Source organism: Chloroflexota bacterium, from assembly GCA_026706485.1.
Classification (GTDB): Bacteria; Chloroflexota; UBA11872; order UBA11872; family UBA11872; genus JAJECS01.
Window position 1 is genome coordinate 288,357 of the sequence record JAPOYR010000010.1, and the last position, 57,671, is coordinate 346,027.

The 57,671-nt window shown below is 66.5% G+C and carries 52 protein-coding genes and 1 pseudogene (2 of these 53 cut by a window edge); 36 read left to right on the forward strand and 17 right to left on the reverse strand.

Translation table 11 applies throughout. The features are described 5' to 3' along the window. From OXG79_08920 to OXG79_08940, 5 genes are all read left to right on the forward strand, one after another. Window positions 1-404, forward strand: the final stretch of a protein-coding gene (locus tag OXG79_08920) for an aldo/keto reductase (GenBank protein ID MCY3783892.1). 604 nt of this gene lie to the left of the window's left edge; 404 of the gene's 1,008 nt are visible here — the last part of the coding sequence; its start codon lies off the left edge, out of view; it ends in the stop codon at window positions 402-404. 19 nt (window positions 405-423) lie between these two features. Continuing rightward, complete coding sequence (locus tag OXG79_08925) at window positions 424-1,629, forward strand: Xaa-Pro peptidase family protein (protein ID MCY3783893.1); 1,206 nt, start codon at window positions 424-426, stop codon at window positions 1,627-1,629. A gap of 44 nt (window positions 1,630-1,673) precedes the next feature. Then, entirely contained in the window at window positions 1,674-2,342 is a 669-nt protein-coding gene (locus OXG79_08930) for a hypothetical protein (protein ID MCY3783894.1), read from the forward strand. Window positions 2,343-2,346: 4 nt separating this feature from the next. Then, the gene (locus OXG79_08935) at window positions 2,347-3,084 is read left to right on the forward strand and encodes an aspartate/glutamate racemase family protein (GenBank protein MCY3783895.1); all 738 of its coding nucleotides are present in this window, start codon (window positions 2,347-2,349) and stop codon (window positions 3,082-3,084) included. Window positions 3,085-3,224: 140 nt separating this feature from the next. After that, window positions 3,225-4,034, forward strand: a complete 810-nt coding sequence (locus OXG79_08940; protein ID MCY3783896.1) for a class I SAM-dependent methyltransferase — start codon at window positions 3,225-3,227, stop codon at window positions 4,032-4,034. 157 nt (window positions 4,035-4,191) lie between these two features. Here the strand turns inward: OXG79_08940 and OXG79_08945 are convergent, their stop codons facing one another. The 4 genes from OXG79_08945 to OXG79_08960 all read right to left on the reverse strand — a co-directional run bounded on the left by OXG79_08945 (window position 4,192) and on the right by OXG79_08960 (window position 8,645). Beyond that, window positions 4,192-5,304 carry a Gfo/Idh/MocA family oxidoreductase gene (locus OXG79_08945; GenBank protein MCY3783897.1) on the reverse strand — a complete coding sequence of 371 codons (1,113 nt, stop codon included), beginning with the start codon at window positions 5,302-5,304 and terminating at the stop codon, window positions 4,192-4,194. Window positions 5,305-5,677: 373 nt separating this feature from the next. Then, the gene (locus OXG79_08950) at window positions 5,678-6,469 is read right to left on the reverse strand and encodes a sugar phosphate isomerase/epimerase (GenBank protein ID MCY3783898.1); all 792 of its coding nucleotides are present in this window, start codon (window positions 6,467-6,469) and stop codon (window positions 5,678-5,680) included. A 2-nt stretch (window positions 6,470-6,471) separates the two neighbouring features. After that, window positions 6,472-7,443 carry a sugar phosphate isomerase/epimerase gene (locus OXG79_08955; protein MCY3783899.1) on the reverse strand — a complete coding sequence of 324 codons (972 nt, stop codon included), beginning with the start codon at window positions 7,441-7,443 and terminating at the stop codon, window positions 6,472-6,474. Beyond that, on the reverse strand, window positions 7,440-8,645 hold the full coding sequence (locus tag OXG79_08960; GenBank protein ID MCY3783900.1) for a Gfo/Idh/MocA family oxidoreductase: 1,206 nt from the start codon (window positions 8,643-8,645) through the stop codon (window positions 7,440-7,442). The genes OXG79_08955 and OXG79_08960 overlap by 4 nt, the downstream gene beginning before the upstream one ends. Window positions 8,646-8,934: 289 nt before the next feature. Here OXG79_08960 and OXG79_08965 point away from each other — a divergent pair, with 289 nt between their 5' ends. After that, the gene (locus tag OXG79_08965; protein MCY3783901.1) at window positions 8,935-10,647 is read left to right on the forward strand and encodes an ABC transporter substrate-binding protein; all 1,713 of its coding nucleotides are present in this window, start codon (window positions 8,935-8,937) and stop codon (window positions 10,645-10,647) included. Between the two features lie 142 nt (window positions 10,648-10,789). Here OXG79_08965 and OXG79_08970 read toward each other — a convergent pair whose 3' ends face one another. Beyond that, window positions 10,790-11,323 (reverse strand): cytochrome c, encoded by a 534-nt coding sequence (locus tag OXG79_08970; GenBank protein MCY3783902.1) that lies wholly within the window; start codon window positions 11,321-11,323, stop codon window positions 10,790-10,792. A 71-nt stretch (window positions 11,324-11,394) separates the two neighbouring features. Continuing rightward, on the reverse strand, window positions 11,395-11,856 hold the full coding sequence (locus tag OXG79_08975) for a cytochrome c (protein ID MCY3783903.1): 462 nt from the start codon (window positions 11,854-11,856) through the stop codon (window positions 11,395-11,397). A 339-nt stretch (window positions 11,857-12,195) separates the two neighbouring features. On the opposite strand from OXG79_08975, the gene OXG79_08980 reads away from it, so the two are divergent. Next, window positions 12,196-12,936 (forward strand): hypothetical protein, encoded by a 741-nt coding sequence (locus OXG79_08980; GenBank protein MCY3783904.1) that lies wholly within the window; start codon window positions 12,196-12,198, stop codon window positions 12,934-12,936. Window positions 12,937-13,019: 83 nt separating this feature from the next. Continuing rightward, window positions 13,020-13,718, forward strand: a complete 699-nt coding sequence (locus tag OXG79_08985; protein ID MCY3783905.1) for a peptidylprolyl isomerase — start codon at window positions 13,020-13,022, stop codon at window positions 13,716-13,718. Window positions 13,719-13,923: 205 nt separating this feature from the next. Here OXG79_08985 and OXG79_08990 read toward each other — a convergent pair whose 3' ends face one another. The 4 genes from OXG79_08990 to OXG79_09005 all read right to left on the reverse strand — a co-directional run bounded on the left by OXG79_08990 (window position 13,924) and on the right by OXG79_09005 (window position 19,233). Continuing rightward, entirely contained in the window at window positions 13,924-15,165 is a 1,242-nt protein-coding gene (locus tag OXG79_08990; protein ID MCY3783906.1) for an aminomethyl transferase family protein, read from the reverse strand. Between the two features lie 73 nt (window positions 15,166-15,238). Beyond that, on the reverse strand, window positions 15,239-17,707 hold the full coding sequence (locus OXG79_08995) for an FAD-dependent oxidoreductase (GenBank protein MCY3783907.1): 2,469 nt from the start codon (window positions 17,705-17,707) through the stop codon (window positions 15,239-15,241). Window positions 17,708-17,747: 40 nt separating this feature from the next. Further along, window positions 17,748-18,611, reverse strand: coding sequence for a phytanoyl-CoA dioxygenase family protein (locus tag OXG79_09000; GenBank protein ID MCY3783908.1), 864 nt, complete (start codon window positions 18,609-18,611; stop codon window positions 17,748-17,750). A gap of 58 nt (window positions 18,612-18,669) precedes the next feature. Further along, window positions 18,670-19,233 (reverse strand): GNAT family N-acetyltransferase, encoded by a 564-nt coding sequence (locus OXG79_09005; GenBank protein MCY3783909.1) that lies wholly within the window; start codon window positions 19,231-19,233, stop codon window positions 18,670-18,672. On the opposite strand from OXG79_09005, the gene OXG79_09010 reads away from it, so the two are divergent. Further along, on the forward strand, window positions 19,233-21,062 hold the full coding sequence (locus tag OXG79_09010; GenBank protein MCY3783910.1) for a hypothetical protein: 1,830 nt from the start codon (window positions 19,233-19,235) through the stop codon (window positions 21,060-21,062). The genes OXG79_09005 and OXG79_09010 overlap by 1 nt on opposite strands. A 59-nt stretch (window positions 21,063-21,121) precedes the next feature. Then, the gene (locus OXG79_09015) at window positions 21,122-21,409 is read left to right on the forward strand and encodes a DUF1330 domain-containing protein (GenBank protein ID MCY3783911.1); all 288 of its coding nucleotides are present in this window, start codon (window positions 21,122-21,124) and stop codon (window positions 21,407-21,409) included. Between the two features lie 163 nt (window positions 21,410-21,572). Here OXG79_09015 and OXG79_09020 read toward each other — a convergent pair whose 3' ends face one another. Beyond that, window positions 21,573-22,550 (reverse strand): amidohydrolase family protein, encoded by a 978-nt coding sequence (locus tag OXG79_09020; GenBank protein MCY3783912.1) that lies wholly within the window; start codon window positions 22,548-22,550, stop codon window positions 21,573-21,575. 695 nt (window positions 22,551-23,245) lie between these two features. Here OXG79_09020 and OXG79_09025 point away from each other — a divergent pair. Both OXG79_09025 and OXG79_09030 read left to right on the forward strand, forming a co-directional pair. Beyond that, complete coding sequence (locus OXG79_09025; protein MCY3783913.1) at window positions 23,246-24,241, forward strand: restriction endonuclease; 996 nt, start codon at window positions 23,246-23,248, stop codon at window positions 24,239-24,241. 163 nt (window positions 24,242-24,404) lie between these two features. Beyond that, window positions 24,405-25,439, forward strand: a complete 1,035-nt coding sequence (locus OXG79_09030; GenBank protein MCY3783914.1) for a D-2-hydroxyacid dehydrogenase — start codon at window positions 24,405-24,407, stop codon at window positions 25,437-25,439. Here OXG79_09030 and OXG79_09035 read toward each other — a convergent pair whose 3' ends face one another. From OXG79_09035 to OXG79_09045, 3 genes are read right to left on the reverse strand one after another with little or no spacing between them, the layout of a single operon-like run. Continuing rightward, on the reverse strand, window positions 25,440-25,862 hold the full coding sequence (locus OXG79_09035) for a hypothetical protein (protein ID MCY3783915.1): 423 nt from the start codon (window positions 25,860-25,862) through the stop codon (window positions 25,440-25,442). It lies immediately after the preceding gene. Beyond that, window positions 25,859-26,830, reverse strand: a complete 972-nt coding sequence (locus OXG79_09040) for an ADP-ribosylglycohydrolase family protein (GenBank protein MCY3783916.1) — start codon at window positions 26,828-26,830, stop codon at window positions 25,859-25,861. Before OXG79_09040 ends, OXG79_09035 begins: the two co-directional genes overlap by 4 nt. Window positions 26,831-26,841: 11 nt before the next feature. Further along, entirely contained in the window at window positions 26,842-30,387 is a 3,546-nt protein-coding gene (locus OXG79_09045; GenBank protein ID MCY3783917.1) for a TM0106 family RecB-like putative nuclease, read from the reverse strand. A 252-nt stretch (window positions 30,388-30,639) separates the two neighbouring features. On the opposite strand from OXG79_09045, the gene OXG79_09050 reads away from it, so the two are divergent. From OXG79_09050 to OXG79_09060, 3 genes are read left to right on the forward strand one after another with little or no spacing between them, the layout of a single operon-like run. After that, the gene (locus OXG79_09050) at window positions 30,640-31,860 is read left to right on the forward strand and encodes a DUF6361 family protein (protein MCY3783918.1); all 1,221 of its coding nucleotides are present in this window, start codon (window positions 30,640-30,642) and stop codon (window positions 31,858-31,860) included. After that, window positions 31,847-33,649 carry a phospholipase D family protein gene (locus OXG79_09055; protein ID MCY3783919.1) on the forward strand — a complete coding sequence of 601 codons (1,803 nt, stop codon included), beginning with the start codon at window positions 31,847-31,849 and terminating at the stop codon, window positions 33,647-33,649. Before OXG79_09050 ends, OXG79_09055 begins: the two co-directional genes overlap by 14 nt. Further along, window positions 33,646-36,837 carry a helicase-related protein gene (locus OXG79_09060; GenBank protein MCY3783920.1) on the forward strand — a complete coding sequence of 1,064 codons (3,192 nt, stop codon included), beginning with the start codon at window positions 33,646-33,648 and terminating at the stop codon, window positions 36,835-36,837. Before OXG79_09055 ends, OXG79_09060 begins: the two co-directional genes overlap by 4 nt. 125 nt (window positions 36,838-36,962) lie before the next feature. On the opposite strand, the gene OXG79_09065 is transcribed toward OXG79_09060, so the two are convergent. Further along, entirely contained in the window at window positions 36,963-37,778 is an 816-nt protein-coding gene (locus OXG79_09065) for a hypothetical protein (GenBank protein MCY3783921.1), read from the reverse strand. Window positions 37,779-38,006: 228 nt separating this feature from the next. Further along, window positions 38,007-40,010 carry a serine protease gene (locus OXG79_09070; protein MCY3783922.1) on the reverse strand — a complete coding sequence of 668 codons (2,004 nt, stop codon included), beginning with the start codon at window positions 40,008-40,010 and terminating at the stop codon, window positions 38,007-38,009. Between the two features lie 1,306 nt (window positions 40,011-41,316). Here OXG79_09070 and OXG79_09075 point away from each other — a divergent pair. From OXG79_09075 to OXG79_09165, 19 genes are all read left to right on the forward strand, one after another. Continuing rightward, on the forward strand, window positions 41,317-41,658 hold the full coding sequence (locus OXG79_09075; protein ID MCY3783923.1) for an AsnC family protein: 342 nt from the start codon (window positions 41,317-41,319) through the stop codon (window positions 41,656-41,658). Between the two features lie 53 nt (window positions 41,659-41,711). Beyond that, window positions 41,712-42,062, forward strand: coding sequence for a hypothetical protein (locus tag OXG79_09080; protein MCY3783924.1), 351 nt, complete (start codon window positions 41,712-41,714; stop codon window positions 42,060-42,062). Between the two features lie 79 nt (window positions 42,063-42,141). After that, window positions 42,142-42,327, forward strand: a complete 186-nt coding sequence (locus OXG79_09085; GenBank protein ID MCY3783925.1) for a hypothetical protein — start codon at window positions 42,142-42,144, stop codon at window positions 42,325-42,327. After that, a complete protein-coding gene (locus OXG79_09090) occupies window positions 42,327-42,779 on the forward strand; it encodes a hypothetical protein (GenBank protein ID MCY3783926.1) in 453 nt (150 codons plus the stop codon). Before OXG79_09085 ends, OXG79_09090 begins: the two co-directional genes overlap by 1 nt. A 213-nt stretch (window positions 42,780-42,992) precedes the next feature. Continuing rightward, on the forward strand, window positions 42,993-44,039 hold the full coding sequence (locus OXG79_09095; GenBank protein MCY3783927.1) for a hypothetical protein: 1,047 nt from the start codon (window positions 42,993-42,995) through the stop codon (window positions 44,037-44,039). A gap of 150 nt (window positions 44,040-44,189) precedes the next feature. Then, the gene (locus tag OXG79_09100) at window positions 44,190-44,696 is read left to right on the forward strand and encodes a hypothetical protein (protein MCY3783928.1); all 507 of its coding nucleotides are present in this window, start codon (window positions 44,190-44,192) and stop codon (window positions 44,694-44,696) included. After that, entirely contained in the window at window positions 44,693-44,827 is a 135-nt protein-coding gene (locus OXG79_09105) for a hypothetical protein (protein MCY3783929.1), read from the forward strand. Before OXG79_09100 ends, OXG79_09105 begins: the two co-directional genes overlap by 4 nt. Window positions 44,828-44,931: 104 nt before the next feature. After that, window positions 44,932-45,837, forward strand: coding sequence for a hypothetical protein (locus OXG79_09110; GenBank protein MCY3783930.1), 906 nt, complete (start codon window positions 44,932-44,934; stop codon window positions 45,835-45,837). A 385-nt stretch (window positions 45,838-46,222) separates the two neighbouring features. After that, window positions 46,223-46,648, forward strand: coding sequence for a hypothetical protein (locus OXG79_09115; GenBank protein ID MCY3783931.1), 426 nt, complete (start codon window positions 46,223-46,225; stop codon window positions 46,646-46,648). A 2,142-nt stretch (window positions 46,649-48,790) separates the two neighbouring features. Then, entirely contained in the window at window positions 48,791-50,278 is a 1,488-nt protein-coding gene (locus OXG79_09120; GenBank protein ID MCY3783932.1) for a hypothetical protein, read from the forward strand. 2 nt (window positions 50,279-50,280) lie between these two features. Next, a complete protein-coding gene (locus tag OXG79_09125) occupies window positions 50,281-51,465 on the forward strand; it encodes a hypothetical protein (protein ID MCY3783933.1) in 1,185 nt (394 codons plus the stop codon). 11 nt (window positions 51,466-51,476) lie between these two features. Beyond that, a complete protein-coding gene (locus OXG79_09130) occupies window positions 51,477-51,998 on the forward strand; it encodes a hypothetical protein (protein MCY3783934.1) in 522 nt (173 codons plus the stop codon). Continuing rightward, a complete protein-coding gene (locus tag OXG79_09135) occupies window positions 51,985-52,470 on the forward strand; it encodes a hypothetical protein (GenBank protein ID MCY3783935.1) in 486 nt (161 codons plus the stop codon). The genes OXG79_09130 and OXG79_09135 overlap by 14 nt, the downstream gene beginning before the upstream one ends. Beyond that, window positions 52,470-52,820 carry a hypothetical protein gene (locus tag OXG79_09140; protein MCY3783936.1) on the forward strand — a complete coding sequence of 117 codons (351 nt, stop codon included), beginning with the start codon at window positions 52,470-52,472 and terminating at the stop codon, window positions 52,818-52,820. Before OXG79_09135 ends, OXG79_09140 begins: the two co-directional genes overlap by 1 nt. 41 nt (window positions 52,821-52,861) lie before the next feature. Beyond that, entirely contained in the window at window positions 52,862-53,128 is a 267-nt protein-coding gene (locus tag OXG79_09145; GenBank protein MCY3783937.1) for a hypothetical protein, read from the forward strand. Between the two features lie 45 nt (window positions 53,129-53,173). Next, window positions 53,174-53,965 (forward strand): hypothetical protein, encoded by a 792-nt coding sequence (locus tag OXG79_09150; protein MCY3783938.1) that lies wholly within the window; start codon window positions 53,174-53,176, stop codon window positions 53,963-53,965. Between the two features lie 162 nt (window positions 53,966-54,127). After that, window positions 54,128-54,376 carry a hypothetical protein gene (locus OXG79_09155; GenBank protein MCY3783939.1) on the forward strand — a complete coding sequence of 83 codons (249 nt, stop codon included), beginning with the start codon at window positions 54,128-54,130 and terminating at the stop codon, window positions 54,374-54,376. Beyond that, window positions 54,373-56,352, forward strand: a complete 1,980-nt coding sequence (locus OXG79_09160; GenBank protein MCY3783940.1) for a transglycosylase SLT domain-containing protein — start codon at window positions 54,373-54,375, stop codon at window positions 56,350-56,352. Before OXG79_09155 ends, OXG79_09160 begins: the two co-directional genes overlap by 4 nt. Before the next feature lie 27 nt (window positions 56,353-56,379). Next, the gene (locus tag OXG79_09165) at window positions 56,380-56,640 is read left to right on the forward strand and encodes a hypothetical protein (GenBank protein MCY3783941.1); all 261 of its coding nucleotides are present in this window, start codon (window positions 56,380-56,382) and stop codon (window positions 56,638-56,640) included. Between the two features lie 132 nt (window positions 56,641-56,772). Here OXG79_09165 and OXG79_09170 read toward each other — a convergent pair. Next, window positions 56,773-56,916: pseudogene (locus tag OXG79_09170) on the reverse strand (IS5/IS1182 family transposase). A gap of 191 nt (window positions 56,917-57,107) precedes the next feature. Between OXG79_09170 and OXG79_09175 the strand changes: the two are divergent. Next, a complete protein-coding gene (locus tag OXG79_09175; protein MCY3783942.1) occupies window positions 57,108-57,398 on the forward strand; it encodes a helix-turn-helix domain-containing protein in 291 nt (96 codons plus the stop codon). After that, a protein-coding gene (locus tag OXG79_09180) for a VOC family protein (GenBank protein ID MCY3783943.1) crosses the window boundary here: on the forward strand, window positions 57,395-57,671 show its 5' portion. It continues 119 nt past the right edge of the window; only the first 277 of its 396 coding nucleotides appear in the window; its start codon is at window positions 57,395-57,397; its stop codon lies off the right edge, out of view. Before OXG79_09175 ends, OXG79_09180 begins: the two co-directional genes overlap by 4 nt.

Sequence of the window (57,671 nt, forward strand, 5' to 3'; positions counted from 1 at the left end):
GGATCATCCCCTGGGCGCCGCTGGCGGGCGGATTCCTGACCGGCCGGTACGCCCGCGGCGCGACGCCGCCGTCGGGATCGCGCTACGAGCGCAGCGTCGAAACGCAGCGCCAGCGCGGTCTCTTCACCGACGCGGCGTTTGCCGTGGTCGATGAGCTGACGGCCATCGCCAACGACAAGGGCTGCACGCCGGGCCAACTGGCGCTGGCCTGGAACATGCGGCAGCCGGGCATCACCAGCCCCATCGTGGGCCCGCGCACGCCGGAGCAGTGGGCGGAGAACCTGGGAGCGATCAAGGTGACGGTGACCGACGCCGACCGCGAGCGGTTGGACGCGGTTGCCCCGCCCGGTCGGGCGATTGCCACGTATTACAACGCCCCGTGGGGTCCGCACGAGTACCGCTGATGTGGGCGGACTTGTAGCCGTGCGTTTGCATCCCAGTCTCGACGGCGGGGCGTTCCCGGCCGGCGACTTGGAGGATTTCAGCAAGGAGCTGGCATTTGCCGTGGATGAGTACGGCGCCCGGCTCGCGCGAGCCCGCGCCGCCATGGACGCCGCCGGACTGGACGCCCTGCTGGTGATGAATCCGGCCAACGTCTTCTATCTGTCGGGCTTCCAGACGTTCGCCGTTGACGGCGCCGCTTGCCTGGCCGTGCCGCGACACGGCGAGCCGTCAATCGCGATGGATCCGCCGGAGTTCGGGAGCGCCTGGATCAGCGCATGGATCAGGGACCTGCGCGGGTATCCACCGGGGAGCGACCGCCCGGCATACGCCGCGTCGATGCTGGCCGAGCACGGACTGGATCGCGGCCGCATCGGCGCCGACGACGCCACCTGGGGCCAGACGCCGGCCTTTCGGGCCGGGCTGGTGCAATCCCTGCCCGAGGCCGAGTTCCTGAGCGCCGGCGAGCTGTTCATCGAGCTCAGGCGCTTGAAGTCGCCGGCCGAGATCGAGCACATCCGCTGGGCGGCGCTCGCCACGCGGGCCGCCACCGAGGCTGCCGTGGAGACCGCGGCTGCCGGCGTGACTGACGGCGAGATCGCCGGCGCGGCCTATGCCGCCATGACGCACGCGGGCGGCGAGTATCCCTGCCTGTCGCCGATCGTCACCAGCGGGCGCCGCTCGGGCATCCTGCACTCCACCCACAAGCGCCGCACCATCGAGCACGGCGACACCGTTTTGCTCGAGATCGGCGCCTGCCATCAGCGCTACACGGCGCCGCAGATGCGCACGCTGACGATCGGCCCGCCCGCCGACGACGTCCGCCGCGCGGCGGACGCCTGCGTCGCCGCGCTCAATGCCGTGCTGGACGCGCTGCGACCCGGCGCGGTGGCCCGCGACGTGGCCGAAATCGGCTGGCGCGCGCTCGCCGCCGCCGGCGACGACCTGGTCTTCCACGGCAACTTCGGCTATGGCATCGGCGCGGGATTTCCGCCCAACTGGGCCGACGCGACCGGATTCATCCAGCGCGACCAGTCCACCGTGCTCGAACCCGGCATGGTCTTCCACCACCCCATCGCCGTGCGGCGGCTCGGACAGTTCGGCGTGGCCTTCAGCGAGACCAGCGTGATTACCAAGGAGGGTTGCGAGGTGCTAACTCACGGTGAGCGCGTGCTCATCGAGCGCTGAGTCATCGGTTTACATGCACATGTGCCGCCGATAAGGGACACCACGTGACTCATTGCGAGCGTGTGATCGCCGCGCTTGAATACGGTGGTCCTTGCTGCGACGCCTGCTTGGGCGACCGCACTGGTATTCGCCCTCATCAAGCAGTGAATGGCGCCGCGAATCGGCTCAAGAAGGAAGGGCGTGTTGATCGAATCGAGCGCGCCTGCCCGTCGTGCAAGAAGTGGAAGCGAGTCAATTCGCTGGTTAGCAGGCCTAGCGACCCACGGCCAGAGGCTCAAGAGCGAACGGCGCAGTCTGCGAAAGATGGCACCGCTGAACCGGACAAGCCGTGGCATTGGGAGGGCAATGTACAGGCCCGGATCGTCAGCCATTTGGTTGAGTGCGGGCATGCCGTACGTGCAGTGGCGGACACAGCTTCACGCACCGCAGGCAAGGACATCGAGACTAAGGCACCCGACGGAAAGACGCTGTGGGTTTCGGTGAAGGGCTTTCCGGAGCGTAACCCGCACGTCCAAGCTCGGCATTGGTTCTCGCATGCGATGTTCGACATGGTCTTGTACAGGCACGAAAACCGTGCGGCCGAACTTGCTATTGGACTTCCGTCAGGATTCGCGACCTACGAGAACCTCTCTAAGCGAATCGAATGGTTCAAGGCCGTCGTCCCCTTTCGCATCTTCTGGGTTCACCAGGACGGCCAAGTCGAGGTGGAGTAGTTCAATGGCCCACGACCGCGTTGGCATCGTCTGGCCCGAGGCCGTGCAGGCCGGGCATCTTGCGGAGCTGGAGCTATTCGTTCCTCCGGGCCTCGAGCTCGACATCGAGCCGGTGGACTCCACGCCGCCGCTGGGCGACGACGGCATCACGCTGGAGCACGTGGAAGGCATCGCCCGCGTCCCCGGCATCGGCCGCGCGGCGAAGCGCCTCGCCCAACGCGGGGCACAAGCCGTGGCCTACGGCTGCACCTCGGGCAGCTACGTGCTCGGGACCGAAGGCGACGCGGCGATCGCGGCGGGCATGCGCACCGCCTCTGGTGTGCCCTCCACCACCACCTCAACCGCTGCCGCCGCCGCGTTGCGCGAGCTTGGCGTGCAGCGCATCGCCGTGCTCTCGCCGCACGTCGATGCCCTCAACGAGCGGCTGCGCGCCTACCTGGAGGCCAGCGGCTTCGCCGTGGTCAATATGGTCGGCCTGAACCGGCGCGGCGACATCGAGGCCGTCGAACCCGACGAGACGCGCGATCTTGTCGCCGCGGGCGTCGACACGCCGGAAGCCGAGGCCGTCTTCATCAGCTGCACCGGCCTGCGCACCGCCGCCGTCATCGAAGACTTGGAAGCAGCGCTGAAAAAGCCTGTCGTCACCGCCAACCAGGCCACCCTGTGGCACGTGGCCGAACTCGCCGGCGCCCCGGCCGCCACGCTGGGACGAGGGCGCTTGTTCGCCGCTTTGGCCGGCTGACCGCGACGGTCCCGACCCTCGCGAGAACGGGAGCGCCGGTGTGTAATGCCAAGATGGACATCCAAGCGTCCACGGAGGCGGAACCGAAGGTGAACCAGGCGGGCTCGGGCCAAAGTCCAACACGATCCACCGATTCGGACATGCCGGCTGACCTCTACTCCGGCACCGCGGAGGCTTATGCGCGGTATCGGCCTGCCTATCCGGACGCGTTGCTCGATGATCTCCAGCAGCGCGCCGATATCGCGGGCAAGGGCCGCTTGCTGGATTTGGCGTGTGGACCGGGGCGGGTGGCGCTTCCGCTGGCGCGGCACTTCAGCGACGTCTGGGCCATCGACCAGGAACCGGAGATGATCGAGGTTGCGCGGGCGAGGGCCGAGCGGATGGGGCTTACGAGTATCCGGTGGATGGTCGGACGAGCGGAGGATATGGAGGCTGCGCCGGGCTCGTTGGCGCTGGTCACCGTCGGCGAGGCCTTTCACCGGCTGGATAGGCGGGCGGTCGCCAAGCGGGTCAGGGAGTGGCTTGCCCCCGGCTGCTGCCTGGCGACGCTGGGGTGCTTCAGCCTGATGGCAGGCCTGGAGCAGTGGCACGATGTCTTGCGAGCCGCCGTTCGGCCGTGGACAAATCGCCACGCCGCCGGTCAGCCCACGAGCCCGAACCCAGCGCCTCGACCGCGCGGTGCCGACCACGATCGGGACGTACTGACCGCGTCGGGGTTCGAGCATCTGGGCACGTTTGACTTTCCGCATCCCCATGTCTGGACGCTGGACGCGATCCTGGGGAATTTCCAGTCCACCGCACGGTTCTCGCGGCGCGTGTTGGTCGATGAGGCCGAGCGCTTCGACGCCGAGGTGCGGAGCGCGCTGCTGGCGTTCGACTCCAGCGGTCGCTACCCGGAGACGCTGCGGTTTGGCTACAGCCTGTTCAGGAGGCCTCGGAGTCGGACCTGATACGTCGTCAATTCGAGACTCGACGCGACGGACGATCTCAATTTCGAGTGCCGCGAGGTCTGGCCGAACTGGATTCCGGCTTCCGCCGGAATGACGGCAAGAAGCAGGCGGCCCTTTCTTGGAGAAGAGGGACCGGACCCAAACCTCGCAGCGGGGCCTAAAGATTTATGTCAATCTGCTGACCAGTCTCCGCCGAGCGGTAGAGCGCGTCGATGATGGTGCTGGTGATGAGGCCCTGGTCGCCGGTCACCAGCGGCTCGGTGCCCTCGATGATGGCGTTGACGAAGTTCTGCATCGACAGCGTGTGCGGCTTGGGCGGGTCGCGCTGCGGGTAGGACGGCATGGCGGAGTCGGAACTCGGGATCAAGTCCACCAGCATCTCGCCGGTGTCCTTGAAGACGCGCACCGGATGCGTGCCGGACGTGGCGTGCCGCGCTTCGGCGAAGCGCACCTCGCCGCCGCCCTTGTCCCCGGCCAGGGCAATGCCCATGTCCGTCTCCCCCACGTTCATCCCCCAGGCGCACTCGAGCGTCATGGCCGCGCCGTTGGCGAACTTGATCAGACCAACCGCGCTCTCATCCACGTCCGTTGCCGAACGGTCCCAATCCCCCATGGGGTTGAACAGGTCCTCCTGGGTGATGAGCTTGCGGAAGACCGACCCCGACGCCGACACCGCCGTGGGGAACCCCATGAGCCAGAGCCCGGTGTCGAGAATGTGAACCCCAATGTCCATCAGCGCGCCGCCGCCACTCTGCTCCTTGGTATGGAACGCCTGGCGGCCCGGGATGCCCCGTCGCCGCACGTAGCGGGCGCGGGCAAAGTAGATCTCGCCGAGCTCGCCGGCGTCGACGAACCGCTTCATGGTCTGCGCCTGCCGGATAAATCGCGTCTGAAAGTCCACCGCCAGGATGCGATTGGCCCGGTGCGAGGCCTCCACCATGGCGCGCGCGCTGGCCAGGTCTACCGCCATCGGCTTCTCGGTCATGACGTGGCGCCCGGACTCCAGCGCGGCAATGGCCACCGGCGCGTGGAAGTCTGAATGGGTGCAGACGCTGACGGCGTCGATTTCGTCAACGGCCAACAGTTTTTCGTAGCTGTCGAATATGTGCGGGATGTCGAACTGCGCCGCCAATTCCTCGGCCCGTTCGATCTCGATGTCGGCGATTGCCACGATGCGGCAGCGGTCCGGCATGCTCAGGTAGCCGGGAACGTGCGCGCCCCTGGCGACCCCTCCCGCGCCGACGATGCCGATGCCAATCTCACCCGTCATGCCGCGTGCTCCTCACCAAGTTCAGGCAGGCCCCAGTGTCATGGGTGCGGCGTGGGGCGGCAACATGGTTTCCCGCGCGGCACCGCTGAACGCCGAGTTCTCGCATGTTTCGCTTGGGTGGAAGGAAGCTGGCCGGGGTCGTCCCCTCACCCCGGCCCTCTCCCCGTGGGAGAGGGAGCCGGACTCGATTCCCGCCTGTGCGGAGACCTGCTTCGCGGGAATGACGGCGTAGTGGCGGCCGTGCGGAGTTGACTGGCGTTGTGCCGAAGCTCCGGCGCCTTAGATTCCTCGCTGCGCTCGGAATGACCGACGGCTGCACTGGGAATGACCATGGTGCGGGATTGGCTGCGGGCTTTGCTTCTTCCGAGGCTACCTAGGCAATGCGCGCTTGCAGGAATTTGTGGCTGGATCGCAGGCAGTCGAACGGGTCGCGCAGGCACTGGTCTTGCTCGACGATCCACGCCTCGGTCCCGGCGGCATGGCTGGCGGCCAGGATGCGTTCCCAGTCCAGGTTGCCCTCGCCCACCGGCGCGAAGAACGGGCGCGCGCCGGCCTCGTCGTCGCGAATCATCTCCAGATCCTTGCAATGCAGCAGCGGCACCCGTCCGGACAGTCGCTCGATCAGGCCCGCGGGATCCACGCCGGCGAACGCCGCCCAATAGACATCGATCTCGATGGCCAGGCTTGGTTCGTCGATCAGAAAGTCGAACATCGTCCGGCGGTCGGGGCCGAAGCGCAGGAACTCGTGCGCGTGATGGTGATAGCCCAGGCGCATGCCGTGTTCGCCGAGGATCTGCGTCACTAGCGCCGCCTCACCGGCGAACGCCGCGTAGCCGGCGGGCTCGAACCGGTCGAACTCATCGACGAAGGCGGGAATGCTGATGATGGAGCAGTCGAGCTCGCGCAGCCGATCGACCACCGCCGACGTGTCGTCGCGAATCTCGCGCCACCGCGCGTGGGCGCCGACGCAGGCCAGCCCGGCGTCGTCCAGCATTCGTTTCAGCTCGCGGGCCGAGATTGCGGGGTCTGGGCCTTCGATCAGCGGCACGCCCGCCGCCTCGACGCCGCCATAGCCGATATCGCGCAACCGTCCCAGACCGTCCGCGACCTCCGCCACCGAAGTCATCTGACTTCTGATCGTGTAGAGCGCTGCTGCGAGGATCATCGCTAGGCCCAGTACGCGTCGCTGGTGGGCTGCTCGATGATGATCTCGCGCAGGAAGCGGACCGCTTTCTCCAGACCCTCGCGCGGCGACATGAGCGCGTCCTCGTGCTCGATGCTCAGCGGGCCGTCGTAGTTCACCGTGCGCAGCGCGGTCACGATGTCGCGCCACACCTCCGCGCCGTGGCCGTAGCCGACGGTGCGGAAGATCCAAGCACGGTCCGCCGTGTCGGCCAGCGACTTGGTGTCGAGCACGCCGTGCTTTCGCGCGATGGTGGGTTCGATGCGGGTGTCCTTGGCGTGGAAGTGGTGCAGCGCGCCCGCGCGTCCGATATCCAGAATCGCCTCCGGCACGTCGATGCCCTGCCAGAACAGGTGGCTCGGGTCCAGGTTGGCGCCGATTTCCGGGCCGACTGCGTCGCGCAGGCGCAGAAGCGTCTCGGTGTTGAAGACCACGAATCCCGGGTGCATCTCCAGCGCGATCTTGTGGATGCCGTGGTCGCGGGCGAACGCCGCCGACTCCCGCCAGTAGGGAATCACCCTGGATTCCCACTGCCACTCCAGGATCGCCGGAAAGTCCGTCGGCCAGGCGTTGGTGACCCAGTTGGGGTATTTCGCGCCCTCGTGGTCGCCAGGACACCCCGAAAAACCGACCACCGTCTCGACGCCCAACTTCTCGGCCAGCCGAATGGCGTCGCGCTCCTCGGCGATATGCCGTTCGGCAATTTCCGCGTTGGGGTGGATGGGATTGCCGTGCATGGCCAGCGCGCTCAGATTGAGCCCGCGCGAGACGATGGCCTCCTGGAACTCCGCGCGCTTCTCGTCGTTGGCCAGCAACTCCTGCGCGTTGCAGTGCTCGTTGCCGGGGTAGGCCCCGCAGCCAATTTCCAGGTCCTGCACGCCGATCGAGGCCAGGTAGTCCAGGGCGTCCGGAAGCGGCAGGTCGCGCAGCAAAACCGTCACCACGCCGATTCTCATGGGGCGTACTCGATCTCGATGGGAACTCCGCCTTCCGCGGCGGACCTGGTGATGGCTTCCAGGATCACGTCACAGCGCCAGCCGTCCTCGAACGTCGCGCCATAGGGCGCCACGTCGGTGTCGTTGACGACGGCGTCGAGCAAGTGATGGATTTCATGCACGAAGGTGTGCTCCCAGCCGATGATATGGCCCACGGGCCACCACCACTCGATGAACGGGTCCTCGGGCTCGGTGATCAGCTCGCTGCGGAATCCCGGCTGGGGGTTCGACGGGTCGGGGCGTAGGTGCACCTCGAGCTCGTTGAGCCGTTCCAGGTTGAACCGGAGCGAGCCCTTCGAGCCGTTGATCTCGAACATGTTGGCGTTGCGGTGGCCGACGGCGAAGCGCGTGGCTTCGAGCGTCCCGATGGCGCCATTGTCGAACTCGACCAGCGCGACGAAGGCGTCGTCCACGTCTACCGGACCTTGCTCATCCGGGTTCTCGGGCAGCGGTCGCTGCGAGACGAACGTCTTGAGCCGCGCGTTCACCACCGTCGGCTCACCGACGAGGAACCGCGCGAGGTCCACGATGTGCGAGCCGAGGTCGCCCAGCACGCCGCTGCCGGAGAGCGCCTGCTGCAACCGCCACACCCGCGGAAACTCCGGGTCGGCCAGCCAGTCCTGGCAGTAGCGCGCGCGAAAGTGATAGATCTCGCCCAGCGCGCCCTGCTCCATCAGCATGCGCGCCTTGCGCACGGCGGGCACGAAGCGGTAGTTGAAGGCCACCATGTGCTTGCCGCCGGCGTTGCGGGCCGCGTCCAGCATCCGCCGCGACTCCGCCGCGTTGCGACCCATGGGCTTCTCGCACAGCACGTGCTTGCCGGCGTCCAGGGCGGCGATGCTCACCTCGGCGTGGATGTTGTTGGGTCCGCAGTTATCAATGAGGTCGACCGCGGGATCGGCCAGCATTTCACGCCAGTCGGCATGAGCCCGCTCGAAGCCGTAGCGACGCGCGGCCGCCTCGGCGCCCGCGACCGAACGCGAGGCGACGGCCCTTAACCTGGGCCGCGCCGGCGGCGGATAGGCCATGTACGGCAGCGTGCGAAAGGCATTCACATGCGCCTGGCACATGAAGCCGGTGCCGACGATGCCGACGCCGATTTCGGGGATACCGTCGCCCGCGTCGCGGCCGACCTCGGTCGCTACGCCCTCTTCGCCGCTCACGTATCGAAATCTCGCCCGCCCAACAGCCGCACTCTAGCGGAATGGCGGCGCGTTCGTGTGCGATGAGACCTCCGACGCGAGTAGCCAGCGTTCGCCTCCTGGCTACAACGTTGACGTGTCAATTGCCAGTGCCGCTCTGACTGGAGCAGTTGATACATCGTGATATAAACCCACGGCGCTTCGGCCCGGCTCTGCAGCCTGGGGTGGTCCCATGAGGTGCAAGTCCTTCAAAACCCTTGCCATGCTTGGCCTGGCGACTCTGATGTTGGCTGCGTGCGGGGAAGAGGCGTTGCCAACCTCAGACGCCGAGCCCGCCGCGACGGCTGCCGCGGCCGGCGACGCATCGGCGCAGTCGGACACCTCGCAGGAGCCCTTCGTGATTGGCGCGTTGGACTCGCTGACGGGCGTGGGGGAGTCCTACGGCATTCCCTTTTCCCGGTCCAAATTGATCGCTGTGGAGGAGATCAACGCCGCCGGCGGCATCAATGGGCGACCGCTCAAGCTCATCGTTGAGGACTCCAAGTGCACGTCCGCGGACGCCATCATCGCCTACCAGCGGCTGACCGACGTGGAAGGCGTCAAGATCATCCTGGGCGCCACGTGCAGCGGGGCCACGCTGGGGATCGCGCCCCTGGCGGAGCAGGAGGGCGTCGTCCTCTTTTCGGCGTCCTCCACCAGCCCCGACATCAGCGACGCCGGCGACTACATCTTCCGCACCGCCATCAACTCGCTGAAGGTCGGCGCCGACATCGGCAACACGCTGTGGGCCGACGGCGCGCGCACCATCGGCACGATCACCGAAGCCACCGACTATGCCGAAGGCGCGCGCCGCTCCGCGGTCACGCAATTCGAAAAGCTGGGCGGCGCGGTGGTCGCGGCGGAGAGCTACCCCACGGAGGCCACCGATTTCCGCACCCAGCTGACCAAGCTGCTGAACGCGAACCCCGACGCTGTCCTAGTCGCCGCGCAAGGCGAGGTCTCCGGCGGCACCATCATCAAGCAAGTCAGGGAGCTGGGCTACGAGGGCCCGATTTACTCCGAGGTGGTTCCCACCGGGTCCAACTCCCTCGACATCGCTGGCGAGGCGGCCACCGGGCTCAAGGCCGTGGTCCCCAACCCCGACCTGGAAACCGACATCGGCCGGGAGTTCCTGGCCAGCTTCAACGCCCGCTACGGCGTCGCCCCCTGGCCCTGGTTCCAGGGCTCGGCCTACGACGGCGTCTACATCGCCGCCGAGTGCCTGCGCCAGACGAATGACGACCAGGACGCCGCCGGCTTTCGGGACTGTCTCTACAGCCTGACCTGGAGCGGAGCCATCGGCGACGGCTACAGCTTCGACGCCAACGGCGACGTGGTCGGCGTGTCCCACGTCGTCATCGAGGTGCTGCCGGTAGCCGAGCGCACGGAGGAGAATCTGGGCTTTCGCGTGCTGGGGGCGCCCGCGACATCCAGCAGAAAGACCTACGACGCCTACCCGCCCATGAACCTACCCGAGGGTCAGATTTGGGTGACGATCGCCACCAGCCTGGGAGAGATGACCTTCGAACTCTTTCCCGACGAGGCGCCGCTGGCGGTCAACAATTTCCTCTTTCTGGCCAACGAGCGTTTTTTCGAAGGCCTGCCGTTCCACCGACTGCTCCCAGGTTTCATCGTGCAGGGCGGTGATCCCACCGGGACGGGCGTGGGCGGCCCAGGCTACAGCTTCGAGATCGAGCCGCCGCACCGGCCGTATATCCGCGGCGGGCTGGCGATGTCCAACAAGGGCACACCCGACACCAACGGATCGCAGTTCTTCATCGTTCTGGACGACCTCACCGCCCAGGGCCGGCTCGCGCCGGACTACACGCTCTTTGGTCAGCTCAAGCAAGATCACCAACCATCGCTCGACACGTTAGCGAAGATCGAGGCGGTGCCGGTGACCGACGCCGAGTTCGGCAACGAGACTTCACATCCGCAGCAACAAATCACGATCTTGCGGGTAGCGGTAGGCGGCGACGTCTAGTTCCGGTCAGTCCACCGTTCGGCGGACCTCGGACGGCGCCCGGCCATCGCGCTCGACCTCAAGGAACGCGCGAACAATCTTGACCGCATTGGCTGGCTACGGGCGTCGCGCACGAGTTTGGGCAGATCCTTCAGCATGCGAGCTATTCGCCGTTCGGCGGGAAGGGGTCTCGCTCGCTCAGCAACTCCTGTGACTCGCGTATGGAATAGTCCATCCGTACTTTGTTGCCCCAAAGGCTTTTGATAAAGGTCAGCACGGCGATGATTTCCTCGTGGCTGAGGCGGTCCTCAAATGCCGGCATGGCGCTCTTGAAGCCGGGGTCGCTGGGGCTCTCGAACTGGGCTCCGCCCTGGCTGACGACGCGATACAGCAGGCCGTCCGGGTGGTGCCAGGTATGACCGTCACCATTGAGCGGCGGCGCCGGCAGGGTGCCGTCGTCCTTGGCGATATGCCAGTTGGATTGGCCTTCACCTTCGGCCCCGTGACAGACGGCGCAGTTTGCCGCGAAGAGCTCTTGACCCGTTGGAGGCGCCGGCACCGTGACGACGGCGCTGGTTGAAGCTCCGCGATCGTCAGGCCCGCAGGCAGCGAGGAAGGCCGAGACGAGCGCGAATGCGGCAAGAACGCTCACGCGGAGCTTCAGCGGCACGACGACCGAGCGATTCCGGCGCGCCACCGGCATCCTTCGGGGCAATCCAGGTCGCTGCATCGAACGTCAAGACCCGAGATTCGGCCGCGTGCTCTGCCTCAGCACACGGTCTCGAAGGTGTCGCCGTCGAATATGCCGGCCTCACGCTGGAGTTCCCGGACATAGCAGATGATCTGCTCGACCTCGTCCGCTGTGACCGTCGCGACCGGAAGCATGTCGCCGAAGGTCCAGTGGTGTTGGCGGACTCCTTGAGCCACCGCGCGGCGGAAGCTGAAGTCCGAGTGATGGCCCGGATGGTAGATCCGGTCGATAAGCGTCGGGCCCTGCGTGGTGCCCGCGGCGCTTTGGCCGTGACAGAGGGCGCAATTCGCGTTGAACAGCATCTCGCCCGCGAGGGCTGTCTCGGACAAGGCGGGCTGCGCGGTCGCGGTGGCCACGACTTCGGCGGCTTTGGTGGTCGCGACCGGCGATGCTCCGGAAGCATTCGGCGGCTCTTCCGCGTCACCACACCCGCCGGCCACGATCAGCACCATTGCCGCGACGAGCACGAGGATCGTCATCCGGCTGCCAGGCGCTCTGATCGTCGCCACCGCAATGCTTCGCGTCGCGTGCGCGCCGACATTCGCGGCAGAGCGGCGATTCGGGAAGGAGGTATCTCTGGTCATGTGGGGTGAGTGCGAAGCAAAAACTCACATCTTTCTTGAGAATACCATCGCCTGTGAAGCCGCCACAATTGCAATTGAATAGCGCTTCTTGCATATTGGGCTCAATTGTAAACTTGTCTTTATATTGCTTCGTTTCACCGGATTGCGCGAATCGGAATTGACCTGTTAATATGCGCGCGTGCAACGCTGGAATTGTGCACACGGGAAAGGGCGAAGAGGACCGTGAATTCAAGCATGCTGATCGGAAGCAAAGGCGCGGGTCTCGCCCTGATGGCAGGCGTCATCCTCACAATCGTGGCGGGCTTGTTCTTTCCCGGGGGTCCGTTCGTCAGCCCGGTGGATCAAACGGACTTCGCCGCGGCGATCGTCCCCCTGGGTGAGCAAGCGGCCTTGGGGCACGTGATGACCATACTGTTGATCGTCGGCATGCTGTTCTACGCCTACGGCTTCACCGCGCTCTTCCGTCTCGGCAACGGTGAGCGGTCCTTGGCGAGCACGGCATTGCGACTTGGCGTCGTCACCAGTCTGTTCGGCTGGGGCGTGTTCGTTCTTGGCCTGGCCCAACGACACATGGTGATTTACCTGATGCAGCGCAGCATGGATTCGGCCGAGACCGCCGAAGCGCAAGCGCAGTTCGCGAAGTTCGCCTTGGACGTTCAGATCGACATTGCCGGATTGCTCATGGGCTTCTTGTGGCTCTATCCCGTCGCGTCGATCCTGACCGGGGTTGGGCTGGCCGGACGGTTCGGCGGCCTGAATGGCTTCAAGCTCGCGTCCTACGTTCTGGTAGTCATCGGAGCGTGCGCCATCATCAACTTCTTGATCGCGCTGCTCGCGCCCGGCCTTGACACCGTGACGCTGCTGCTGGTGAACAACATCTTCCAGATGATCGGCGCCCTTGCCCTGTTCGTCATCGGGCTGGGGCTGTATCAGGGTCGGCGCGAGCTGGTCCCCGCTGAGGAGTCTTCCGGCTAGGACCGGCCGGGGGGCCGCTTTCGGCCGGCGCGGCGCTCTGGGACAATGCCGCCGGCAACGGAAGTGCTGGGGGTTGGAACGTGATGTGGCGGGCAGTTTTGGTCGCGCTGGTGTTCGTGGGCCTGATGGTCTCCTGCGGCGAGGGGTCAACGGGATCGACCGGTTCAACCGGTTCGACCGGTTCGACTGAGTCGGCGGACGGTGGGCCCTACGACGCTTATCCAGCGATGGACAATATTCCCAAGGGCGAGCCTTGGGTGATCATTGCCACCAACCATGGGCGCATGAGCTTCGCGTTGTTCCACGAAGAGGCGCCGCTGGCCGTCAACAACTTCATCTTCCTCGCCAACGAGGGCTACTTCGACGGCGTGACCTTCCATCGCCTGATTCCGGGATTCATGGTGCAAGGTGGCGATCCCAGCGGCACTGGCACGGGCGGGCCGGGGTACAGCTTCGAGATTGAGTTGCCGCAGCGGCCCTACATCCGGGGCGGGCTGGCCATGGCCAACAAGGGCACGCCCGACTCCAACGGTTCCCAATTCTTCATCATCCTGGATGACCTCACGGCGCAAGACCGCCTGCCCCCGGACTTCACGCTCTTCGGCCAGCTCAAGGACGAACACAAGCCGTCGGTCGCTACCTTGGAGAAGATCGAGGCGGTGCCGGTTGCCGAGGGATCCGACGGTGAAGGGTCCGTACCGCAAGAGGAAATCAAGATCATTTCGGTGACCGTCGGGGCGAAGTTCGACGACGGCTGCTCGGCGACCTGGTCCGCCTGCTAGAACACAACGCTGGCGCCACCGGCCGCCTGGGGTGCGTCCGCCGTGGGCGCGCGCGGCTATAGCGCGGCGGTCGCCGGCTCGGGTGAGCGCCCAGCGGAAACGATGGTCGCGGCAGGCTTCTGGCGGACGCCGTTGGCGATGCGCCGGTGATGCGGTCTCGGCGCGACGTGCGATCGCCGCGCGATGATTCGTCCCCGGAGCCGCCTCAAAGCACCGTCTTGGGCCGCTCCTTAGTCGGGTCGACGAAGGGCACGCGCACGACTTCGGCGTCCACGAGACCATCCTGCGGGAGCTGCACCTTCACCCGGGCGCCACGCTTCCAGTGCGTGCGCGGCATGACTGCCAGGGCGATGTTGGACCCGACGTTCGGCGACCAGAAGGCGCTGGTGACGTAGCCTAGGTCGCGGCCGGAGTCGGCGTCCTTGACCAGGTAGAAGTCCTCGTTATACCAGGTGATCGGCTCGCCCCCGACCCTCAAACCCACCAGCCGCTGCTGCACGCCCTTCGCTTTGATCTTGGCCAGGGCGTCCTTGCCGATGAAGTCGGCCTTGTTCAGATCCACCTGCCAGCCGAGCCGCACCTCGTAGGGATTGTTTTCGATGTCCATGTCCTGGCCGTAGGACAGGATGCCGGCCTCCAGGCGCCGGATGTGGCTCGGGGCAATGACGCGCAGGTTGAACTCCGCGCCCTGCTCCAGGATGTACGGCCAGACGTCGTCGGCGTGGAGCATGGCGTCGTGCAGATAGATCTCGAAGCCGATCTCGGCGGAGAAGCCGGTGCGCGAAATCGTCACCGCATGGCCGTTCAGCGTTGCGTGCAGCAGGCCGTAATACGGAATGCTTCGCACCTGCGGGCCGAACATCTTCTCCAACAGCGGTGCCGACTTGGGCCCCTGGATTTGCACCGGCGCTACGTCGATCTCGTTGATTTCGACGTCATAACCGGCGTTGGTGTTGACGCCCTGCGCCCAGAGGAGCACGTCGGAATCGGAGATGCTGAACCAGAACTCGTCGTCGGCGACCCGCAGCAGCACCGGGTCGTTGATGAGGCCGCCGTGCTGGTTGCAGAGGATCACGTAGCGCGCCTGCATCGTGGGCAGCAGGGCGTGAACGTCGCGCGTGATCAGCAGGTTGACGAAGTCGGCGGCGTCCGGGCCCTTGACCTGGATCTGACGCTCGACGGCTACGTCCCACATGCTGACGTGCTGCGTAAGGTAGCGGTATTCCTCGAGCAGCCCGCCGTCCTCGGGTTTGATGTAGGCGCGCGGGTGGTACAGGTGGTTGTAGGTCGTGTAGGCCCAGCACCCGGCGGCCTTCGACAGGTGCCACCACGGGGACTTTCTGATCCGGGTCGAAATGAGCATGCGCGCGTCGCTGTTCCCGCTCTGCCGCAGGTTGATCGGCACCCGACGCGGCTTGAGTCCGTCGATCACCAGGGTTTGCGTCACTTGGGGACCTCCAGTTGCCATGGGCCAGGCGGCCGTTTCGGCGTGCCGCCGATCGGGACGGGACCGGGGCCGCTCACGACTTCATCCGCCTGCCGTCCGGATCGTAGAGCGGATCGTCCGCCACCGTCGCCGGCAGCCGCTCGCCAAAGTACAGGACATCCACCTTGGTTCCCGCCTCGGCATGCGCGATGGGGAGATAGCCGTACACGATGCCACGGCCGATGGAGTGGCCGAAGCCTGCGCTGGTCACGTAGCCAAGCACGCGATCGCCGTCCAGGATGGGCTCCTTGCCCATGACCACGCGGTCGGGGTCGTCGAGCGTCAGGCAGCACAGCCTTCGCGTCAGACCCTGCGCTCGACATTCGCTGAGCGCCTGCCTGCCGATGAAGTCGCCCTTACGCATTCGCACCGCGAACCCCAGGCCCGCCTCGTAGGGGTTGTACTCCGTATGGATGTCATTGCCCCACAGCCGATAGCCCTTCTCCAGCCGCAGCGAGTCGAACGCGCCGCCGCCCGCCGCAATCAGGCCCAGCGGCCGGCCCGCCTCCCAGAGCGCCTCCCACAGCGCGAGGCCCTGCCCGGTGGGCGCGTAGATTTCCCACCCAAGCTCACCCACGTATGAGATGCGCAGCGCCAGCGACGGAACCCCGCCCACGGTTATCGGCTTGGCGGTCATGTAGGGAAACCCGGCGTCGCTCACGTCGTCGTCGCAGACGCGCTGGAGCACGTCTCTGGCCCTCGGTCCCCACAGCCCGACGCAGCATCGCTCTGGCGAAATGTCGGCCGCGCGCACCGAGCCGTCCTCCGGCAGATGCGAGCGGATCCAGTCCAGGTCGTGCGGTCCAGTGGAACCGGAGGTGATCACCAGAAACCGCTCCGGGCCGAGCCGCGTGACCGTGAGATCGCACTTGATGCCGCCGCGTGGCGTGAGCATGGCCGTGTAGGTGATCGACCCGATGGGCTTGTTCATCTGGTTCGTCGCGAGGCGCTGCAACGCTGTGAGCGCGCCGGCGCCGGTCAACTCGAACTTTGCGAACGGGCTGAGGTCGAACAGGGCCGCTCGCTGACGGGTGGCCGCATGCTCGGCCGCCACCGCGGGCGACCACTCGCGCGCCTCCCAGCCGGTGCGCCATGCGCCGGCGACGTTTAGCGAGTCGAGCAGACCGCGGTTGGCGTCGTACCACTGCGGGCGTTCCCAACCGGCGCTCTCGAAGAACACGGCGTCCAGCTCCCGTTGCCGCGCAACGAAGGGCGTCAGGCGGATGTCGCGGGGACTGGCCAGCTGCTGGCGCGGGTGAATGATGTCGTAGACCTCGCGGTACTGCTGCGCGGCGCGCTCCCGCACGTAGGGACGACTCAGCGCGTGGGTGTGGAAGCGCCGGATGTCGCACTCCCGCAGGTCGACCGTTGGTTCGCCGTCGACGATCCACTCGGCCACGGCCTTGCCGACACCGCCCGCATGGGTAATCCAGACGGCCTGGGCCGACCAGAATCCGGGCAGTTGGGGCGATTCGCCGAGTACGGGAAAGCCGTCGGTGGTGAACGAGAACATGCCGTTGAGCGTTCGCGTCAAGCCCGCGCTCGTCAGGCTGGGAATCACCTCCCGCGCCGCGGCCATCCCGCGCTCGAAGTGCTCCGGCGCGAACGACCGCTCGGCCGGCGGGATGGGGCCGTGCCCGTGTTCGCGGATGTCCTCTGCGTCAACCAGGAGGGGTTCGTGGAGATAGGACCCGATGCCCAGGGCCTCACCCACCTGGCGGAAATACAGCGCTTTGTCCTGGTGGCGCACGATCGGCAGGGAGATCTCATCGGTGCTGCCGGCCAGGTCGGGGAGTGGCGTGCTGACGGCGTAAAGGTGCTGCATGGGCGAGAGCGGAATCGGCACGCCGGCCAGTCCACCGAGCCGCGGCGCCCAGATGCCGACGGCGGAGACCACCAGGTCCGTCTCGATGTCGCCGCGCGAGGTATGCACGCCGGCAATTCGGCCATTGGCGATCCGGAAGCCGGTCACCTTGACGTGGCCATGGAAGGACGCGCCGTGCCGCTCCGCCTCGCGCGCCATCGCCTCCGCTGGCCGTGTCGCCCGCGTCTGGATGTCCGACGGGACGAACATGGCGCCGAGGATGCGCTCGGAAAGCAGCGGGAAAAGACCTCGCGCCTCGGCGGGACTGAGCAGGTGGGCTTCCACGCCCCAGCTCAAGCCATATCCAACCTTGCGTTTCAGGTCGGCCAGCCGTTCAGGCGTCCACGCCACCTCCAGGCTGCCCACGGTCTTGGCACAGGGCACACCGTCGAGCTCCATCCGCGTCCACAGGTCCCGGGTGTGCCGCGCGAAGCTGGTCATGGTCTTGGAGGCGTTGATCTGGAACACGAGTCCCGGCGCGTGCGACGTGGATCCGCCGGTCTCGAAGAGCGGACCCTGGTCGACGACCACGATGTCCCGCCAGCCAAGCTGCGTCAGGTGATAGGCCACGCTGCACCCAGCGATACCGGCGCCAACGATTACGGCCCGGGCGTGTTGCGGCAGCGTGGGGTCAGGCATGTGGGTCTACCGAATCAAGCGCCGGTTGCGCAGACCCTCCCTAGTATTCATATCGCGCGGCTAGCTCCGGCTGATGTTCGGTGAGCCAGGCTCGGAGGGGAACGGTTTCGTCGGTAGTCTCCATGCGGCCGGCGGGCGTGCCGATTATGTCAAGAAGCTGCCGGCGGATCGGGTCCGCGATGCCTCGTGCTTCGTGCCCCGGCGGCAGCACGTTGTCCGTGTGCAACCAGCGGTAGGCATAGGCGAAGAACAGCACCTTGCGCGTGGTCTCCGAGTAGTTGGGACTGCCGCTGTGCCATACGCGGGCGTCGAAGATCAACGCGTCACCGGCGCGCAGGAGCACCGGCTCCGCCCCTGGAACGAGACCGCCGGCTCCCGGACTGACCTCGATGCTCCGTCGCCGGTGACTCCCCGGTACCACCCAGAAGTTGCCCATGTCCGGTTTGCTGACATCGGTGAGGAAGTAGCCGACTTTCAACGACAGCCGCGCCGGGATCTCGAGCTCGGGCATGTCGAGCGTGCGGCGGCCGTTGTCTTGGTGCCAGCCCCCGGGTCCTCGCGGCCCCTCGCGCGGCTCCGGCGGCGTGAGCATGAGGTGGGTGTTGAGCAGGAAGATGTTCCAGCCCAAGATTCCCCACACCTTGGGGAATGTCGTCGGGTGGTCAATGAGGTCCACGAATGCCGGATCGAGCCCAACCGCATTCAAGTGCTGCACCCGGTTGGTGACGCCGGCATAGGTCGCCGGGGCTACGAGCCGACCGTCACGGTGGAGACGGTCGACGATGTCGACGAGCTCGGCTGCGTGCTCGCGGCTCAGCGCGCCTTCGACGCGCAGATACCCGTCGCGCTCGAAGGCCTCGTGTTCTTCCGCAGTCAGCGCGTGCGCGAGGCAGTTGGCGTCCACTGTTTGGCCTCCAAAGCTCGGGCCGGTGACGCGAACCTAGCACGGGGAACGGACGCCTCTAGGCCGAGACACCGCGCGCCCGTTGCCACTCCTCGCGCAGGATGCCGTAGTAGGCAAAGTCCACATGTCCGTCCCGCGCCTTGTGGCGGCCCCGCAGCACGCCTTCGCGCGTCATGCCCAGCTTCTCCATGACGCGCCACGATTGCCGATTCGTCACATCCGTCTCCGCGAAGACCTTGTGCAGTCCGCATCGCTCGAATCCCCAGTCGATGACGGCCCGCCCGGCCTCCGGCACGATGCCGCGGCCCCACATCTCGCGGGCCAATGCGTAGCCCATCTCCGCGGTCTCATGCCGCACGTTGATATGCAGGCCGATGCTGCCAACAACGCGTCGCTCCCAGACGATGGCGAACATGGCCTCGTCGGACCAATCGTCAAGAATCCGACGCGCCACGTACTCCTCCGCGTCGTCGCGCGTGTAGGGCTGGGGCAGGTCGAGGAAGCGCCCAAGCTCGGGAACCGAGGCGTAGGCCAGCACGTCGTCGACGTCACCGACTTCGAACGGCCGCAGGAGCAGTCGCTCGGTGGTCAACTCGACGCGGTCGTTAGGTTCGTGGCTCATTGCTGCTTCGCCGGCTTTCGGCGCAACTGATCAAGGATCGGCCGTACTATCGATGCACCCATCATCCCGCACCCATTGCGAGTCCGAAGATAGCCCGCGTCAACGAGTACATCCGCTACGAGCCGGACGATCCGTGTCCGCCTCTTCTCGCAACGGGCGTCGCTCTTCAGGGGGTCGTGCTCACCCTCGCGAACACGGTGCTGTTCGTGACCATCACGGCCCGGGCTGCCGGCCAGGGCGACACCTATCTATCGTGGGCCGTATTCGCCGCGCTGATCATCGCGGGAGCGACGACCGCGCTGCAGGCGGCTCGCGTCGGGCGGCTCGGAGCCGGGCACGTGCTGATGAGCGGGGCCGGACCCCACTTCGTCGCGCTGGCCATCCTGGTCCTGGCGCTGCCGGAGGCCGGACTTGCCACGCTCGCCAGCCTCATCGTGGTCGCATCGCTGGTGCAGTTTGCGCTGGCGGCCTGGCTGCCGCTGCTGCGGCGCATCATCACGCCGGTCGTCGCCGGCACGGCGCTGATGCTGATCGCCGTCATGGTTATGTCAATCGCGATCGGGAGGATCGGCGAGCCGACCGAGGGCGTGCCGCCGGCCGCGGGTCCCGCCGTGGCCGTGACGACCCTGGCGGTCGCCGTGATGCTGGCCATGCGAGCGTCCGGGGTTTGGCGACTATGGGCGCCCCTCATCGGCATCGTTTCGGGCTGCGCGGTCGCCGCCGGGTTCGGCCTTTACGACCCTCAGCCGGTTCTCGACGCGCCCTGGTTCGACCTGCCGGACTTCACGGCCTGGCCGGGCCTGGACCTGACGCCGGGCGTGGAGTTCTGGACGTTCCTGCCGGCGTTCCTGATTGTGAGTCTGGTATCGGCCGTCAAGGCCAGCGGCGACGGCGTCGTCATTCAGCAGGTGTCGCGGCGCGAGCCCCCCGCCACCGACTTTCGTGTGGTTCAAGGCGTGCTCAACACCAACGGGCTCGGCGCGCTGCTGTCGGGAATTGCCGGCACGCTGCCGACGATCATTTTTTCGCCGTCCACCGTCTCGCTCATCACTTTCACGGGAGTCGCGGCGCGCCGCGTCGGATATGCCATGGGAGGCGTCCTCGTGGCGCTGGCGTTCTTGCCCAAGGTGGCGGCCGTCCTGCTCACGATTCCGAGTCCCGTCATGGGGGCTTTCCTGCTGATGATCATGGGGCTGCTTTTCGTGGAAGGCATGCGGACGGTCGTCCAGGACGGACTCGATCATCGAACGGCGCTAGTGGTCGGCGTGTCCCTCGCGATCGGCGTTGGCTTGGAGAGTCGAAACGTGGTCGCGGACCTCCTGGGCGAGACCTGGGTCGCCTCACTCAGCAACGGCATGACGGTCGGCGTCGTCGCCGCCGTGCTGATGACGCTGTTTCTCGAAGCGTCCGGCCGGCGGCAAAGCCGACTGGAGGTCCCACTGAGCACGGCCTCGCTGCCCGCGATCGACGCATTCCTGCTCGACCTCGCGTCGAAGTTGGGCTGGAACACGGCGTCGACGGAGCGGCTGCGCGCCGCGGGCGAGGAGACGCTGTCGAGTCTGCTGCAGGCTGATTCTGACTACGGGGCCGATCGGGTGCCGCGTTTGATCGTGGTGGCTCGGCCCGGGGATGCGGTCGAGCTGGAGTTCCTGGCGGTGTTCGACGAGGAAAACCTCCAGGACCGGCTGGCCTACCTGAGCGAGCAGCCCCAGGTTCCGGAGGCAGCCGAGATATCCTTCCGCCTTTTGCGGCACTATGCATCCTCGGTGCACCACCGGAAGTATCACGGCATCGACGTGGTGACGGTGCACGTGGATGGCTCGCGTTAGCTGGTTGCGTTGGACCTGGTGGAAACGTCTCCCACCAACAGACGAAAGGACAGGCCCTGATGGCCGGATACGTGATCGTGAATGACGAGATTACGGACGACGCGACATTCGCCGAGTTTCGCCAGAAGGTCGGAGCAACGGTAGCGGCTCACGGCGGCAGGTATCTGGTGCGCGGCGGCGCCACCGAAGTCGTCGACGGCGACTGGGCTCCCGACCGGCTCGTCATCATCGAATTCGACAGCGTCGACCAGGCCAAGGCGTGGCTGAACTCGGCCGATTTCCTGGCGATCAAGGACCTTCGCGTCAGCTCCGCGAGCGCCAGCGTGGTCATCGCCGAGGGCGTGTGACTGAGGCAGGGTCTAATTCAGTCGGTAGGCTCGACCCCAATCCGTTCGGTAACCCTTCGACAAGCTCAGGGCGAACGGATTGGGGTCCGTGCACTCCAAGGCCGTGTGCTTGCCCAAAAGTTTCCTAGCCGCTATCGCCTGAGCCCTCTCGGGCGGGCGATGCTCAGTCGATCGACAGCCCGGCGAACTTCGCCGCGTTGACGCCGAGGACGAGCCGCTTCTCCTCGTCCGAGAGAAAGTCCGCGTGCGTGGTGACCATGGTGAGGTTCTGCTTGTAGGTGCAGCGGCCCTCGGTCCAGGGCCAATCCGTGCCCCACATCACACGCTCCACGCCCGCACCCCTGACCAGACCCTCCAGCAGGGCGAGTCCGTTGGCATAGGGGTATTCCCACTCCGGGCCTTCCAGCCCACCGTTCTTCCAGGCGATCTCGTCGCCGAAGAAGATCGTGATGGCGGCGATGTCGGTGTAGAGGTGCTCGTGCCGATTGAGCAGCGCCACGAAGGGATCGAGCGAGGGAAACGGCGGGCGGCTGTTGGCCAGCCACTGGTCGCCCCAGGTGAAGCAGCCCCAGTGGGTCAGCAGGAATTTGACCGTCGGGAAATCGCGCGCGACGGGATCGAAGAGGCCGAGGAATTCCTCGTAGTCCGACATGCAGGCGCGAAGGCGCGGATCGTTCCAGCGCTCCCAGGCCATGATGATGGGCACGTCACGCTCGGCACACAGCTCGTAGACCTTGCACAGGCCAGGGTCCGACGGCCAGTGGCCGGTATAGGCGGGGAAGATCTTGAGCCCCACGGCCCCCGCGTCGAGGTCCTCCCGGATCCGGTCGAGGTATCCCGGTCGATCGGGATTGATGTGGTCGGTGAACCAGATGAAGCGGTCGTGGTCGGCGGCGGCGATCGCCTCGGTGAAATACTCCTTGGTGATCCGGTTGATGGCCGGATCGTTCCAGGTGTCGCCAAGGTCCGGCCAGATGTCCTCGGCCGTGTAGCTGATGAGAAAACACTTGTCCACGCCGGCGTAGTTCATCTCGTCGAGCAGCAACTCGGCCGACATTTCGTGCCAGGTGTAGTGCATCCGGATGCTGCGCTCCACGCCGTGGGCCTTCTCCAAGATGTGGACCTGGGTGTCGATGATCATTGGTGCCTCGTTTCTCGGACAGGCGCGGCGGCGGCGCTCCTTGCGGCTATGTGCGCAGGGTACTCAGATCGCCTGGGATGGTCCCGTGGTCGAGCCGTTTGCATCGGGAGAGAAGGGCGGTTTGCGAACCGCCCCTCCGCCACGCATCCAGGCTGCCCCCCAGGTTCGACCGGACTGGATTCCGGCTTCCGCCGGAATGACGGAGGGGTATCGCAGGGGTCTCCAGGGTACGGGTTGCGGGCGGTGGTGTATCGGATTGGCGCAGCGTCCGCGCGGCACGACGCTGGATCAACCGATCCGTCATTCCGAGTGAAACGAGGAATCTAAGAGCCGCGGGAATCGGCCACCACGGCCGTCGCCTCCTCCCGGCCGTCGGCCGTCCGGCGCTTCCCTGATCCTCTGAGAGTGGCCGCTCCAGCGTCTCAGCCTCCTCGTGAACAGACGCATGACGATGCAAACACTCGGCCGCCGCTTGACGCCCAAGTCCGTCACCGTCTCGGCCGGCACCGCTCCGGAAACATCACCAGTCGTACACTGCCGACCGATATGGTTGAGACTGTGTCAATCCTCGCCAGAAGCACCAGCAAGGCACCACAACCGTGACGCCCGAGGCGAACCAAGCTACAGACAAAGATCCGCCCACGTCCGTGTGGCTTGTCCGAGGGGGTGCCCAAGGCGAGGACGAGTCCGTCGCTTTGGATAACGGCCTAGCGATTATTGGCTATCACGAGATCCCCGACCTAGCGTCCGCCGCTGATGCGGCAGCGGTACTCGCTCTTGTTCAGGAGCACCTTGCCGGTGGATCCAGGAGCCGCGATCGCAACTTCGCAGCTCAGTTGACGGCGTTTGCATTGCGTATGCGCCTAAACGACATCGTCGCGCTGCCGCTAAAGACCCGACGCGGCCTGGTCGCTCTCGGGCGTGTCTCAGGACCGTATCGCTACCAAGAAGTCGACGGAATCAAGCGTCACACGCGATCGGTCAATTGGATTCGGCCGGACGTTCCTCGATCTGAGTTTGGGCAGGACTTGCTCAATTCACTAGGCGCGTTCATGACGGTATGTCGGATCCACCGCAACGATTCCGCGCCACGAATCGCCAGTATTTTGGAAGGTCAGGAAGACCCCGGTACAGACGCGACGAACGCAGAGTCAGATTCCAGCCAGAACGGGGACGAGACAGTACGCGATGACCAAGCAGTCCCAGATGTCGCCGATCTGGCGCGCGAGCAAGTGGTTGGCCGTATTCGGGCACACTTCACCGGGCATGAGCTCACGCGTCTCGTTGACGCCGTACTACAGGCCCAGGGGTATTTCACATGGCCATCGACGCCCGGGCCTGACGGCGGAGTGGACATTCTGGCAGCCCGAGGCTCTCTCGGATTCGAAGGGCCGCGAATCTGCGTTCAAGTCAAAGCGACCGCAGATCCCGCCGACGTCACGATCCTTCGCAGCCTCCAAGGCACTATGCAGTCCTTCCGAGCCGATCAGGGACTCCTCGTCTGCTGGGGTGGATTTACGAGCGCCCTGGAGCGCGAGGCCCGACAGAGCTTCTTCCGGGTAAGGCTCTGGAACGCCAACAATCTAGTGAGTGCGATCTACAAGACTTACGAGAATCTCCCGAAGCAAATCCAGGCCGAAATCCCGCTGGAGCGAATATGGACGCTCGTGCGCGACGATGGTGAGGGGTGATCCTCAGGAATCGCCTGCGGACCCATCGGCGAACTTAGACCAGACTATGCGCCTGGCCAGATGTCGATCGACACGGAAACGCACCGCGATCTTGGCAGCGACCGTCTCCAATTCCGCCCGCGCGCCGGCCGCCGCGACCGGCCCGGACTAACTGGCCTCCCCCGTGCCCGACCAGCGCATCGTTCTGACCTACGACCCCGACGGGACGCTGGTGGACCGCGTCCGCGCCGCGCTGCCGCACCGGTCGCTCGAGATCGTCTGCGAGTATTCCTCGGACGCGCTGCCCGAGGTGATGCCGGGCACGACGATCCTTTTCGGCAACTACCTTGCCGCGGAGGCCCTGGAACAGTCGCGCGACCTGCGCTGGATTCAAACCGTGGGCGCCGGGGTCGACGTGCTGCTTTCGGTCGATCTCACGTCGACCGATATCGTCGTCACGAACACCAGCGGCGCATTCGGCGTCCAGATCGCCGAGCATGCGCTGTCGCTGATGTTTGCGCTGGCCCGGCGACTGCCCGCGGCGCTGGAGTCGCAGGCGGCAAGGCGCTACGCGCCCGAGCCCCGCGACGACCTGTTCGAGCTGACCGGCAAGACCGTGGGCATCGTGGGGTTCGGCGACGTGGGCCAGGCGCTGGCGCGGCGGGCGCGTGGGATCGGCATGCGCGTCATCGCGCTGCGCCGCTCGCCGGGCGACTCTCCGGCGACAAGCGCTGAACTAGCCGACCTGGCGCTCGACCCGCTGGCCGACTCGGACCGCGGCGACGCGTCGGCGCTCGTGTACGAGGTCATGGGACCCGACCGGTTGAGCGAGTTGCTGCGCGAATCCGACGTGGTGGTCAACGCCGCGCCCCTGACGGACGCCACCGTGCGCCTCTTTGGCCGGGAACAGTTCGGTCACATGCGGTCCACCGCGTGCTTCATCAACCTCGGGCGAGGCGAAACGGTGGACCAGGAGGCGTTGATCGACGCGCTGCAAGATGGCGTCATCGCCGGAGCGGGTCTGGACGTCACCACGCCCGAGCCGCTGCCGCCGGATTCGCCCCTCTGGGCGCTGCCCAACGTCATCCTCACTGCCCACTACGCCGGCTGGTCCGACACCATGCTCGACCGCATTTACGCGATCTTCGCGGACAACCTGCAGCGCTTCGACCGCGGCGAGCCGCTACGCAATCGGGTGGATGTGCGGGCGGGGTACTGATCATCCGGAGTCCGTCGTCAGGTCCTTGTGCGAAATCGGCGGCGTTCCGGGCACGCAACTCCACGGCTCCTGCTGGACCTCGGTGCCGTCCGATTGGGTGATTTGCCAGCCGGCGCTCATGGGCTCGATGTCGCTGCAGTGCTCGATTTTGGCCGTGCGGATGCACTTGCCGTCGAGGACGTAGCTGGTGGCGGACGCGACCTTGCCCATCGTTCCATCGGCTGAAATGCGGTCCATGGCAAACATTCCCATCTGGATGTGCCTGTCCATTTCGTCGTCGAACGGTCGCTCGTAGACCGCCTCCGCCTCGGCGACGTCGTACATCAGGATCTGCTCGACGGTGTGTCCCTCGACGCTAACGTGGACCCAGCGCACGTTCACGCCCCGGATTTCTCCGCTTTGCTCGGTGACTCTTGCGGTCACGACGCATCGCCCACGCGCAGATCTGCACGTTCGGATTGCCGCGCGTGGTCGTAGAGGCTATCGGCCATCGAGGTGATCTCCGTCGCCATGGTCAGCGTGTCTCGCCACTTTGCTGGGATTGCTTCTGCGCCATAGGTAGCGCCAGCGATCTGCCCGTAGATGGCAGCGGTGGTGTCGGCGTCGTCGCCGAGGTTGGCGGCCAGGAGTGCGCCCTCGCGAAAGTCGCGGGATTTGTGAAAGGCCCAGAGCGCCGCCTCCAGTGAATCCACGACGTAGCCGGTTCCGCTGATCTCCGGAGGCTCGCGATGCTTGAACGACCCGTTGGCGATCTCGGCGATCCTTCTCGCCAAGGAGTATTTTTTCCAACGACCAAAGTCCGGGCAATATCCTGGGGAGAGAAAGGTGCCCTTGTCGACGCCGCGCAAGGCCCCGACGAGCAGGCCGGCGAAGTAGCGGCAGGCATCGATCGCTTCTTGAGCCCCGTGGGTCGTTTGCGAGCTCTCGGCGCTCCTGCGGATTGCCTCGAAAGCATCGCCGGCAAAGAACATCGGCACTGGCGCCAGCCGCATGAGCGAACCGTTCCCGGCGGTATGGGGGTCAGTGGAGCCGGCCAGGGGTTCGCCGGTTGCCACGAAGCGTGACAACGCGCTCGCGACGGTGTTGCCGATGTCGAAGCATGTGCCGGTTGACGAGAAATAGCCCTCGTAGCGCCAGCGGAAATAGCGCCGCATCTGGTCCATTGGGTCGAACTGGCCCCGCTCGATCAAGCTCGCGGCCAGGCACAGGGCCATGGACGTGTCGTCGGTCCACTGCCCGGGCTTCAGGCCAAACGGTCCGCCACCGATCATGTCGTCGATTGGCTCAAGCGTATTTGGCGGTTTGAACTCCAGCGTCGTGCCCAACGCGTCACCCGCCGCGAGCCCCAGCAGGCAGCCGCGAAAGCGATCCCGTGGTGATGGTGCGCTCACGTGGTCAGCTCCTACGGCAGCCTCAGGGAGCTCTGAATTTCGTCGTGCGCCATTTCGAAGAGCCGCGCCAGGGCGTTGGCCAGGTGCATTTGGCGGGGCGTGCGGCAGCGCACGGCGAGCAGGCCCGGACTGGCCACGACGACCGCCAGGCACTTGGCCCGGCTGGTGGCGACGTTGAGGCGGTTGAGGCTGTAGAGAAACTCCATGCCGCGGGGCGCCTCTTCGGCGGAGCTCGTGGCCATGGAGTAGACGGAGATCGGGGCCTCCTGGCCCTGGAACTTGTCGACCGTGCCGATGCGCAAGGCGCGGAGCTCAGGTCGCGACTCAAGCTGGCGAATCTGCCGGTTGTAGGGCGTGATGATGAGCACGTCGTCGGCGGTCAGCGTGTGAGCCGCGCCGTCGGCATCGGTCCAGGCGGGGCGCGATCGGAGCAGCCGGTCGACGGTGTCGGCAATCGCGGTGGCCTCCTCCTCCGAGTCGCTGACGCGGCGCTCATGCGCCACGGCCACGAAGCGCAGACCTGTCCCTTGGAACGGGGCCGAACCGGCCAGCTCCAGGTTCTCGCGACCGTCGTGCGAGCGCAGGCTGTCCTCGTAGAAGACCTCCGAGGTGAATGCGCAGATGCTGGGATGCAGGCGCCAGGTGCCGTCCAGGAAAAGGCCCATGTCGCTCGGCATGACCCGCGCGCCGTCCAGGACGTGCGCCAGCACCGACCGATCCGCGCCGGGCGGATGCACACCCTGCAGCGGCTGATCCAACTGCTGCGGATCGCCCAGGAGCAACAGGCTGTCGGCGCACGGCGCCGAAGCCACGGCGTCGGCCAGCGACATTTGCCCGGCCTCGTCGATGCAGAGCACGTCGACCAGGGCCTCGGCTTCGACCCGCGCCCAGAGCCACGACGTTCCGCCCACCACGTCCAGCGATCCCGTCGCGAGCTGTCGGCAGGCATCCTCGACTCGGGGCAATGGCACGGCGTCGGCGAACGCCGGCTGGCCGGTCCCGTAACTGGTCCGCTGACCGATCCTGACCGCAACTCCGCGCGCCTCGGCCACCCGCGCCGTCTTTTCGAGCAGCTCGCCGATGACCTTGTGGCTGTTGGCCGTCACGCCCACGCGCTTCCCGGCCTCCACCAGGTCCACGATCATCTCGGCGCCGACCGTGCTCTTGCCCGAACCGGGCGGTCCCTGGATCGCCAGATAGCTCTCGTCCAGCGTCTGGACCAGACGCCGGGCCGCGTCCTGGGCGTCTTCGCCGTCACGCGCCAGCGGCGCGCCCTCGGCCTGTCCAACCCGCGGCGGACGCCGCAGCAACAAGTCGCGCGCCGCCCGATATGGCCCAGGAGCGTCGATGCCGAACTCAATCACCCAGGCGGCAAAATTCCACAGGCTCGGCGGCTTCGGCCCGGGACGGACATGCTCGTGGGGAATGAGCGACGTCGGCGCCGGCGCGGTGCGGCTCGACGTGGCTCTTAGCTTAACCAGGCCCGCCCGATCGTCGACCGCGACCACCTCGCCAACTGAAACGCCGTTCTGATCGTGCGGTTTGTCGCCGACGTCGATCTTGTGGTCCTGCGGCGGAAATCGAAAGCTATGGATCGTGGAACGGGACCGCGGCCTGGGATCGGCCTCGCTGCCCACGTAGGTCAGACGGCCCAGCGCGTCCGACTCGTTTACGCGCTCTTCGTCGGTCAGCTCGTCCCGTAGGTGGAAATAGCGCCACCAGAACGCTTTGTCTTCGCGCCGGTGCCAGTCAAGCAGCTGCCCCAGCAGCCAGCGGCCGCGCTGGGCTGGATCGTCAAGCGACGTGCCGTCCGTCAGATCCTGGGGCAGGTCCGCGGTGAGCTCGGCCACGAGTGCCTGCACCTCCTGCTGAAGTTCCGAGTCCTCGGTTTCTTCCACCGGCATCACCATCGGGCGCGGCGGGGCCTCGGCGCCAAGCTCCCTCGCAAGCGCGGAGCGCTGCACTTCCAGCCATATGCGCAGGCGATACGTCGACAGGCAATCGTCGCGGTTGTAGGCCCTGATCTGTTCCAGCAACGCGTCCCGATCGGTCTCTTCGTCGGGCTCGAGCCAGTGCTCGAACTCCACGATGCTCTCGCCCGCGTCGCGCAGATCGACCTCCCGTTTGAATCCATAGAGCGGCTCGAGACGCTTGATGGAGTAGCTCTCCACCGAGGCCCGGATGCCCTGCCGCACCACGCGGTAGAGGTCCACGAACACGCATCCGCGCAGGAGCTGATCCACCTCCGACTCGCGGGTGGCGTAGCGCCCGGCCAGCCGCTTCATGGCCCCGGTTTCGTAGGGCGCGTAGTGGTAAACGTGCATGCCCGGGTGGTCGGCCCAGCGGTTCATGATGAGGTCGATGCAGTCCTCGAACGCCTGCCGTTCGGCCGCCGGCGTCACCGTGTCGTCCGCGATCGACCAGAACGCATGGAACGTTGGGTCGCCCGCGGCGTCCGTCCGCCCAGGCTCGATGATGCCGAAGAGATAGTCGACGCCGTCGATCTCCTCGGAGCCAAAGAATGGATCGCCCTCCAGGTCGAGGAACAGGTCCCCCGGCGACGGCTCCGGCAGCGCCCAGAGACCCCGGTCGGGAACCAGCGTGCCCTCGCGGTCGCGTTCGGGCGCGATGCGCTCCGAGATCACCCGTCCGTCGCCGCGAACCTGAATAGCCGCCTGGGCCTGCGCCCGTTCCAGCGACTCCTGGCTGACGCCGTCCAGGCGTTCCGGCAGGGGCGGCGAGGGGTTGGCCAGCCCGCGCCGCGTGGTCACGTCGATGGCGTGCAGGGCCCGCCGCTGGCGGGAGGTCAGGTTGGCCACCAGCGCCAGGTCGTCTTCCCGCCGCCACTGAGCCCGGCACCTCTGGCTCCAACGACAGAAGTCGCAATGACCGACGGGCTCCGGCTTCGAGGCGACCGGAACTGCCGGTGCGGGCTCGTCCAGCATGGCTTCGAACTCGCGGGCGACCAGGCGGCAATAGGCCGCAAAGTCGGCCACTCGCAGGCTCTCCGTCTTCCGCTCGACCCCGCCCAACGCCAGGTGCATTCGGTCCGGCTGCCGCCCCTGCATGGCGGTCAGCAGGTCGGAGTACATGCCGATTTGGAGCACGGCCGGCGCCGTGGGACGGCGCGCCAGCTTGGTGTCCCAGACCTCGTAACTCCAGGCGCCGAGGTCGCTGGGCGACTCGACGCGCCGCAGGAAGTCCGCATAGCCCAGCCGCCGGTCGTCGAGGAGCACAGCCTGGTAAATCACGTCAACGCCGTCCCGCATGGCCTGCAGCGTGGCGGCGTGCTCGGACTCAACTGCGCCCGCCGGGGACACGGTATCGGGCGGTCGAATTTCCTTGATTTCCAGATGCTGAGCCCGCAGGAATTCCAGGAATCGCTCCTCGTACTCGCGGCCCCGGCGCGCCATGCGGTCGAGCACCGGGTCGTCCTGAAATGGGCGCTTGAGATGACGCAGCGCCGCGGCCCGCTCCAGGTTGGCCAGGTGCCGGCACTCCAGAAACGCCACCAGATCGGTGGCCGAATAGACCAGCCGATCGTCGATCAGTTGCATCGCGGATTCACCAGCCCGTCCCCATGGCCGCCGCGTGGGCGACGGCCACGCGTGCGATCAGCGCGAGCGCCCCGCCAACATACTTGGCAAACCGCAGGTGGCGAAAACGTCAGTGCTACGGGGCCAAGGCGCGAGTGTGGCCTTGACCACATCGGCGCGACGCGCCTGAGAGTCTGAATCCCGGTAGCCCTTGCGGCTAGGACCGACCCTCGACGATAGTTTTCGGGCGTAGCTACAAGTGAAGGCCAATTCATGCCGGCCATGCTCGCGTGGCTCGATCATTCCGAGGCTGAACAACGAAGAGCCCGCGAGATCATCAAGTTCTTCATGCAGCCGGAGAGTCGCGACGAGCTGGGAATCGGCGGGATTCGCGATGCGCTCAGCAACACGCTGTTTCCCGGGACCTCGATGCTGCTCACGCGTGCCCGGTACCTCCTGTTCATTCCCTGGCTGTATCGCGAGGGTGCGCGTCGGGGACACGTCGGCCCGAAGCTCACCCAGTGGGTCGAGTGGAACGAACGTCAACTCATTGGCGCGCTGCGCAACGGCGGCGATTTGGAGGGCTTGATCGGCCGCTTCGCTGGGGCAGACGTCCGACACCTTCCCTCCGGCATCTATTGGAACACCCTGCGACGCTTCGGAATATTGCGCCGCGAAGTGACGCCGGGGCAGATCGTGGGCCTGCCGCAGCACACGCGCCAGACGGACGACGCGACCGAGTTTCTCGGTCACTCCAACGCCCTCTGGGCGCCCACGCTGCCCCCGCCTCCGGCTGACTTCTTCGACCTCGAGCGATGCGACTTTGCCCTCACCCGCGACGAGGCGACCTGGCTCGCCGAGCAGATTGTCAATGCCGTGCCCGGGACCCTGCTCCAATTCCTGGTCGCCCGCCGCAGCCGGATCGCGGACGCCAGCGCGTATGCCTGGGAGGACCCGAACATCGATGGGGTGACCGGCCGCGTTCGCGACGCCCTCAACGAAGCGCACCGCTTCGCCCTCGCCATGCACGGAGCCGCGTTGCTCTACAACGTGCTCCTCGCCGAGCGCGCCGAGAAGCTCGGGCTCTCCAAGTTCGATGGTCGCCGGGAGGAGTTGGTCGCCGAGCTTGACGCGTGGCGTGCCGAACTCGACGGCAGCGATGTCGGCAACTGGGACTTGAACGGACTGTGGGCGCTGGTTGCCGCTCGAGGGAATCCAGCCTCGGCGGTGACGCGGTCATTCGTGACCGACTGGGTTGGACTGGCACGCGGCAAGCCCGGCGCACGACTCGCGGACGACGACGACGCGCGGCAGTTGATCTGGAAACGGGAACAGCAGCACAAGCGCGGCCAGGCGCGGCTCAGCAATGACCGGCTCATGCGTCAATGGGGCGGCGCCTCCGGATCCTGGCGCCTCACGTTTCGCTGGCGAGTCGTGGCGCGACTGCTCAATGACATGGCCGACGGGCGGGAAAACGGTCGTGCTGGCGCCTGATAGCCGGGAACTCTTGCTCGACGCCTTGCGGCCGCCCCCGCGGCACTCCCTGGATCACGCGGTCGCGACGACGTTCACCCTCGATCTCGAAATCGCCCTCATGGTCCCGCTTGCATTCGCGGGCTTTCAATTCGACGAGCAGTCGGATCCCGTCGAGGTCATGCAGGCGCTGCGCACGATGAGCGGCCGCATGGACATCTTCTGTCAGGCCGGCGCCATCCATGCCGGCAAGTGGCCGTCCGACCTGGTGGCCCTGCTCGAGAGCAGCATCCACGCGGCAGCGCCCCCTCGGCGAGGCAGCATCTTTCATCCGAAGACCTGGGTGCTCCGATTCCGCGGTCCGTCCCAGGAGTTCTCCTACCGGCTCCTCGTGCTCTCGCGCAATCTCACCGCAAGTCGCAGTTGGGACACCATCCTCCGGCTTGACGGGCGGCCGGGAGACCGAACCAGCGCAAACAGCGGGCCCCTGGCGCAGTTCGTTCGCGCGCTGCCCGAAATGGCCGTCCCGCCATTGCCGCCGAGCCGTCACTCGATTCTCACCACGCTTGCCGACGAACTTCGCAGCGTCGAGTGGGAGTTGCCTGCCGGCGTTCGCGAGGCCCGCTTCCACCCCATCGGACTCCGGAATGCCCCCTCGTTTGCGTTTGAGGAGCACTCCCGCGGCTATCGAAAGCTCGCGATTTCACCGTTCCTCGGCGCAGGTGCGCTACGGCGATTTTTCCGACCCAAGGCCGGACGGACATCAATCCTCGTCTCATGCGGCGAGGAGCTCAATGCCCTTCCCCCGGCCGCGCTCGAACACGTGGATGTCTACGAGATTGATCCGACGGCGAGTCTTTCCGGGGATGATGTCGAGGACGACGGGTTCCAGACCTTGTCGACCAACCTGCACGCCAAGCTCTTCGTCGTGGAGCGCGCTCGGCTCGCGCATCTCTTCGTCGGCTCCGCCAATGCGACCCACGCAGGCTTCAGCCACAACGTCGAATTCCTCTGTGAGCTCGTCGGCCCGGTTGCGAAGTTCGGGGTCAATGCGATCGTCGGCGAGAATGCTCCGTTTCGCGCCATGCTCATGCCCTACGTTGCCGCCGCCGCGCCGGAGGTGGACGAAGCCAGCGAAGCCGAACGGGGGCTCACGGATCTGCTGTTTGGCATTGCGTCCCGTGTTGCCTTTCGCACCACTGTCACGAAAGCGGACGACGGATGGGTTGCCCGGATTGCCGCCGATGGCACGCTGCCGCCCATGCCCGAGGACTCCAGGCTCACCGTCGCTCCCCACAACCGGGACGACGAGGCCCACGCACTCAGTCCCGCGGAGCCGATCGACGTGGAACTGCCGCCCCGCGAGCTCGCGGATATCACGGCATTCCTTCGGCTCACGGTTAGCCACACGGTCGCGGGTAAACCGGTGCAATGCTCGGCCGTCGTCTGTTCGAAGCTCCACGGTGCGCCAGCCGATCGCTTCCAGACCATCCTGGCCCGGCAGATCGACACGCCGGAGAAGTTCATGCGGCTGCTCGCCCTGCTCATTGGCTTCGCTTCCGCCAGTGTCGTGGACATGGCCACGACGGCCGAAGGGCAAGGGAGCTGGTCGACCGGCGCCGGTCAGGGCGTCCTGGAATTGCTGGCGCGCGCCCTGTCCGAGAGACCCGACTCCATCGATCACCTGGAGGAAATCGTCGAGCATCTCCGCCGATCAGCGGCCGGCCCGGCCGTCCTGCCTCGAGGCTGGGACGACGTCTGGCTGCCGGCCCTGGAGGCGCGGCGCGCGATGCGCGCCGGCGACCCATGACGCTCTCGATCCGTGAGGGCGCGGCGGGCGCGCTGAGCGACTTCCAGCGGGCCACCGCCGTGCACGCGTTCCGGCGGCTCTATCTCGATCAGGACTCGTCGCGGCGATTTCTCGTGGCCGACGAGACGGGGCTGGGCAAGACGCACGTCGCGCGAGAGGTCATCGCCCTCACGCTCGACCACCTACAGCAGGTCGACCGCGTGGGTCGCATCGACATCGTCTACGTGTGCTCCAACGCAGATATCGCCGCTCAGAACATCCGCAAGCTCAACGTGACCGACTCCGACTCGGAGACCCCGACCTTCGCCACGCGGCTGAGTCTGCTGATCACGCAGCCGGACGTGCTGAAACCGACGAGGGGCGACAAAGGAAAACCGACCACGTTCGTAGCCTTCACACCGGCGACGTCGTTTCAGTCCGGCTGGCAGATGGGAACGGCCGCGGAGCGTGCCGTGCTCTATGTGCTCCTTCGCAGCCACCTGGGTTTGCAGCGCGCACGGGCGACGGCGGCGCAGCGGATCTTTCAAGGCTTCGTGGCCAGCCGGCGTCGATTCGTCAAGTCGTACGTCGCTCACGCGCGTGCCAAGCGCTTCGAATCCAGCATCCGCCGGAGGTTCCTGGAGGCGTTCGACCGGAGCTGCGAGCGGGTATCGCTCCTGGAACTGATCGATAAAGTCGCGCGACGGCGGACTCTGACCGCGGGACAGCACAAGGCCGCTCGCAGGATCATCGGCAGCTTGCGCCGGATGCTCGCGCGAGCCGCGGTCCATGCGCTGGAGCCGGATCTCGTGATCCTGGACGAGTTTCAGCGCTTTCGGGATCTGCTCGACGTGAAGACCGGCGGCGAAGCGGCCGAATTGGCCAATGACTTGTTCACCCAATCCGACGCGCGCGTGCTCTTGCTGTCGGCAACGCCGTACAAACCATTCACGTATGCCGAAGAGACCGCGGAGGGCGGTGGGCACTACGAAGACTTCCTGAAGACCCTGGGATTCCTCGCCAATTCGAACGAACCGGTGGACAACCTTCGCGCCGATCTCGACGCGCTGCGGCAGGCGGCGCTCGCGGGCGAGCCGACGGCGACGATCCGCGATCGTGTGCAGGCCCAGCTCCGGAGATGGATCGCTCGCACCGAGCGGCCCACGGGCGCGCGCCAGGTCACCACGCTGGCGCCGACCAGGGGACGGTTCGGAGTCCAGGCGGACGACTTCTTGGGCTACGTCGCATTGCGGCGGGTCGCCGACGCGGTCAGGGCTCCGCTGAGCGTCGAGTACTGGAAATCAGCCCCCTACTTTCTCAATTTTCTGACCGGATATCAGGTGGGAGAACACGTCCGCGACGCGATGAAGATTCCGGATCGGCGGGCCGGATTGATGCCGATGTTTCGCGGCGCCCAGCGGATCGCACGACCCAGTGTTCAACGCTTCCGGCCGGTCGAGTGGGCCAATGCTCGAATGCGAGCGCTAGCCGAGGAGACGCTCAGTCCCGGCTGGTGGCAGTTGCTCTGGATGCCGCCCTCCCTGCCCTACCACCGACTCGGCGGTCCGTACACGTCGATCGATTCGACCGCGATCACCAAGAAGCTCATTTTCTCGAGCTGGGTCGCCGCTCCTTCGGCCATCGCATCGCTCCTGAGCTACGAGGTCCAGCGACGGATCTTCACGAAGGCCAGGGGGTCTGATATCGAGAACACGCCCGCGGCCCGAGCGGCCATTTCGAGGCGGCTCGACTTTCGGATGCACGAGGGCCGGCCCGCCTCGATGTCGGCGCTGGCGTTGTTCTGGCCGCAACCGGCGCTGGCGTCCTGCACCGATCCGCTGGACGCCGCGCGTGACCTCGCCGAGCTGCCGAGCGTGGAGCGTCTCCTCGAGTGGGCCCAGGAGCGCATGCAACCCGTCGTCGGTCCGGCCGGCCACACGGCTTCCACGGCGAGCGCGGTCTGGCATTGGTTCGCGCCGATTCATGCCGATCGTGACGGCTCGCTGGCCTCCGCGCTCCTCGGCGTCCACCAGAGCACCTTGACCGAGGCACTGGCAGGGGACACTCCGGAGCACCGCGCGCTGGACACGCATGTGGAGCACGCGCTCACCGCCCTTGGCGGCGAGTATCCAGAATCGGAACGACCATCAGACTTGCTCACGACCAGCGCGCTTCTCGGATTGGGAGCGCCGGGGAACATCGCGTGGCGAGCGCTCAACCGGCTGAAGCGGGCGGACGACCGTGTGACCGAGTTAGGGCAATGGCGCGCAGCGGCAATCCTCGCTTCCGGCTTGAGGAGCGTGTTCGCCCGGCCCGTCTCGATACTGCTTCTGGACAGCCTGTACGCCGGCTCCGGCAGCACACGCGACGACGACGGCATCTATTGGCGCAGGGTGGCTCGCTACTGCATCGACGGGGGTCTGCAAGCCGTCTTGGATGAATACATCCACCACCTCGCCGGGGAAGCAGGCGTCAACACGACTACCGATGAGGGGCTGATCGCGCTTGCCGCAACGGCACGGCGCGCGATTGCCGTTCGAGAATCGGTGTACCGCGCAACCGACATCGAAAACTTCGACGGCGAGGGCATCGCGTTCCCGAGCCGTTATGCGATGCGGTTTGGCAGCGCCCGACAGAGCCAAGATGAAGCAAGGCTCCCCGAGATCCGGGCTGCGTTCAACTCGCCGTTCTGGCCGTTCGTGCTCGCCACGACTTCCGTCGGCCAGGAGGGAATTGACTTCCATTGGTGGTGTCACTCGGTCGTCCACTGGGACCTGCCGGGAAACCCCGTCGATTTCGAGCAGCGTGAGGGCCGAGTGGACCGCTACAAGGGCCACGCGATCCGCAAGAATGTCGCAGCCGCACATCGATCGGCAGCACTGGCTCCCGGAGTTAGGGACCCCTGGGCCGCGGTCTTCGAAACTGCCTCCGCGGAGAGCGACCGCGGTTTAGGCGGCCTTTCCCCCTGCTGGATATATCCGGGAAGTGCCCAAATCCACCGACGAATCATGGCCCTTGCCCTGAGTCGCGACGAGGATCGATGGGCGCGGCTGCAGGAATCGCTGGCGCTCTATCGCCTGGCGTTCGGTCAGCCGCGGCAAGAAGACATGCTGGCCGCCCTGGAGCGTCGCGGCATCGCCGGTAGGCCGGACCGGATGGCGGACCTCAGGATCGACCTGCGTCCCCCGGTTCCGGGAGCGATGCGCTAGACCGATCGGCATCCGCCGCGACGTGGTCGTCAATCGAGGCGCTGGGAGAGTTGAGGCCGGCTCCGCGACGAGTCCTTCAATCGAGAGTCTCGGGAGATGACGTCAATGGCCTCGAACGTCGAGTCTCAGGCAAGGTCGATGACGATGCGGCAGTGGTCGCTTGGGCCCCAGTCGTCGGGACTGTTGAGGGCGCGGGCCCACACGCGGTCGGCGATGTTTTCGGTGGCGAAAACGTAGTCGGCTTGCGCCCAGGCCTGGGCAGGCGTTTCGACCATGGACTGGAACGTCACGACATTTCCACGATTGCCGTGGCGCCCCTTGAGATTGACTTTGCGAAAGCCCAGCGCCCGCATTCGGTCAAAGGCTGTCTGGAAGTGCAGCGCCTCCCGCTCATTCCAGATCGGAGTCGGATAAGTGCTCCAGCCTGGATGGATGGCCCAATCGCCCGCGGCAATGACGCGGCTCTGGCGCCCGACCAGTCGCGAGAGATCGGAGATCAGCCGATGCAGCGAGCCGATGGGCTCGCGACGACTCGGCGAGCCCGACTCGCGCGTGAATGCATTGGAGTACGGGGCCATGGAGACGACGATGAGGGACTCGTCCTCGTCAATCGGGCTCACGATCGCGGCGCCGAGCGTGCCCCACTCGCTCGTGTAGAAGTCGTGGCTGAAGGCATCGGCCATCGGCCCCGTCGCGATGAAGCTGGTGGAGACCCGCTCGGAGAGCCGGGCCACAACCGAGGGATAGCCCAAGGCGGCGTCTTCGCGCCCGGGCCAGAGCCTGTGGTCGTCCCAGAGCTTGTCGTCGACGTCGACGCGATGGCGGAGGTCGTCGGGCAGGCGTGAGGCTTCCTGCAAGAGCGCGATGTCAACCGCGTCCATCTCGACCAGCGCATCCCACGCCTTCCGCGAGTGCGCCATATTCCAGCAGACGATCCTCATTGAATGCGGCCGCCGCTCAGTTCAATCCTGCCGTCCGGCCTGCATGGTAGACGTGCCACGCCCGCCGAGACCACGTTTGGCCCGCGACTTGAGTGGCGTCGAGGGTGAGACTCGAACCTCCACAGCCCGGCCAGCCGCCTGACCACCTGCCTTCAGCGGACCGATCAAGTCACCGGCGCCCCGCAACCGCCGTTCCGAACGAGAGTGAGTTCTCTCGCAATGCGCGTGCTAGGTGCTTGGAATGAGGTGGCCGGTGACGCGTACATTGTAGTAATAGATACTATTTGGCTGGTCTGGACCGGTGCATCCAAGATTCAACGTAATATCGTCGCCGTATTGAAGACCAGATTCGTGATGCACCGCCTCTCCATTGATAAATAATGCAACGGAATTACGATCATAGATGAATCTCAAATGGAATCTCGCCCCGCCGACTACATCGTCGACTATATCCGGGTGTACGAAACGCTTCACAAATGTCCTGTCGCCCTCGTAATCGGCTCCCAATCGTACCCACGATATCGATTGGCGCGTATGGCGCATATAGTCATAGTATTCCCCGAAGACAATTATGTCGGCTCTCGCAAACGGCGTAACGGTGCCCTCGAATCGCAATCGCGCGAAAGACAACGCTGCGGGATTCAACCACACGTCCGCCGTGAGCTCAATAGACCCGCCTCGAACCGAAAGAGCCATCTCGCCATACCGCCCTTCGGCCACTGCGTCCCGTGGACACGCGATGCTCGCGCGCTCAAGCAGCGGGAAGCGGTCGAAGAGCGGGCGCACCGAACGCGCCGGGGCTACGCCACGCGCAATGTCATCCAGCCAGGCGCCCACCAGCACCTGAGCCTCTGTCGCCAAGAACAGCGAGTCGAGCCTGCGGATCTCGGGCGAGACGCTGGCCGCCATGCCCACCACGCGCCCCGCGGTGGTGGCGACTGGACCACCGCCGTTGCCGGCGTCGAGCACCGGGGCGAGGACGGCCGGCTGGCCAGGCTCCAGCAACCAGGCAATGAGCGGCGTCGCCGTCGGCTCCGAGCGACACTCCTCCGCTCGGCCTCCCGGCGCGCTCGTGGCGTCGTAGCCGATGGCCACAAGGCCGGTCGCTTGGGCCAGGTCCTCGGCTGAGCCCCATTCCACGGGAATGTGCCCGTCGCCTTCAACCTTGATGAGGGCAAAGTCCTGCTGGGCGTAGCCCGCGACGAACTCGGCGTTGGCGGTGTAGCCCCGCGGGCTCGTCACCACGAACGTGGCCGCGTCCAACGCCAGGTGCCAGGGGATGACCGCATAGCCGCTCGCAGTAACGACAAAGCCCGTCCCGCACGCCTGGTCCGTGGCGACGCGCAGCAGGGACAGCTCCACGAATCTGGCCACGTCTTCGGGCGTGACCCCATACGGGCCCCGGCGGCTCTCCAGCCCAAGCTCCAGCTGGTCGCCGACCGCGAGCGGCGCTTCCGGGCCAAAGGCCAGGTATTGCTGCCAGGCACGGTAGGGATAGCGGCTGTCGCGCAGGGTGTCGCCCAGCAACCGGAGCTGGACGGGCGCTGCGGGCGACTCGGGGTGGTATTCGAGCACCGCCGCCTGGAAGTACTGCCGAATGCGGCTGTCGGGCGGGCGGCCGGGGATGTGCAAGTCAGCGTCCTCATGATCGTCCGCGCGCGCATCGGTCTTGGGAAAGCCGAACGAGGCCACCCCGCCCAGCCGGTGGAAGAAGTCGGCGAAGCCGATGCTCTCGCCGTCCACTGAAAGGTTGGAGACCTTGTGGCCCCAGGGGCCGAGCGGCTCGCCGGGGTTGGGATTGGTCAGGTGCGGTTCGACGCCCTGGTCGATGGAGCCGCCGAGTCCACCGCCCAGATAGTCCCAGGCGAGCCGGCGCAGGAACGTGGGTTCGCCGCCGTCCGGCGGCGGCTGCCAGTCGATGACTCCGCGCTGGTAGTACTGCGTCAAAGTGCCCGGCCGCTCCTCCACGATGGCGGAGGTCGGGTAGCCCCAGCGTTCGATGCCGCCGGTCCGGGTGTAGTTCGCCAGGAAGTCGGCGCGAAATTTGGCGCCGTCGAGCAAGGTCCCGGCGATGTCCACCACGTTGTGTTCCAGGGGCTCGAAGAATTGGGTGCGCGCAACCTCCGCCGTCGCGAAGCCCGACTCGGCGCCGTGGGCGCCAGGCGGCACGGCCACCGCCCACAGCACCAGCGCGAGCAGCGGCACCGCGATGCGGGCTCGCTTCCACGACATTGGTGCGAGCGTTCTCAAGCCGCGGCCAGTGATTTGAGCGTTCACGCCCTGGCCGGACGCTCTCGGGTCGCGACCGCGTCGCTGTCGTGACGCCTGGGCCACATCGGGGCAACCGTCCACGTCCGCGTCACTTCAACCCAAACTATCAGGCCTCGATTGCGTCCTAACGTATCAGGCCGGTCTGGTACTAGCCTACCGGTGCGCTTCTGCCCCTGAGGTTCGGCGATCTGGGCAAACTATCGAGAGATACGGCGAACGCGGGCGCGGACGAAGGCGGGAATGCCCGCGGCTTCGCCAGGATCCTCGCCAGTCGATCGGGAACAGCCGGCATGGCTGCCGCGTTCCCGACGGCTCCGCAAATGGGCCAGACTCGCGGGTCCGAGCCGGCAAATCGTGGTGCCGAGGGCGGGACTCGAACCCACACAGCCCGGAGGCCACTAGCCCCTCAAGGTTTCGTCTACCTGGCGCGTTCTTCCCTGGTGTTCCCTTCTGTTCGTGCACTTGCCGGCGCCAACTCTGAGGCAAAGGCTAGTGCCCAACGTTCGACGATATGTCGTCGATCCGTCGCCAATCGGCGACATCTATATGTATCCCTCGGCACTGGATCTGGGGAGACGGACCGCCATGGTCGTGTGGCAGGCCAGTGCCAGTTGAGGGGACCTGATGCAGGCGCGACCGGCGTTCCCTTCATGTACTCGTTCCCTAGGCTGGTGTTGCGCCATTCCCGGCGGCTGAAACCACACGGGCGTATCGCACGCCCCTAGTGGCGGGACGCGGCGATCGATCTCGACGCGAGTCCCGGGGCGACATGGAATCAGCGCCAGCGCAATCATCTGGCCCATGGGGCCCTAGACCCGGAATTGCCGCTGCTGCGCATAGCGACGCGGCGTCGCCATCCACCTCAACGTAGGTCGAGGGCATCGTACTGGCGGTGCCCAGGGTCCTTCGCATCTCCTGGCATGCCCGGCGCAGAGCCGCTTGACGTCCTCAACGTCTACACGTAGCGTACGAATACCGAACAAATACCGAACAACTGGTGCTCGTGCAACGAACATCCCGTAGGGGTTTCATCTGCGGCCCCTTCACCCGAGAAGGGGCCAGAGGGTGCCATCCGTCTCAGCGCCGCCGCGGGCGTCGACCGGGCCTTGCTGAGCGGGGTTCTCGGCAAGTGCAGGGCAACGGCACCGCCCCCTGTTTCCCGCGCGTAAGGCCGCCAACCCCCGTGGGCAGTGCGCAAGCCTCCTGCTTCGGCCGGGTGGGCGCCAGCGTGACGGTCGCCACGGTGAGGTGTGATCGCTGCGGCGCCATGGCCAACCTGCCCGGCGGGCTGCTGCCACTTGGCTGGATGCGGACGCTGCGGCCGGAACGGCAGCCGCGCGTGATGTGCATTGATTGTGTGTGGACCGTCCATCACAAGGCAGCGCTCCTCGCCACTCGCAAGCATCGTCCCCTGCGGCCGACCGAGGTGCTTGAGCCGACCTATCGTGCGCTGCAGGCCCTTGGACCGATCACGGCCGCTCAGCTCGGCGAGGCGCTTGGGATCAAGGGAGAGACGGCCCGCGCGCGGGTGCGCCGACTGATCACGCGTCAATACGCACGGCAGGTGCCTGGCACATACCCCGCACAGTACGAAGCCGTCCAGACGTGAGCGGCTCCACGAGCCTTCGCCAGAGGGCTAAAGCGCAAGACGCGACCACTCCCGTGACCAGCTTGATTCCGGAGACCGTTGCAAGCTCGGCCGCCGTCGGCCGGCATCCAACGGTGCGGTCCACGAACCGCCTCACGCCTGAGCAAGAACTCATGCTCTCGATCTATGCGCGCGCCAAGCTTGACGCGGCTGGAGACGTGGGCTGGCGTTGGACCTCCCGCCGCGATCAGCTGCAAGCCGATGGCATCCGGTTCATGGACGACGTGCATGAATTGTTGGGGTATCCGCCAACCGTTGAGGTCTCGGACTTGTGCCTGGCCGTGGTTCGGATCTGCCAGCGGCGGCAGGCGCAAGCGCGCGCGAATCCGAGGTATCTGAGCGCATGCCGGCGTAGGCCCGGATAGCGTCCCCTTCTCCGTGCGACCACCACTGAACGTTATGTCAACGATGGATTTGGCGAGCCCTACACATAGCGTGTTGGACATGGCCATGCCGACCAGCGCCAGCGAGGTGCTCGTCTCCATGGCGAGGAAGGAGACCCAGCTTTTGGACCTGACCTGCGGCACGTTCCGTGCCGCGCTCAAGGCGGATAGCGACGGAACCGTGATCGACTGCGGGGCCATCACGGACCGGTTGGGCCTGTCGGCGCCAGCGTCGGAGTGCCGCTGATGGGCACGATCGCCGGCGCCCTCGACCGCATCGTGACGCTGCAACAAGGGTTGTCGATCACGACACCGATAGCAGCCTCCATCAGGGCGGCCTACAAGTACCCACCGGATCCCGCCACCGAGTTTCCCAAGACACCGTGCTTCGTCAACACCTGGACGTTTGACCGTGAGGAGCGCGGGGCAAGCCAGCGGCGGCTGTTCTACACCGTGCGGATGCAGTTGTTCGTCGCCAACGCGGACCCGGCCCGGGCCGCCGAGATTGCCACGGCGTTCCACGTGCAGTTGGGAAACAGTCTCGACGCGGACGTGACGTTGAACGGGGCGGTGACCGAGGCGTCGCGGCGGGGCGAGGATCCGACGCTGGTGCGGGCGGAATGGGCGAACCGCAGCTACGTGGGAACGGACGAGTTCGTGGATGTGGTGATCGTCGAGGCGCACACCTTTGCGCCTTAGGAGCAATCAACATGCAGCGATGCAACGGCGCGCCGGGAATGCTCAGCCAGGCGTGTCGGCACATGACGGAACGCATGAGAGGAACGGACCGCTTGGCGGCGTCCGCTCATGCCGAGCAGGGATTTCCCACACCAGCCTGACAAGCCGCCGGCCACGAAGCGCCGGGGCGGGGCATCAACGAGGTCGGCCACGCCGACACGGGAGGATTAGCGCATGAGCAGCGGAATTCGCGCGCTCACCAAGATTCAGGTCGGCAAGGAAGCAACCCGCGGCACCGCCGTCGCCGCGACGCGGCGGGTACCCATGCGGCAAGCGCTCTACAGGCGCCAGCTGCAGCAGGAGCGGCTGGAGGGACTGATCACCGGCCAACTGGCGCGCGTGGTCAACGCCCCCGTCGCCACGCGCCACGGCACGGAGTTCGAGGTGCAGGACTGGCTGAACTTCGACGACGTGCTACTGCCGCTGCTGTCGGGCATGAAGGGCGCCGTCACGCCGACCGAGCCCGGCACGGGCGAGTCGCGGCTCTGGACCTTCACCCCGCCGGTGGCCGGCGACCCGGTGCCGGACACGTTCACGCTCGAGTTCGAGGAAGGCAGCCCAACGGCCACCGCCGGCATGGAAGCCGCCTACGGCTTCACGACCGAGATCGAGATCACGGCCACCGAGGACGGCCTGCCCGAGCTGCGCTACGTGATGATGGCCCGCAAGACCACGGACGGCGCGGCGACCGCGTCCCTGTCCGCGGGGTCGCCGGCCTATGCGGCGAACTCGCGCTGGGCCGTCTCGATCGACGGCGCCTGGGCGACCCTGGGCACCACGCCGATCACCGGCCAGGTTTACGGCCTGACATGGCGGTTCAGCGGCCACGTGCGGCCGGCGTACTACTTCGACAACCGGGCGGATCTCGACTTCTCGAACTACGAGGTCGGCATCCGCCAGGCGGAGTTGATGTTCGACGTGGTGCATGACCCGGCCAGCGGCAAGCTGGTGCAGACGGAGGAGGCGGCCCGCGACAACGGCACCCTGCGGGCGGTGCGGGTCCAGCTCAACGGGTCCGCGTTCAAGAGTCCGGATGACGGACTGCATCGGTTCATCCGCATCGACGGAGCCTACTACCACGCCGAGGACAGCCTGCAAGAGCGCGGGCGGGAGCGCGACGGGTTGCTGATCACCAGCGTGCACCTGCTGTCGGCCTACGAGTCGACGCAGGCGCAGGACATCCAGGTGGCGGTGCAGAACAGCCTCGCCAGCTACCCCTAAGCAGGCACCGAACACGGAAAAGACCCGCGTCGACGTGCGCCCCAACCCGTTTGGCCCCCTGCGACAAGCTCAGGGCCGACGGGTTGGGGCGCGGCCCGCGGGCTATGCAGCGGTCGCCGCGGCGACCGCACGGAGAAGGAGCGCCGGACGATGGCGTTGATCGATCACGAATCAGGTCACACATGGGACATTCCCCATGAGCCGGGCGCATGGATGCGCCTGCGCCCGCTGACCTGGCTGGAGGCGGCGGCCGCCGACGCGGAAGGCGCGCGCCAGGCCATGCAGTCGGCGGTGAAGTCACTGGACGGGGCGTCGAAGGATTTCCTCGCCACCATCACGCCGGCGCAGGCCGACGCCGCCGAGCGCCAGGCGCGCCGCCAGCGCGAGCGGCAGCCCTATGCGCAGCGGATGGACCAGCGCGTGACGCTGGAGTCCGGGATCGTCGGCTGGTCGTATGCCGATGCGGTGACGCCGGAAAGCGTGGCGCGGCTCGACCCGGAGACGGCGCGCGCGGCCTTCCTGGAGATCGTGCGGCTGTCCACGATCGGCACCGACGAGGGGGAAGCCTCCGCGCCGCGCTTGAACGGTTCTACCACGGGCACGGCGCCTTCCCCGACGGATGGAGCGACCTCTATCTCGCCCGTTACCTCGGCGTGAGCTGGCTGGAACTCCAGCGCATGCCGGCGCGCGTGGTGCAGTTCTACGCCATCCAGCTGGCGGCGGAATCCAGCGTGGCCGCGGCCCAACGCCGCGCCGCCCAGCGCGACCACTCGCGGGCCGGCCGCTAGCCCCACGATGTAGGGGCCACGCAACGCAGGACGCCCGGAGCCCGCGCGGCGTGCCGCGCGGGCTCTGGCTTATTTGCCGAGGCATCGCCCAGGTGGGTTGAGCGATGAATCGCCGTCTACAGCTTGTGGGATCAATTGGAGTGCCGCTGGGCGCCATTGCCCTGGCGGCCGTCGCCTTGGTCGTAGCCATGGGCTTGCAGCAACAGCTCGCCGACGCCACCGCGCGGGTGGACAACTCGAGGCTATCGCCGCGCGCATTCCCGAACTGGAGGCCATCGCCGCCCGCATACCCCGAGCGGGAGGGCGCCGCCACCGGCGCCGCGGCCCTGGAGCCGCGCGTGCGCGCTCTCGAAGACGCCCCCGCGGCATCGCTTGACGCGGTCCATCCCATGCTCAGCGCCCAGGGTTCCGCCTGGTGGACGCCGAAGGCGAAGAGCGCGGTGCTGCGGATGTTCGATGACCGCGGCACGTCCCAGGTATTCGTCGGCGTGACCACCGATGGACCCGAGCTCACGGTCAAGGCTCCGGGCCCGGACACGAACGACGCCGGCGCCTCGCTCAGGATCACCGAAAGCGGCCTGCCGCACCTTGGCATGGTGGACCGGGCCGGGCGCCCGCGCGCGGCCCTGGGCCTCGTCTCCACGAGCAACGACGGCGGCCCCGGTCTCGTCTTCCTGAACTCGCGGGAAACACAGCGACTGGCCATCGGGTCGGGCGACGCCGGACCGCAGGTCTTTCTCTACGACGCGAACAAAGCGCCGCGCATCCGCTTGGGCTATACGACGAGTGGGCCAACCGTCGCCCTCCACAACGCGAGCGACGCGGAGCGCCTGAGTCTGGAACTCAACGAGGCGGGCGCGGGCATCGCCATCAACGATGTCGCCGGGGAGACGCGCACCGGCCTGGTCGTCACCGCCTCGGGCTCATCGTTGGTCTTTCTCGATGCGCACGGCGCGACGCGCACAAACCTGGGCAGCGACGAGGCCGGGCGGAGCCGGCCACGGCCATAGCCGACGACCGGTGGACCGCGACGCGCTCACCAGCGTTCTCGAACGGTGCGACTGCAAACCGAACATCGACTGCGGCTTTGGCTGAGGCACGCGATCGCCTGGATCCCATAACAACCAATGGCCGTTCGACGGGCCGCTGAGGACGCACGCGGCAAGCACCAAGATTCGTCGAGCAAAGGCTCGGATTTCACGAATTCCGGAACATCGTGGTCATCATCAGTGCCCAGCCATTATGTCAACGTGGGTTTTGGCGAGCCCGATACGTAGGTGATAGGCAGATCAGGAAAACGCCCTGGTGTACAGGTGCTTGATGCGGCCTGACACGGTGGATCTGAGAAACGCGCAGGCCGCCACGCGCGTACGTGCTCTGTAGTACGCTCGGCCTATGCATAAAGATCCACTCTGGCTCAAGCAGGTCGGGCCGCGCCGAGATCCCCGCAGCGATCCGGATCCGGGGTGGATGGCCTCCAAGAACGAGGATGCTCGCGCCGTACGTTGGTTCGTGGCCGCTGCTGTGGGCTATACGCTTTTCTCGCTGTTCACGGGATCGCTGGAAGAGGAAACACGAGGAAGGATCCTCATCGTGACCGTTGCGGTCATCCTGACCGCTCATTGGCTGATTCCGCGAGTCCGCCGAATCCTGACCCGTTGGCGTGACCGACGTGCCGTGGCAGACGCATCTCCGTCCCACATGCTCGGGACGCATGCCCACGGTCCGGATGTCGATCAGGCGCGCGCCGGTGACCAGCACCCGCGCAGCCGCACAGCCATCGAACAGTTCGACCACATCCGACCGCAACCGTATCGCTGACACACGCTCGCGTTCGAGGGGCTCAGGCGGCTCGCCCTCCTCCTAGCGAACCAGCCCTGCCGGCCTGAGCATCAACGGCTCGGCTCCTGCGCGCACAGCCGATCCAGCACGCCCAGCCCCAATGGGTCTCACGGCGCCTCGCTCTGACGCATACGCGAACATTATGTCGATGTGGGCTTTAGCGAGCCCTACACGTAGGGTGCGCGTCGATCGGTAGCCGTCCGAGTGGTTCAGCCGCGTCAAGGCTTTAGCGGCAGCCGTGTATCCTCACTACATGGACCCACGATGGCGTGACGACATTGGCCCAAGCGGATCGTCGCTGAACCACCCGAAGTTCAAACGGCCTTGGGGGTTCCAGCGGCGCTATCCGACTTGGCAGTGGGGTGCCGTCCTTTTTCTAATATTCGTCGTCCATCCCGTGACTGTTCTCGCAACAGGCTCTCTAGGCTGGGGCGTAGGGATCTACTTCGCAGGGATCGGCCTGTTTATCTTGGCCAGATACCTCATCGGTCGTCGGGAACGGTCGGCCCGATCCACACGACGCGAGCAGGACTCCCTGTCCCCGACCCGGCAGACGGCGACACATCGGCCGGACCGTTCCCTGCAAGACGAACGCGATCGCCTCGCCGCCGAGAATGCCCGACTCAAGGCGCGTCTGCGGCAAAGAGAACGCAGCGAATAATCCCGGCCTGACCACGACTAGTCGCCGATAGCTCGACGGCGCATCGGAGGTCCAGCGTCTTTTCTGCGAAGGTCCTCGAAGGCGCGGAGCCCTACTTGCAGTGACTACATGACTATCTGGCAAAGGCCCAACGCGCGATAGCTGTTGATGTGATGAGGTTCGGCGCCGTACCACACCAGCAGGACGCAAGAGTGCTTGCTACCGCTAAACGCTACGCCGTCTGCAGGTGAGGCCTTGTTATGTCAACGAGGGTTTCCACCGTCCCTACACGCAGGGTGCCCGTAGATCGGTAGCCGTCCGAGTGGTCCGGCCGCGTGCAAAAGCTGCTGCGGCTGTGCGGTATTCTCTCCCTATGGACCCAGATCCTTTCCGTGGCCTTGGGCCACCCAGGCTCCCTGCAGCTGGCCATGCGGCAAGGGATGAACGGCCTGCGGGTACACGGCGCCGGGGTGCGCCATACACCTCCAGTGCGCCGCGCGGCTTTTGGGCTAGGCGCTGGGAAAAGGCGTTCCATCTGGGAATCTTTCTCGCTCCGTTCTACGCCCTCCTTAGCGCCTCCTCGGACACGCCCCACTGGTACATAGTTGCTGGTTTCTGGGCCGGCTTGTGCGCGCTGCTCTGGCTTACCCTGCGGTCCATCCGGCTGCGGCTCCACCACCGTCTGCGCGACCACCTTGCGAGCGCCATTTCGCGCGTGAGAGATCGCATCTAGCAAGCGACAGATACCGACCCCGGAGGTCGAGGCGAGCGGCGCCTCTCCCTAACTTCCCCACGCTGATCGCCACGATTCCCCAAGCATCTCTCCCATGCTGTCAACATTATGTAAATGTGGGTTTCGGCAAGCCCTATACGTAAGGTCTGCCTGGGTCGGTCGTGATCCATGCGCCAGGACGCTCGGGTCATACCGACATCGTGGAATTGAGAAGTGGCCTTGAGAAACGCGGGTCCGTGCCGGACGTGCCACTAAAGGAAATTCGCAGATGGATGAGGACGAGATTCGGGAATTACTGGGTCTGGGCATAGGGACTGGTATCGAGACCATATTAGGGCTGGCTGCTGGGGGAGTTGCCGGCCTTCCCGGCATCATTGCGATGGCCGCCACTACGACGGCGTATAAGCACATGGCCGAAGAAGCCGCAATTGAGGCCGAGAATCGCGCACACACCTTCAAGGTACTTGCTGACGCCGGTCGAGCAGAAAGGGACCCGGAGTTCACGCCACCGGCGTCACTTCCTGATCCCTCCACGGTTCTCAGAAACTTCGAAGAGATTTTTAGCGGAAGTGTCGCAATAGGGCTTGACTACGCTGATCGCGAGTCAGTGGATTTTATGCCGCAAAAAGACGCGTCACTTGCCGCGCAAGCAATGAACATGGGACCGGAGGAGTTTCTGCGGTGGACAACGATGGCACGACCAGTGGCGTACGGGAGCAACCGTGATCCTGGGGAAGTAATCACGGACATGACCAAGATCTGGTCGGGGCCCGGGCAGGAGCTTGATGTTGCTGCACGCGCCGTCGACGTGATCACTGACGACCTAGATGCCCTGGACCGAATGGCACTCGGCGCGAACCACCCAGCGATGCGGGCCATCCTGAACGAGGCTCAGAACTACGCCCCCTATACGAGTGGGTTTAACCAACCGTTCGCCGAAGTGGACGGCCCGTGGGCTGATTACAGAAAGCAGGGCCAAGTCCCACGCCAGACTGACGAGGGCCTCGCCCGCGGCGCCTGGAGCCTCGAGCAGAGCATGGCCGACACGCGGGATTGGACCTCAGGCTTGCCGGCCACTACAGGCACCGGCCCTGAGTGGTCGCAAGGCGCCGGGCCGATATGGGACCCGGCGTACGGAGTCCCGTTCTGGACCTCAGGCTTGCCGGACGCTACAGGCGCCGGCCCTGAGTGGTCGCAAGACGCCGGGCCAATGTGGGACCCGTTTTATGAAGGCCCGGGCTCGCAGCTAGGGCAGGTTGCCGACGAGTTGCAGGATTTTCAGAACACGGCCGGCGGCGAATTGAACACGATGGGCAACGAACTCGAGCACACCGCCAATTCCGCGCTCCGCATGCAGGACGCCGTCGGCGGGGCGAGCTTCGAGCTGTGGGAGCTGGAGCACCCGCTGCTGCAGATCCGTGACGTCGCGATCAATCTCGCCGACACCATGGGGAGCGGCTACGGCGGCGATGGCGTGACCGGCGCCATGGACCATGCCGGATTCGCTGCCGACGGCCTCGCCCTCAGCACCGGCACCGCCGAGCAGGCGCTGCTGGCGGCCGGCCTGACCGGCGACTCGACCACCCAGGTGCTCGACCTGATGCGCCGGGCGGGCCTCGATCCCGCCACCAGCGCCTGGGGCGAGCTCGCCGCGGCCGTGCACGTGTGGGGCGACGCCACCGACACCGAGGTCGACCGCGTGATTGGGCGCCTCGGCGAGCTGGCCAGAGTCCAAGGCGGCGGCGGGCCCGGCTCGGGGGGCTCGGGAAGCTCGGGGGGCGGCTCCGCACAGGCAGCCCTGAGCCAACTTATGTCGCTGGCCTACCGCGTCGCCGTGGAACGCGCCGACATGGGCGATCTCAACCCGCAGCACCGAGCCCACGAGCTCGGCAAGGTTCTGGGCCAGCTCGGCGCCCCCGGCTCGGTTGCGGAAAAGCTGGCGCTGCTGCGGCTGTTCTTCGCCGGCAGCGCGCACGGCCTTTCCTTCGGGCTGGGGCCCTCGGCCAGCTCGCTGGGCTTCGACATCCCGCAGTTCGCCGGCGGCGGCACCGTGCCCGGTCCGCTGGGCGCGCCGCAGCTGATCTTGGCCCACGGCGGCGAGCACATCGTGCCCCACCGGGCCACGGGCAGCCCCACCATCATCCGCATCGAGCTGGACCGCGAGGTCCTGAGCCAGGCGGTGCTCGGCGACCTGCTGCGGCTGCAAGGCCGCGAAGTCACCCTGGGGCTCAGCTAACCATGGCCCCTGCATTGCCCACGATGCGCGTGCTGATCGACTTCACCAACGACTGGAACCACACGCCGCCGGAATTCACTGAACTCCAGGCCGTGACGCACGAGCTGCAGATTCGCCGCGGTCGCCAGTTCGAGCGCGACGCGGTGCAGTCCGGACGTCTCACCCTCACGCTCGACAACGCCGCCGGCGACCTCTGGCCGGACACATCCGGTGGCATGCCAACCCGGCAGATCCGCCCCGGCTTGCAGACCCGTGTGGAGGCGGTGTGGCAGAACGTGGTCTACCCCCTGTTCACCGGCTTCATCGAGTCCTGGGAACCATCGGTGACCCCCGGCCAATCCATCGTGACCGTGACGGCCTATGACGGCCTGAAGCTGCTGGCCACCCGCCAGCTCGAGACGGCGGGCTTTGTCCAGGGTCTGTCGGGAGCCCGCATCGGGCAGATTCTGGATGACATCGACTGGCCCGCAGGCGCGCGGCAGCTCGACGCGGGGCAGATGACGGTGACGGCGAGCGGCGCCCTGGACCGGGTGGCGGCCCGCGAGCACCTCAACCAGGTGCTCACCGCGGAGCAGGGCTATGCCTTCATCGACGGGGCCGGCCGGTTCGCCTTCCACGACCGCGCCGCCCGCACGGTGGGCGGCGCCGCCCACGCCGTCTTCGGTCCCGCGACTCGCGGCGCCGTGCCCGCCTTGCCCTTCGCCGATCCGGTCTTCGAGATGACGGACGTGCGCGTGGTCAACGATGCCAGCGTGACCCGCACCGGCGGCACGCCCCAAACCGCCGAGAACGAGACGTCGCAAGACTCCTACGGCGTGCGCTCCGAGACCCTGAACAACCTGCCGCTCACCAGCGACCTCGAGGCTCGCAGTCTGGCCCAGTACCGCGTGAGCCAGTGGGCCGAGCCGGGGATGCGGCTGCGGGCCATCACCCTGCGGCCGGAGGCGAATCCCGCCGCCATGTTTCCCCAGGCGCTGGGCCGCGAGATCGGCGACCGCGTGACCGTGCGCTGGCCGCCGGCGGGGATCGACGCCGACTTCTACATCGAGGGCATCCAGCACCGGCGCCGCGCCCACACGGGCTGGACCACCCAGTGGTGGCTCTCGCCCACCTCGGCCCTGACGTACTGGCGGCTGGGAATCGTGGGCGCGTCGGAGCTGGGCCAAACGACCCGCTTGTCGTTCTAGAGGAGTTGTTCATGATTGCCGGAGATCGCATCAGCACCGCGTCGGACCAGGCGCGCGTATCGGTCGAGGACTACCTGCAAACGGCGGCGGAGCAGCTGCGGCTCGAGCCGCCGCGCGCGCCGGCCGTGGAGCTGGACCCGCCGCTGATGGCGCACATCGCCTTCGGCGGCTGGCAGGTGGGCTGCCCCTGGTGCCCGAACGAGCAGCTGCACGAGCCGGGCGCGGGGGTGACCTATTGCCTCAATCCCGAATGCCCGCGGCCCCACGGCGACCGCTGGCTCGCCGTGGTGGACCCACCGGCGGCCGACATCGCCGCCGCCGAGGAACTCCTGGTCGCGAGGGTCGAGGAGGTGGTGGACACCCGCAACGGCCAGCCCGCCCTGGGTCCCGACGGCCGGCCGATCCTGCGGGCGATGACCGAACGCCGGCACTGGCTCCCCGACCGCGGCGAGACGATCGACATGCTGCGCCGCGAAAACCACGCCCACGGATTCGCTACGACATTTCCTGGAGGTTCCCATGGCCTGGATTAGCCCTGTTTCGCGCGCCACCGGCTTTCTCGTCACCGCCGCGCGCTGGAACCAAGACGTCGTCGACAACGGGGTCGACCTCAATGATCGGGTGACAAGCTTGGAGGCCGGTGGCGGCCCCATCACCACGGCCAAGCTGGCCGACAGCGCGGTCACCAGTGCGAAGCTGGGCTCTAGTGCCGTGACCAGTGCGAAGCTCGCGAACGGCGCGGTCACCGGCGATAAGCTCGCCGCGAGTTTGCTCAGTTACGACGCGATCGGGAGCTACATGCTCGCCCGGCAGGTTTCCGCGGGGGCCACCAACGCCCCGGGCAGCACACGGGCGGGGTCGAGCCTCAACCCGTCGGCGTCCAGCGGCCTGTCATCGTCGGCCCATGTCAGCGGCACCTGGCGGTGCATGGGCTATTCCACGGACGGCGGCGGTGACTTTAGTCCGTGGGACGACGGCGTGACGCTGTGGGTGAGGATTAGCTGATGGCGCTGCCCCGTGGCGTGCGCAACGCCGAGCGACTTTCGGACGGCCGGATCGATTGCGAGATCAATCACCCCGTGCATGGGTGGATTCCGACGACGGCCGACGCGGACGACCCGGATAGCCGCAAGCTGCACGCGGCGATCCTGGCGAGTGGCGAATCGCTGCCGGAGCGCTCCGTGGGCCCCGCGCTGGACCGTGCGCAGGTGCGCGAGGAGTTGCAGGCGCGGCTGCGGCGCCAATGGCTGGAGCAGGCGTTCAGGTCGGCCAAGGCCGACGAGCTGGCGGCCATCGACGCCGCGGTGGCCGCGGCCACGACGCCGCAGGCTCTCGCGGCCCTGCTCGACGCGTAGCCGCGGCCCGGTGGCATCCACGACATTTCCTGGAGGTTTCCATGGCCTGGATTAGCCCCGTTTCCCGCGCCACCGGCTATCTCGTCACCGCCGCGCGCTGGAACCAAGACGTCGTCGACAACGGGATCGACCTCAACCAGCGGCTCAATAGCTTGTCGGCCGATGGCGCGATCACCACGAACCGGCTGGCCGACGGCGCCGTGACCGCCGACAAACTGGCCGACGCTGCTATCCGTCGCATCCATGTGAGCGACAACGCGCCTACGGCCTCTGACGGGGCGGTGGACGACCTGTGGATAACGCGCTGACCTATGTGGCCAATCGCATCTAAGGGCACTGAAGGATGGGACGACGTGGCGCAACTGTTTGAAAAGACCGCGGAAGGGTGGCAAGAAATCCTGCCGGATGCGCTCGACTTCTACACGGGCGTCCAAACGTCGGGGCTGACCTGGAATGGGACGCACTACGCCATCGCCAGCACCAGCCGCCTGTACATGTTCGACCGCAGCGGGCGCCGCGTGCCGTCTGCTGATGTCGTCGTCCCCTCGGGAGCGTTCAGCGTCCAAGTGAGGCGCATCGTCCAAGGTTTAACGTGGGACAAAACCAATTCCCTCTACTGGCTGCTCACGGAGAGCACCCCAGACGCCAGTGGGAACGAAGCGAACGTGAGGCGTTCGGATCTCGTGTCGCTGTCGCCAACAGGCACATTGGGAACGAAGCGCAACCTCAGTTCAGGGTCCGGCCAACGCTGGGGAGCGGTGATCTGGGCCAGTGATCTGCTGAATGTGGTTCGAACTGATGGGCAGGTGCGGCGTTGGACCACGGCGCAGCCGCCAGTGGCGTCTGGATCGACCATCAACTTGCCCAGTGGCCCGGACAACATCGCCGGCGGCGTGTTCGTGAATTCGAAGTTCCTGGTGGCGGACTCTAGAGACTTGATGATGTACGGGTTCACAGACAGATGGGAGCGGTCGTCCGCCGACGACTTCGACCTCACCGACGTGCCCGGCGAGGAGGCCCGGCGCAACACCAACCCAGCCGGCGTCTCGTGGGATGGGCGGTTCGTGCGGGTAGCTGACAACAACTACTTCCGCCGCAAGGTGTTCACATACGGTCTCGACGGAACTTACCTTGGAGCGGCGTGAGCGGTCGGCGGCCGACTCAGGTTCCGCGCACGCACAGGATGGCGGGAGTGGTCGCCTCAGAGCAAAAGCACTCAGTCCCTATGGGTCCTGGCAGGCCGTGATCGACAACGACTACACCGCCTCAAAGCTCTGGATGGGCGGCAGCGGGTTGCTGGTGTCGTGATGCCCACCGAATCTCGAACGTCGCTGAATGGCAATGGTCACCTGCTGGCGCGGATCGACGAACGGACGCTGCAGCTGCTCCGCGAGATCGCGCACCTCCGCGCCGACCTCGCCGCGCACGAGGCCCACGTGCACGAGGCCTATGTCACGCGGACCGAGTTCCGCCCCGTCCGGGCCGTAGTCTATGGGCTGGTGGGCCTGACCCTCACCAGCGTGGGCGGCGGCGTACTCGCGTTGGTGCTGCGATGAGAGTCGGTCTGCATTGGCCCAATCCGGACCGGCAGTATCCCGACGGCACGCCCTTCGTGGAGCTGTGCTATCTGCACGGTCGGGCTGCCGATGATCCGCATCATCCGGGCCCGGCCATGCGGCGCGTCGAGCGCCTGGCGGGACGGCATCCGGCCAGCTCGATCCTGTTGCGCGTGGACTGGCGGCAGGGGCAGTCCTATCCGGAGACTGGCGACGAGGTCGAGGCGTACGTCGCCGGCCTGCGGGAGTTGCACCGGCTGCGCCATCTGGGTGACCGTTTGATCCTCCAGCCGGGCAACGAGCCGCAACTCGAGAGCGCGAGCGGCTGGCGCAGCGTCGACCGAGCAACGCTGGCCTTCGTCGCGCAGTGCCGGAAGACGTTGCCCGAGGCGCGGCTGGCGAGCGTTCCGGTGGCCACCTTTCACCCAAACCGTCTAGGCGCCCCGGCCGGGATCTCGCCGGAGGGATCGCCGTGGGCCGATCTGGACTACGTGCAACTGGATGCCTGGCGACGAGTGGCTGGGCCGCCAGACGTGCTAAGCGTTCACGTCTACGGCAATCCACGGTTGACGGTGACTGACGACCTGCAGACCCGCCATGAGCTGGGTTGGCGATTCGGGCTGAACGTGGCCGAGACCTGGGCCGAGACTCACCGCGCGCTGGGGCTCGACCATCTCCCCGTCTGGATCACCGAATACAACACGGCGGCGCGTGGCACCGACCCGCCGAATCGGCCCGCGCACAACTACCGCACGGGATGGCTCCAAGAATCCATGCGCGCCGTCGCGACGGCGTTGCCGCAAGCTGCGGCATGTTGTTGGTTCATCGGGCAGAAGCGTGGCGGCCATTGGGGGGACTTCGCGCCGGAGGCCAACGCGGATCTCGCTCGCGATCTCGACGCGACGGTGGGGACCCGAATCGCCGTACTGGACGAGGGGCCGGCGCCGGCGCCCGTCGTTGGACAGACGCCACAAGAAACTCTCGCGTCACCACGTGCGCTCGTGCCACCCCTCGACGGCACGATCCGGGTCACGGATGTGTTTGACACGGACCGCGGCCGCTACCGGCACGGCGGCCTGGACATCGCTCTCGCATATCGCTCGGTGTACCGCCAGCCGGTGAAGGCGCCGGCGGCAGGGACGATCACGGCAGTCTGGACGACCGACCACCCGAGCACGCGTGATCCCTCCCAGCGCGACGGCTGGCCGTACGGCAATGCGGTAGCCATGCAGGACACCAGCGGTGTGCTCTGGCGCTTCCTGCACTTCGACGAGACACCGGCGCCAGCCATCGGGGACCGCGTGGAGCCCGGCCAGACTCTGGGTCGTTGCGATTCGACCGGGAACAGCACCGGGCACCACGTGCATATGGATGCGTCGCCGGGCGGAGTGGTCGACCCGGAGACGTTCCGCGTGAAGGGGCCGCGGATCGACCCGCTGCGCCTGTACGCCGACGCCTACGCGCGGGAGGTTGGCTATGACCCAGCGGTCTTCCGACGGCAAGTCACGGTGGAAAGCGGCTGGAACCCGCAGGCGATCAGCACGGCGGGAGCGGAGGGGATCGCGCAGATCATTCCGCGCTGGCATCCAGCGATGCGGGGGAAGACGTTCGACCCGTTCGCGTCGCTGGAATATGCCGCCCGGCTCATGGCGGCGCACCTGGACCACCGCGGCGGCAACTACCGCGAGGCCCTGGCGGACTACAACACGGGCCGCAATTCCAACGGCGGCTTCCGGGCTCAGGGCTACCGCTACGCGGATCACGTGCTGGAAGGAGTGGACATGGCCAGTACTCAGGAACTCGAAGCGTTGCGTAAGGACCGCGACGCCAACCACACCCGCAAGATGGCCGCGCTAGGGCAGCTTGGCACGGTTATCCAGGCGGCGCGGCGAGCCGGTGAAGACGCGTTCCGCCCGGAGGATTGGCAACGGGTCATGACCGCTGAGCGGTTCTATCACGACCCAGAGGCGGCATAAGGAGACGACAGGATGGAAACCTACAGCATGAGATGGGGTGTCGTGCGGCGCTTCGCGCGCGTGGTCGCTGCCGCCTTCGTGGCGGGCGGCGTACCTGGGGCTGTGGTTGCGGTCCAGAGCCCCGAGGTGTACGAGCTCGGGACGCAACTCCTCGGCGCGGCCGGCGTGGCCGTAGCCGCAGGCGCGCTGGCGGCCCTGGATAAGTCAGTTCGGGCACGGTTTGGATCGTGGTCGGGGGTGTTCACGGCCGGACTAGCGGTACTGGCTACACACCGGCGAGACACCTGACAGGAGCGGGACCTCCACCGAAACTGGGGGGCTCAGCGCCGGGGCTTTCGTGTGGTGCCGAGACCGTCGCCTGGGACGCCGTGCCGGATCAATCCGCCCGTCTGATGGGACGCGGGGCCGCGATGGGCCCTGCGCGGTCGGGTAGACCGGGCGGATGCGCGCTTCCAGCCGCGCCCACGGCAGCAGCACGTCCATGCGCCGCAGAAAGCGCTCCCGCCGCGTCTGGCGCGGCTGTCCGTCATACTCCACATCGGCAAATGAGCGCTGGGGATGCATCGAGGCCCTCACCGGCGATCGGTCACCCCTGAGCATAGGCCCTGCCGACGGGCCGCGACCCGCGATTAAATCAGAGGTTTCCTAGCCCCTCAAGGCTGTGGCGGGTGACGTTGAATCGTTGACATGCAAGCGTGCTCTTGCCTATCGTAGGCCGCAGACATGCAAACGAACACTTGCCTTAGGCTGGTCGTGTGGACGTATATCGCGCGATCGCTGACCCAACCAGGCGAGCCATCCTGGATGAGCTCGTCGACCGGTCGGGGCAATCGCTCTTCGAGATTTGCGCACGCCTGACCATGAAACACGGCATCAACTCCTCACGGCAGGCGATCACGCAACACTTGGACGTCCTGGAGGCCGCCGGGCTGATTCGCACGAGGCGCGAGGGGCGATCGAAGCTCCATTGGTTTGTGGGCGGCCCGCTGAAGGCCATCGCGGAGCGTTGGCCGATCTCGACTGACGAAAGGGGATTGGAACGATGAGGATCAACCTGGCCGGCGTCTTCGTGGACGACCAACAGAAGGCGCTTCGCTTCTACACGGAAACGCTTGGCTTCCAGGTCAAGCACAACATTCCCTTGGGCGAGTACGCCTGGATTACGGTGGTATCCGCGGAAGACCCGGAGGGGACGGAGTTTCTGCTCGAGCCTGATGCCCATCCCGCGGTCCGCCCGTTCGTGGAGGCGCTTGTGGCGGACGGCATCCCCAGTACCTCCTTCGCGGTCGACGACGTGCAAGCCGAACACGATCGTCTCG

Coding starts and splice junctions, on each gene's coding strand:
- OXG79_09045 (MCY3783917.1), bottom strand. CDS start 30,387: ATGCAACTGATCGACGATCGGCTGGTCTATTCGGCCACCGATCTGGTG.
- OXG79_09125 (MCY3783933.1), top strand. CDS start 50,281: ATGGCCCCTGCATTGCCCACGATGCGCGTGCTGATCGACTTCACCAAC.
- OXG79_08985 (MCY3783905.1), top strand. CDS start 13,020: ATGTGGCGGGCAGTTTTGGTCGCGCTGGTGTTCGTGGGCCTGATGGTC.
- OXG79_08975 (MCY3783903.1), bottom strand. CDS start 11,856: ATGACGATCCTCGTGCTCGTCGCGGCAATGGTGCTGATCGTGGCCGGC.
- OXG79_09165 (MCY3783941.1), top strand. CDS start 56,380: ATGAGATGGGGTGTCGTGCGGCGCTTCGCGCGCGTGGTCGCTGCCGCC.
- OXG79_08995 (MCY3783907.1), bottom strand. CDS start 17,707: ATGCCTGACCCCACGCTGCCGCAACACGCCCGGGCCGTAATCGTTGGC.
- OXG79_08935 (MCY3783895.1), top strand. CDS start 2,347: ATGGCCCACGACCGCGTTGGCATCGTCTGGCCCGAGGCCGTGCAGGCC.
- OXG79_09130 (MCY3783934.1), top strand. CDS start 51,477: ATGATTGCCGGAGATCGCATCAGCACCGCGTCGGACCAGGCGCGCGTA.
- OXG79_09060 (MCY3783920.1), top strand. CDS start 33,646: ATGACGCTCTCGATCCGTGAGGGCGCGGCGGGCGCGCTGAGCGACTTC.
- OXG79_08955 (MCY3783899.1), bottom strand. CDS start 7,443: ATGAGAATCGGCGTGGTGACGGTTTTGCTGCGCGACCTGCCGCTTCCG.
- OXG79_09090 (MCY3783926.1), top strand. CDS start 42,327: ATGGGCACGATCGCCGGCGCCCTCGACCGCATCGTGACGCTGCAACAA.
- OXG79_09110 (MCY3783930.1), top strand. CDS start 44,932: ATGAATCGCCGTCTACAGCTTGTGGGATCAATTGGAGTGCCGCTGGGC.
- OXG79_09020 (MCY3783912.1), bottom strand. CDS start 22,550: ATGATCATCGACACCCAGGTCCACATCTTGGAGAAGGCCCACGGCGTG.
- OXG79_09050 (MCY3783918.1), top strand. CDS start 30,640: ATGCCGGCCATGCTCGCGTGGCTCGATCATTCCGAGGCTGAACAACGA.
- OXG79_09100 (MCY3783928.1), top strand. CDS start 44,190: ATGGCGTTGATCGATCACGAATCAGGTCACACATGGGACATTCCCCAT.
- OXG79_09145 (MCY3783937.1), top strand. CDS start 52,862: ATGGCCTGGATTAGCCCCGTTTCCCGCGCCACCGGCTATCTCGTCACC.
- OXG79_09005 (MCY3783909.1), bottom strand. CDS start 19,233: ATGAGCCACGAACCTAACGACCGCGTCGAGTTGACCACCGAGCGACTG.
- OXG79_09075 (MCY3783923.1), top strand. CDS start 41,317: ATGGCCAACCTGCCCGGCGGGCTGCTGCCACTTGGCTGGATGCGGACG.
- OXG79_09065 (MCY3783921.1), bottom strand. CDS start 37,778: ATGAGGATCGTCTGCTGGAATATGGCGCACTCGCGGAAGGCGTGGGAT.
- OXG79_09155 (MCY3783939.1), top strand. CDS start 54,128: ATGCCCACCGAATCTCGAACGTCGCTGAATGGCAATGGTCACCTGCTG.
- OXG79_09095 (MCY3783927.1), top strand. CDS start 42,993: ATGAGCAGCGGAATTCGCGCGCTCACCAAGATTCAGGTCGGCAAGGAA.
- OXG79_08940 (MCY3783896.1), top strand. CDS start 3,225: ATGCCGGCTGACCTCTACTCCGGCACCGCGGAGGCTTATGCGCGGTAT.
- OXG79_08980 (MCY3783904.1), top strand. CDS start 12,196: ATGCTGATCGGAAGCAAAGGCGCGGGTCTCGCCCTGATGGCAGGCGTC.
- OXG79_09085 (MCY3783925.1), top strand. CDS start 42,142: ATGGCCATGCCGACCAGCGCCAGCGAGGTGCTCGTCTCCATGGCGAGG.
- OXG79_09115 (MCY3783931.1), top strand. CDS start 46,223: ATGCATAAAGATCCACTCTGGCTCAAGCAGGTCGGGCCGCGCCGAGAT.
- OXG79_09160 (MCY3783940.1), top strand. CDS start 54,373: ATGAGAGTCGGTCTGCATTGGCCCAATCCGGACCGGCAGTATCCCGAC.
- OXG79_08945 (MCY3783897.1), bottom strand. CDS start 5,304: ATGACGGGTGAGATTGGCATCGGCATCGTCGGCGCGGGAGGGGTCGCC.
- OXG79_09135 (MCY3783935.1), top strand. CDS start 51,985: ATGGCCTGGATTAGCCCTGTTTCGCGCGCCACCGGCTTTCTCGTCACC.
- OXG79_09070 (MCY3783922.1), bottom strand. CDS start 40,010: ATGTCGTGGAAGCGAGCCCGCATCGCGGTGCCGCTGCTCGCGCTGGTG.
- OXG79_09140 (MCY3783936.1), top strand. CDS start 52,470: ATGGCGCTGCCCCGTGGCGTGCGCAACGCCGAGCGACTTTCGGACGGC.
- OXG79_08950 (MCY3783898.1), bottom strand. CDS start 6,469: ATGATCCTCGCAGCAGCGCTCTACACGATCAGAAGTCAGATGACTTCG.
- OXG79_09120 (MCY3783932.1), top strand. CDS start 48,791: ATGACCAAGATCTGGTCGGGGCCCGGGCAGGAGCTTGATGTTGCTGCA.
- OXG79_09015 (MCY3783911.1), top strand. CDS start 21,122: ATGGCCGGATACGTGATCGTGAATGACGAGATTACGGACGACGCGACA.